At 39.4% G+C, this 57,671-nt stretch carries 56 protein-coding genes (2 of these 56 cut by a window edge); 32 read left to right on the forward strand and 24 right to left on the reverse strand.

The window, feature by feature from the left end; translation table 11 throughout:
* The 6 genes from LS74_RS02700 to LS74_RS02725 all read left to right on the forward strand — a co-directional run.
* A protein-coding gene (locus LS74_RS02700) for a hypothetical protein (protein ID WP_034585341.1) crosses the window boundary here: on the forward strand, nt 1-1,297 show its 3' portion. Its footprint begins 5 nt before the window's first position; 1,297 of the gene's 1,302 nt are visible here — the last part of the coding sequence; its start codon lies beyond the left edge, outside the window; its stop codon occupies nt 1,295-1,297.
* Entirely contained in the window at nt 1,257-1,892 is a 636-nt protein-coding gene (locus tag LS74_RS02705) for a hypothetical protein (protein ID WP_236096780.1), read from the forward strand. Before LS74_RS02700 ends, LS74_RS02705 begins: the two co-directional genes overlap by 41 nt.
* Nucleotides 1,893-1,894: 2 nt before the next feature.
* Complete coding sequence (locus LS74_RS02710) at nt 1,895-2,209, forward strand: hypothetical protein (protein WP_034585336.1); 315 nt, start codon at nt 1,895-1,897, stop codon at nt 2,207-2,209.
* Between the two features lie 367 nt (nt 2,210-2,576).
* Complete coding sequence (mshL, locus tag LS74_RS02715; RefSeq protein WP_034585334.1) at nt 2,577-4,385, forward strand: pilus (MSHA type) biogenesis protein MshL; 1,809 nt, start codon at nt 2,577-2,579, stop codon at nt 4,383-4,385.
* On the forward strand, nt 4,382-5,899 hold the full coding sequence (locus LS74_RS02720; protein ID WP_034585331.1) for a GspE/PulE family protein: 1,518 nt from the start codon (nt 4,382-4,384) through the stop codon (nt 5,897-5,899). The genes mshL and LS74_RS02720 overlap by 4 nt, the downstream gene beginning before the upstream one ends.
* Nucleotides 5,896-7,002 (forward strand): type II secretion system F family protein, encoded by a 1,107-nt coding sequence (locus LS74_RS02725; protein WP_034585329.1) that lies wholly within the window; start codon nt 5,896-5,898, stop codon nt 7,000-7,002. Before LS74_RS02720 ends, LS74_RS02725 begins: the two co-directional genes overlap by 4 nt.
* 14 nt (nt 7,003-7,016) lie before the next feature.
* Here LS74_RS02725 and LS74_RS02730 read toward each other — a convergent pair whose 3' ends face one another.
* Nucleotides 7,017-8,129 carry a DUF354 domain-containing protein gene (locus tag LS74_RS02730; protein WP_034585326.1) on the reverse strand — a complete coding sequence of 371 codons (1,113 nt, stop codon included), beginning with the start codon at nt 8,127-8,129 and terminating at the stop codon, nt 7,017-7,019.
* Nucleotides 8,130-8,223: 94 nt separating this feature from the next.
* Here LS74_RS02730 and thyX point away from each other — a divergent pair, with 94 nt between their 5' ends.
* The 3 genes from thyX to LS74_RS02745 all read left to right on the forward strand — a co-directional run bounded on the left by thyX (nt 8,224) and on the right by LS74_RS02745 (nt 11,411).
* Complete coding sequence (gene thyX, locus LS74_RS02735; protein WP_115025504.1) at nt 8,224-8,883, forward strand: FAD-dependent thymidylate synthase; 660 nt, start codon at nt 8,224-8,226, stop codon at nt 8,881-8,883.
* Between the two features lie 320 nt (nt 8,884-9,203).
* Nucleotides 9,204-9,425, forward strand: a complete 222-nt coding sequence (locus tag LS74_RS02740; protein ID WP_167480462.1) for a hypothetical protein — start codon at nt 9,204-9,206, stop codon at nt 9,423-9,425.
* A 141-nt stretch (nt 9,426-9,566) separates the two neighbouring features.
* Nucleotides 9,567-11,411 (forward strand): hypothetical protein, encoded by a 1,845-nt coding sequence (locus tag LS74_RS02745; RefSeq protein ID WP_138128778.1) that lies wholly within the window; start codon nt 9,567-9,569, stop codon nt 11,409-11,411.
* A 17-nt stretch (nt 11,412-11,428) separates the two neighbouring features.
* Here the strand turns inward: LS74_RS02745 and LS74_RS02750 are convergent, their stop codons facing one another.
* The 4 genes from LS74_RS02750 to LS74_RS02765 are packed head-to-tail and all read right to left on the reverse strand — an operon-like array spanning nt 11,429 to nt 14,730.
* Complete coding sequence (locus tag LS74_RS02750) at nt 11,429-12,052, reverse strand: hypothetical protein (protein WP_034587278.1); 624 nt, start codon at nt 12,050-12,052, stop codon at nt 11,429-11,431.
* A gap of 9 nt (nt 12,053-12,061) precedes the next feature.
* Nucleotides 12,062-12,823, reverse strand: coding sequence for an MlaD family protein (locus tag LS74_RS02755; protein WP_034587280.1), 762 nt, complete (start codon nt 12,821-12,823; stop codon nt 12,062-12,064).
* Between the two features lie 9 nt (nt 12,824-12,832).
* A complete protein-coding gene (locus LS74_RS02760) occupies nt 12,833-13,630 on the reverse strand; it encodes an ABC transporter ATP-binding protein (protein ID WP_034587283.1) in 798 nt (265 codons plus the stop codon).
* A complete protein-coding gene (locus tag LS74_RS02765; protein WP_034587284.1) occupies nt 13,627-14,730 on the reverse strand; it encodes an MlaE family ABC transporter permease in 1,104 nt (367 codons plus the stop codon). The genes LS74_RS02760 and LS74_RS02765 overlap by 4 nt, the downstream gene beginning before the upstream one ends.
* Nucleotides 14,731-15,023: 293 nt before the next feature.
* Here LS74_RS02765 and dnaN point away from each other — a divergent pair, with 293 nt between their 5' ends.
* The 7 genes from dnaN (at nt 15,024) to LS74_RS02800 (ending at nt 21,941) form a co-directional block, all read left to right on the forward strand.
* Complete coding sequence (gene dnaN / locus LS74_RS02770; protein ID WP_034587285.1) at nt 15,024-16,085, forward strand: DNA polymerase III subunit beta; 1,062 nt, start codon at nt 15,024-15,026, stop codon at nt 16,083-16,085.
* A 39-nt stretch (nt 16,086-16,124) separates the two neighbouring features.
* Complete coding sequence (gene gyrB, locus LS74_RS02775) at nt 16,125-18,443, forward strand: DNA topoisomerase (ATP-hydrolyzing) subunit B (protein ID WP_034587287.1); 2,319 nt, start codon at nt 16,125-16,127, stop codon at nt 18,441-18,443.
* On the forward strand, nt 18,436-19,080 hold the full coding sequence (locus tag LS74_RS02780; protein ID WP_034587289.1) for a hypothetical protein: 645 nt from the start codon (nt 18,436-18,438) through the stop codon (nt 19,078-19,080). The genes gyrB and LS74_RS02780 overlap by 8 nt, the downstream gene beginning before the upstream one ends.
* Before the next feature lie 211 nt (nt 19,081-19,291).
* Entirely contained in the window at nt 19,292-19,543 is a 252-nt protein-coding gene (locus LS74_RS02785; RefSeq protein ID WP_034587290.1) for a hypothetical protein, read from the forward strand.
* Nucleotides 19,544-19,648: 105 nt separating this feature from the next.
* Complete coding sequence (locus tag LS74_RS02790; RefSeq protein ID WP_034587291.1) at nt 19,649-20,380, forward strand: hypothetical protein; 732 nt, start codon at nt 19,649-19,651, stop codon at nt 20,378-20,380.
* 38 nt (nt 20,381-20,418) lie between these two features.
* Nucleotides 20,419-21,258 (forward strand): hypothetical protein, encoded by an 840-nt coding sequence (locus LS74_RS02795; protein WP_138128780.1) that lies wholly within the window; start codon nt 20,419-20,421, stop codon nt 21,256-21,258.
* A complete protein-coding gene (locus tag LS74_RS02800; RefSeq protein WP_034587292.1) occupies nt 21,258-21,941 on the forward strand; it encodes a C39 family peptidase in 684 nt (227 codons plus the stop codon). The genes LS74_RS02795 and LS74_RS02800 overlap by 1 nt, the downstream gene beginning before the upstream one ends.
* 65 nt (nt 21,942-22,006) lie before the next feature.
* Here LS74_RS02800 and leuB read toward each other — a convergent pair whose 3' ends face one another.
* From leuB to LS74_RS02860, 12 genes are all read right to left on the reverse strand, one after another.
* On the reverse strand, nt 22,007-23,080 hold the full coding sequence (gene leuB / locus LS74_RS02805; RefSeq protein WP_004088815.1) for a 3-isopropylmalate dehydrogenase: 1,074 nt from the start codon (nt 23,078-23,080) through the stop codon (nt 22,007-22,009).
* Entirely contained in the window at nt 22,983-23,243 is a 261-nt protein-coding gene (locus LS74_RS02810) for a hypothetical protein (protein ID WP_138128782.1), read from the reverse strand. Before LS74_RS02810 ends, leuB begins: the two co-directional genes overlap by 98 nt.
* A 51-nt stretch (nt 23,244-23,294) precedes the next feature.
* A complete protein-coding gene (gene leuD / locus LS74_RS02815; RefSeq protein WP_138128784.1) occupies nt 23,295-23,786 on the reverse strand; it encodes a 3-isopropylmalate dehydratase small subunit in 492 nt (163 codons plus the stop codon).
* Between the two features lie 31 nt (nt 23,787-23,817).
* Nucleotides 23,818-25,080 (reverse strand): 3-isopropylmalate dehydratase large subunit, encoded by a 1,263-nt coding sequence (gene leuC, locus LS74_RS02820; protein WP_034589164.1) that lies wholly within the window; start codon nt 25,078-25,080, stop codon nt 23,818-23,820.
* Nucleotides 25,071-25,601 (reverse strand): NAD(P)H-dependent oxidoreductase, encoded by a 531-nt coding sequence (locus tag LS74_RS02825; RefSeq protein ID WP_034589167.1) that lies wholly within the window; start codon nt 25,599-25,601, stop codon nt 25,071-25,073. The genes leuC and LS74_RS02825 overlap by 10 nt, the downstream gene beginning before the upstream one ends.
* A gap of 123 nt (nt 25,602-25,724) precedes the next feature.
* The gene (locus LS74_RS02830) at nt 25,725-26,261 is read right to left on the reverse strand and encodes a hypothetical protein (protein WP_034589170.1); all 537 of its coding nucleotides are present in this window, start codon (nt 26,259-26,261) and stop codon (nt 25,725-25,727) included.
* A 130-nt stretch (nt 26,262-26,391) separates the two neighbouring features.
* Complete coding sequence (locus tag LS74_RS02835) at nt 26,392-28,062, reverse strand: 2-isopropylmalate synthase (RefSeq protein WP_138128788.1); 1,671 nt, start codon at nt 28,060-28,062, stop codon at nt 26,392-26,394.
* A gap of 197 nt (nt 28,063-28,259) precedes the next feature.
* A complete protein-coding gene (locus tag LS74_RS02840) occupies nt 28,260-28,472 on the reverse strand; it encodes a hypothetical protein (RefSeq protein ID WP_034589415.1) in 213 nt (70 codons plus the stop codon).
* Nucleotides 28,473-28,696: 224 nt separating this feature from the next.
* Nucleotides 28,697-29,032, reverse strand: coding sequence for a hypothetical protein (locus LS74_RS02845; RefSeq protein ID WP_034589413.1), 336 nt, complete (start codon nt 29,030-29,032; stop codon nt 28,697-28,699).
* Entirely contained in the window at nt 29,025-29,459 is a 435-nt protein-coding gene (locus tag LS74_RS02850; protein WP_034589411.1) for a hypothetical protein, read from the reverse strand. Before LS74_RS02850 ends, LS74_RS02845 begins: the two co-directional genes overlap by 8 nt.
* A gap of 10 nt (nt 29,460-29,469) precedes the next feature.
* Nucleotides 29,470-29,844 (reverse strand): hypothetical protein, encoded by a 375-nt coding sequence (locus LS74_RS02855; RefSeq protein ID WP_034589409.1) that lies wholly within the window; start codon nt 29,842-29,844, stop codon nt 29,470-29,472.
* Between the two features lie 214 nt (nt 29,845-30,058).
* Nucleotides 30,059-30,799, reverse strand: a complete 741-nt coding sequence (locus LS74_RS02860; protein WP_034587950.1) for a DsbA family protein — start codon at nt 30,797-30,799, stop codon at nt 30,059-30,061.
* A 64-nt stretch (nt 30,800-30,863) separates the two neighbouring features.
* Here LS74_RS02860 and folK point away from each other — a divergent pair, with 64 nt between their 5' ends.
* Complete coding sequence (gene folK, locus LS74_RS02865; protein ID WP_138128810.1) at nt 30,864-31,388, forward strand: 2-amino-4-hydroxy-6-hydroxymethyldihydropteridine diphosphokinase; 525 nt, start codon at nt 30,864-30,866, stop codon at nt 31,386-31,388.
* Nucleotides 31,389-31,458: 70 nt separating this feature from the next.
* Nucleotides 31,459-31,602 carry a hypothetical protein gene (locus LS74_RS10875; protein WP_167480463.1) on the forward strand — a complete coding sequence of 48 codons (144 nt, stop codon included), beginning with the start codon at nt 31,459-31,461 and terminating at the stop codon, nt 31,600-31,602.
* 97 nt (nt 31,603-31,699) lie between these two features.
* On the opposite strand, the gene LS74_RS02870 is transcribed toward LS74_RS10875, so the two are convergent.
* The 4 genes from LS74_RS02870 to rsmA are packed head-to-tail and all read right to left on the reverse strand — an operon-like array spanning nt 31,700 to nt 35,906.
* Nucleotides 31,700-31,939 carry a DUF2443 family protein gene (locus LS74_RS02870; protein WP_002956042.1) on the reverse strand — a complete coding sequence of 80 codons (240 nt, stop codon included), beginning with the start codon at nt 31,937-31,939 and terminating at the stop codon, nt 31,700-31,702.
* Nucleotides 31,940-31,965: 26 nt separating this feature from the next.
* Nucleotides 31,966-32,937 (reverse strand): KpsF/GutQ family sugar-phosphate isomerase, encoded by a 972-nt coding sequence (locus LS74_RS02875; RefSeq protein ID WP_034587945.1) that lies wholly within the window; start codon nt 32,935-32,937, stop codon nt 31,966-31,968.
* Between the two features lie 37 nt (nt 32,938-32,974).
* A complete protein-coding gene (locus LS74_RS02880; RefSeq protein WP_084584292.1) occupies nt 32,975-35,098 on the reverse strand; it encodes a ribonuclease J in 2,124 nt (707 codons plus the stop codon).
* Nucleotides 35,052-35,906 carry a 16S rRNA (adenine(1518)-N(6)/adenine(1519)-N(6))-dimethyltransferase RsmA gene (gene rsmA, locus LS74_RS02885; RefSeq protein WP_034587941.1) on the reverse strand — a complete coding sequence of 285 codons (855 nt, stop codon included), beginning with the start codon at nt 35,904-35,906 and terminating at the stop codon, nt 35,052-35,054. Before rsmA ends, LS74_RS02880 begins: the two co-directional genes overlap by 47 nt.
* Before the next feature lie 179 nt (nt 35,907-36,085).
* Here rsmA and hisF point away from each other — a divergent pair, with 179 nt between their 5' ends.
* The 11 genes from hisF (at nt 36,086) to LS74_RS02940 (ending at nt 48,397) form a co-directional block, all read left to right on the forward strand.
* Nucleotides 36,086-36,844 (forward strand): imidazole glycerol phosphate synthase subunit HisF, encoded by a 759-nt coding sequence (gene hisF, locus LS74_RS02890; protein WP_034587938.1) that lies wholly within the window; start codon nt 36,086-36,088, stop codon nt 36,842-36,844.
* Between the two features lie 11 nt (nt 36,845-36,855).
* Nucleotides 36,856-37,443, forward strand: coding sequence for a 5'-methylthioadenosine/S-adenosylhomocysteine nucleosidase family protein (locus LS74_RS02895; protein ID WP_034587937.1), 588 nt, complete (start codon nt 36,856-36,858; stop codon nt 37,441-37,443).
* A complete protein-coding gene (rlmN, locus tag LS74_RS02900; RefSeq protein WP_236096781.1) occupies nt 37,443-38,720 on the forward strand; it encodes a 23S rRNA (adenine(2503)-C(2))-methyltransferase RlmN in 1,278 nt (425 codons plus the stop codon). Before LS74_RS02895 ends, rlmN begins: the two co-directional genes overlap by 1 nt.
* Before the next feature lie 253 nt (nt 38,721-38,973).
* Nucleotides 38,974-40,104 (forward strand): epoxyqueuosine reductase QueH, encoded by a 1,131-nt coding sequence (locus LS74_RS02905; protein WP_034586841.1) that lies wholly within the window; start codon nt 38,974-38,976, stop codon nt 40,102-40,104.
* Nucleotides 40,105-40,151: 47 nt separating this feature from the next.
* Nucleotides 40,152-40,643 carry a 3-hydroxyacyl-ACP dehydratase FabZ gene (gene fabZ / locus LS74_RS02910; RefSeq protein ID WP_034586838.1) on the forward strand — a complete coding sequence of 164 codons (492 nt, stop codon included), beginning with the start codon at nt 40,152-40,154 and terminating at the stop codon, nt 40,641-40,643.
* Nucleotides 40,644-40,654: 11 nt separating this feature from the next.
* Nucleotides 40,655-41,446: an acyl-ACP--UDP-N-acetylglucosamine O-acyltransferase gene (gene lpxA, locus LS74_RS02915; protein ID WP_034586836.1), complete on the forward strand. Its 792-nt coding sequence runs from the start codon at nt 40,655-40,657 to the stop codon at nt 41,444-41,446.
* A gap of 1 nt (nt 41,447) precedes the next feature.
* A complete protein-coding gene (gene clpX / locus LS74_RS02920; protein WP_034586848.1) occupies nt 41,448-42,722 on the forward strand; it encodes an ATP-dependent protease ATP-binding subunit ClpX in 1,275 nt (424 codons plus the stop codon).
* An 80-nt stretch (nt 42,723-42,802) separates the two neighbouring features.
* Complete coding sequence (locus tag LS74_RS02925) at nt 42,803-43,837, forward strand: rod shape-determining protein (RefSeq protein WP_002956029.1); 1,035 nt, start codon at nt 42,803-42,805, stop codon at nt 43,835-43,837.
* 8 nt (nt 43,838-43,845) lie between these two features.
* Nucleotides 43,846-44,739 (forward strand): rod shape-determining protein MreC, encoded by an 894-nt coding sequence (mreC, locus tag LS74_RS02930; RefSeq protein ID WP_034586834.1) that lies wholly within the window; start codon nt 43,846-43,848, stop codon nt 44,737-44,739.
* Nucleotides 44,740-44,824: 85 nt separating this feature from the next.
* A complete protein-coding gene (locus tag LS74_RS02935) occupies nt 44,825-47,125 on the forward strand; it encodes a hypothetical protein (protein ID WP_034586831.1) in 2,301 nt (766 codons plus the stop codon).
* A gap of 24 nt (nt 47,126-47,149) precedes the next feature.
* On the forward strand, nt 47,150-48,397 hold the full coding sequence (locus tag LS74_RS02940) for a glycosyltransferase family protein (RefSeq protein ID WP_034586828.1): 1,248 nt from the start codon (nt 47,150-47,152) through the stop codon (nt 48,395-48,397).
* On the opposite strand, the gene LS74_RS02945 is transcribed toward LS74_RS02940, so the two are convergent.
* Nucleotides 48,378-49,334, reverse strand: coding sequence for a fumarylacetoacetate hydrolase family protein (locus tag LS74_RS02945; protein WP_034586824.1), 957 nt, complete (start codon nt 49,332-49,334; stop codon nt 48,378-48,380). The genes LS74_RS02940 and LS74_RS02945 overlap by 20 nt on opposite strands.
* Before the next feature lie 143 nt (nt 49,335-49,477).
* On the opposite strand from LS74_RS02945, the gene ileS reads away from it, so the two are divergent.
* Nucleotides 49,478-52,285, forward strand: coding sequence for an isoleucine--tRNA ligase (ileS, locus tag LS74_RS02950; RefSeq protein WP_034586821.1), 2,808 nt, complete (start codon nt 49,478-49,480; stop codon nt 52,283-52,285).
* A gap of 26 nt (nt 52,286-52,311) precedes the next feature.
* The gene (locus tag LS74_RS10880; protein WP_167480464.1) at nt 52,312-52,458 is read left to right on the forward strand and encodes a hypothetical protein; all 147 of its coding nucleotides are present in this window, start codon (nt 52,312-52,314) and stop codon (nt 52,456-52,458) included.
* A gap of 214 nt (nt 52,459-52,672) precedes the next feature.
* Here the strand turns inward: LS74_RS10880 and LS74_RS02955 are convergent, their stop codons facing one another.
* A complete protein-coding gene (locus tag LS74_RS02955; protein ID WP_084584352.1) occupies nt 52,673-53,722 on the reverse strand; it encodes an argininosuccinate synthase domain-containing protein in 1,050 nt (349 codons plus the stop codon).
* Complete coding sequence (gene dnaG / locus LS74_RS02960) at nt 53,700-55,355, reverse strand: DNA primase (protein ID WP_034589228.1); 1,656 nt, start codon at nt 55,353-55,355, stop codon at nt 53,700-53,702. Before dnaG ends, LS74_RS02955 begins: the two co-directional genes overlap by 23 nt.
* Before the next feature lie 243 nt (nt 55,356-55,598).
* On the opposite strand from dnaG, the gene LS74_RS02965 reads away from it, so the two are divergent.
* Nucleotides 55,599-57,671, forward strand: the 5' portion of a protein-coding gene (locus tag LS74_RS02965; RefSeq protein ID WP_138128790.1) for an NADP-dependent isocitrate dehydrogenase. The gene runs 132 nt beyond the window's last position; only the first 2,073 of its 2,205 coding nucleotides appear in the window; its start codon is at nt 55,599-55,601; its stop codon lies off the right edge, out of view.

Consider the following 57,671-nt stretch of genomic DNA (forward strand, 5'->3'; position numbering starts at 1 on the left):
AACGCTTTATTTCTTTGATACAAAAACCACTTATGCCTATAAAAACAACACCATTTATCCGCTAAATAATACAAAACATCACCCCAAAAATCGCTCTTTTGACATTCTTTCACTTCCACCAAACGCCCTGCTTCACAGCCCCATTGAGATAGACAAAGCAGATTCTAGCCACATCTCCACTTTGCCCCATAATCTCTATGACAAAGCAAGGGAGAAGGACATTCTTACTTTGCCAAATGAATCTTATACGCATTATTTTTGCGAACGCGAACATCTATTTGATGAACAAAAATGCGTGTGTGAGAGCTTTTTTCACATTAAGGATAAGAATCTTAAAGCCCACATTCTTACAAGCGATATATTTTTGCCCCTTGCCCTGCCCTGCTACAAGGATTTTATCGTGCTTATTCCGCCTTATCTATGCTATTTTGAAAACACCATCTTCAAAGAAGCCCTTAAGATAACCGCCCCAACTCAACCAAATGTGAATCCAAATATAAATCTATGTGAAAATCTTAGCTCCCTTATTGCCTACCTACAAGAAGCCTATCATAAGCACTTTGACACGCTGTATTATTTTAGCGATGATGTAGCTTTGCTAGATACACTCCTTGCTTGTAACACTGCTCAAAATCTCCCCACTCCGCTCCCCCTTAACCAAATCACAGATGAAAGCAAAGAGCTTGATTTTAGGGATTTTAGGGCTTATCTCGCCTTTAGCTATGCCCTAAAATACAAAGCAGATTCAAAAAGCCATCTATCAAACCCTTTGCCAAACTTCACCCCCAAGCCCTCCATTTACGCAAGATTTTTACCACTTTTGCTTTTAGGCATTATCCTTTTTGTGTTTGTTATCCCCCTTGCTCTCACATTGTATAATCACCATTTACAAAGCCAAATCACAGCCCTTAATACGCAAAATGAAATGCTTTTTGCCCCCTTAGATTCACTCCCACAAGGCACAGATATTCACTTGCTTAGCCTTACACACACCCAGCTTTCACACACCTTAAATGAGCTAGAATCTTGGCAGCAGAGCTATCCCAAACGCTATGCTTTTATGGAGAGTATTTTTTCACAATGTGCCACAAATGACATCACTTTAGAATCCATAAGCTTTGCTTTCTCTCACAGCCATTTTATCGCTACCCTAAAGCTCAAAGCAGATTCAAAACTCAGTGTGTCAGCCTTTTTAGCTAAACTCAACAAAGCCACACAAACCGCCTTTTTACAGCCTTTAGATTCTATGGATTCTAATGCCAAATCACACATCATCGTGGTGCAAAATGTTCTCTAAAATCACAGCTCTTATTACGCAGTTTCTCTCCACAAAGACAAAGCGTGAAAAGATTCTGCTTTTTATCGCCATTATGGCACTTTGTGCGTTTATTATGATGGAGTTTATCTATCTACCACTTTTACAAACCCAAAGCACCCTATCTAGAATCCACAACCACACCCTTAACGAGCTTACCCTCTCTTTAGATTCTATGCAATCAGCAAAAGTACAGCACCAACAGCAAACAAATGAAGTTCAAAACCTGCAAGAAGAAATTGCTTCATTGCAACAAAGCCTTAGCCACACAACTACACTTGAGCCGCTTTTAAATCCCTTTACCCTTATCCCTAGTCTTATCAATTTTGCTAAAAATGAAAATCTTACCTTAAATGCCTTTCACCCACACCCCACACTTAACGCCCTTGATATAGAGGGTAGCGGGGAGTTTTGGCAGATTCTAAACTTGCTTAGCTTTTTAGAAAATTACCACTTTGTAAGCCTAGAATCTTTAGAGCTATCTCTACAAGAACACAATCAAATCCACTTTCATTTGCTGATTATGGATATTCGCCAAGCCTTACCACATAAGCCACAACAGCAAATAAAGGAATAAATATGAAAAAATGTAGATTCTTGTTTATGCTTTTGTTTATCTACACTCTAAGCTATGCCGAGCAAAGCCCCAAACAAAGCGTGATACAATCCATTCCAACCCTAACAAATCCCTTCAAACACAGCTCAACACAGAATCTAGAGCTTCAAGCCATTATCAATAATAAAGCCTTGCTGAATGGGCAGTGGCACAAGCTTGGCGATGTGATAGATGGCTACACCATTACCGCCCTGCACTCTCAAGGCATTGTCCTACAAAAGTCAAACACTCGCTTTGCCTTATCGTTAAATGGCACACTAGAACAGCTAGAGCCATAAAATCACAAGCATAAAAAGTTACAAGATTCCACATAAAAGGCTTAAAAGTAGCAAGTGATTATTTACAATCTTTCTTAAAATTGTAAAATCAAGGAAATGCCTTAAGAATTAAGAATCTAGATTCTTTTTCTTTAAGGGGGAGGGGCTTGAATTGCGAAGTCGGTTCGCAGATATACCGCTCACTCCCCCTTAAAAATCCCCCACCCCTACGACGCTTTAAGAGGTGGCACTGCGTGCGATTGATTTTAGTCAGCTTAAGGGCGTGCCTTAAGCGTAGAAGCACTCGCAAGTCTTTAGAATCCAGAATCTTAAAAACACTACGCTAAGGAACAACATTGAGAAAATCCAGATTCAAAAAGTGGGGAATATGAAACAATCAAAACCTTACCAAATCCCTGTATTTGTGCGGATATGCGGGATTCTGCTTTTATTTTTACAAACTAGCCTAGCTTGTAGCACCCCCATTAATATCCACTCCGGAAGCAATGTCGCTTTAAGTAAAATCCTAGAAGAAATCGCCTCAATCTGTCATCTTAATGTCATCTATCTCCAAGAGCAAACAAAAACTATGCTTGATAGCAAGAAAACTTCCATTCATATCAACAATAAACCGCTAATCCAAGTCCTTGATAGCCTTTTAAAAAGCAATGACTTTCACTACACTTTGCAAAAAGACACCTTGCAAGTTGGCTTTTTACTCACAAAGACTTTTGAGATTAGCTACATTGCCACAACACGCGTTGGCTCAAGCAATACCGATATTGTTTTCTCGCAAGATAATCAAACCCACTCCCCTTATAATACCCACACAAACGCACCGCTTGGCTTTTCAAACTTTGAGATAGAATCTCAAGCCCACAAAATGGCGATGAATAAAGCCACATCAAACACACAAACTATGGGAAAAAGCGGGACGAAAATTTATAGCATTGATGAGATTGACTTTTGGGGTGAATTGCAAAATGAAATCGCCGGGGTAGCCTACGCTCCGGGCGATAGCTATCAGCCCACAACAAGTGAGCTAAAAAATAAAAAAGATATTATCATCAATAAAGCCGCAGGGCTGCTTACCATTACCGCCACGCCAAAGCAGATTAAACGCGTGGAATCTTACCTTGCCACACTCAATAACAAGATTCAAAAGCAGGTGCTGATTGATGTGTATATCTTTAATATTCAGCATAGCAATAACCAAACCTATGGCATAGACTGGAATGAGTTTTATAAACTTGGCAATCTTTTGACACTTCCGCCAAATGCGGAAGGCTCTAATAACGCCCTTACAGGTGTAAATAATGGCGATTTTGCTATTAGCATTTTTTCACAAGGGGTAAGCATTAATCGCATTGTTGAGTTTTTACAAACCTATGGCAAGGTGCAGTCTGTGTCTAACCCAAAAGTCCTAACGCTTAATAACCAACCTGCCATTATCTCTGTTGGCAGTGTGCTTCGCTACTTTCAAAATACCACTTATCAAACCACCACGCAAGGCACTTCTATTCAAAATCTTTCTCAAGCCTTCCCTTCTGTCTTTGCGGGAATCTTGCTTGATGTAACGCCAAGTGTGAAAAATGACAAAATCATTTTAAAAATTAACCCATCAATCACCAAAACCAAAGATATATCTATTGAAAACCAAACCACCGCCCTAGAATCCCCGCCAAATCTCTCCACCAAACAGCTCTCATCTCTCGTGCAGGTTAAAGATGGCGAAAAAATAGTCCTTGGTGGCTTGATAGATAAAACTGAAGGGCAGATTTTACGCAAACTCCCCATTTTAGGCGATATACCGCTTTTGAAATATCTCTTTAGCTATAAGAAAAATATTAAAGAAACCCAAGAAATGGTGATTATCATATCTCCGCATATTGTGCGGCTAGGCACGGCTCGGCAAGAACAAGATAAAATTGAAGAAATTATAAACTTTACAAAAGAATCTGATTTTAAACCACAAGATTCAAAAAATACTACAAAAGATTCTGCCCCGCAAGATCCCACAAAGCAAGATTCTTCAACAGATACCGACACAGATTCCACTCCGCAAAACAAGCAAGATTCCACACAAAGCCTAGAGGCTCCATTAGAATCTAAACCCAACAAGCAAGACTCCGCACTTTCACAGCCCTTAGCCTACAAGACAGATAGCCCCATACCCCCACACAAAGCCCATATATGAATCCCGCCACATTTGAATCCATTAATCTCCACACTATTACACTAAATCAATCCTGCCTACTCGCACTAGATTCTAAATTTATAGCAAAGCATCAATGTCTTATTTTTGATATGCAAGATTCTAGCGTGTCTATTGCTCTATCGTGTGAAAATGCACCGCTTGGGCTGATTACAAATCACATTAGCTCCCTTTTTCCGCATAAAAATTTAAAGTTTTTCCTTGCTTCAAGTGAGAGTTTTATAGCACAGCTAGAATCCATCACAGACTTTCAAGGCTTTCACAAGCTTGAACAAAATCTGCTTACCTTGCTAAAAAGCCATAGTCAGCATAATGATGATGAAAGGGCGGCTATTGCCCTATTAGATTATATTTTAGAGCTTTGCATTAAGCATAGGGCGAGTGATATACATTTTGAATCTCAAGATTCTATCCATTGCGTTAGAATCCGCACAGATGGAATGCTGCGAGAGATTTTAACACTTCAAAAAATAGTCTTTGAATCACTCATTGCGTGTCTCAAGCTAGAGTGCAAACTTGATATAAACCAAAAACGACAAGCCCAAGATGGACGCTTTAGCCGAGTTTTTGACAGCAAAGCTTTTGATTTTAGGTTATCCGTCCTGCCCTCTTTTAGCGGAGAATCCCTTGTGCTTAGAATCTTGCATAAAAATGCCACACTTACCACACTTGAAAAGCTAGGATTCCAAAAAAAGCAAATGGAAATTATCACGCATTGTGCTAACTACCCAAGCGGACTAATCTTACTCTCAGGTCCCACAGGCAGTGGGAAATCAACCACGCTGTATGCGATTTTAGAATCCATAAAATCCCCGCAGAAAAAAATCATCACCCTTGAAGATCCCATAGAATACCGCATACACAACACAACGCAGGTGCTAGTAAATGATAAGCATAATTTTGGCTTTTCAAACGCGCTCAAAGCCTTATTGCGACACGATCCAGATATTTTGATGATTGGCGAGATACGCGATGAAAATAGCCTTGATATTGCTTTGCGTGCGTCTTTAACGGGGCATTTGGTGCTATCCACCATTCACGCTAATGATTCCCTAAGCGTGATTGAGCGATTGCTTGATATGGGTGCAAAGGACTATCTTGTAAGCTCTACTTTGCGGCTGCTTATCTCTCAAAGGCTTGTGAGAAAGCTCTGCTCTCATTGTAAGATTCCACTCTCATACCAGCAAATGTGTGAAAGGTTTAAATCTTACAAGCTTGAAACGCAGATTCTAAAGCCTTATGAAAAGGCGAGTTTTTACACCGCTTGTGGCTGTCAGCATTGCTATATGCAGGGCTATGATGGGCGATTATTGATTGCGGAATGTTTAGAAAACTCTAGCCTTTTGCAACGCCACATTACCGCCCCACAGGATAAAGAGATGATTATAAAAGAGCTTGAGAAAAGCGGGTTTGAAAGTATATTTGAAGTTGGCATAAAGCTTTTAGCTCAAGGTTTAAGCTCTTTTGAAGAGATATATAGGGTATGTCGGCTATGAGTGAGACGCAAGGCACATTTAAAAACACATTCAAACACACGGCGTTTTTTTCGCTTCAGGGGCATATTTCCACAAAAGATATAAGTATGCTGTTTTTACAAATATCCACAATGCTACAATCTCATCTGCCACTTTTACATATCATACAAATATGTGCGGATAATGCTAAAAATACAAGGCTTAAAGAAATTTTACAAGACATTGCCTACCACTTACAGCTAGGGCAGAATCTCTCTTTTGGATTCAAAAAGCATAAAAATGTGTTTGGCGATATGAGCTATCAAATGATAACTTTAGGGGAGAAAAGCGGAGAATTGAAAGAAATTTTTAGTATGCTAAGCATTCAGCTCACAAAGGAATACAGGAATAAAAATAAACTCAAACGCGCCCTTTTCTACCCCATTCTCGTGCTTCTTAGCATTATGGGGGCATTTATGGTGCTTGTAGCGTTTGTGCTGCCGCAGTTTTTAGAGATGTTTCTCTCTATGCACATTGAGCTTCCCATTTATACGCGGATTCTGCTTTTTATGCAAACATTTTTCACAGATTTTGGGCTGATTTTTATGGGGATTTTGCTTGGAGCGGGGATTTTGGCTCAATATATGTATAAAAATTCCTTGCATTTTAAGGCTAAGATTCACGCCTACATCTTACATATTCCGCTTGTTGGAGCGATGATAAAAGCACATTTTTATTATCAATACAGCTTTTCACTCTATATCCAGCTTAAATCCGCCACGCCTATGGACTTAGCCCTAACTTTAAGCAAAGACATAAGCAACCTAGCCCTTAAAGCAAAGTTTGAATCCGCCCTAGAATCTGTAAAAAATGGCAAAGCACTTTCAGTGAGTTTAAAAGAGCAAAACGCCCTTGATGATATTGCCCTAGCTCTTATTAACGCCGGGGAGCAAAGCGGGAATCTAGCAGAAATGCTTGAAGTATGCGCTAAACATTTTGAAGAAATCGCCACGGATAAAACCGATATGCTTATATCCCTTATAGAGCCTAGCCTTAGCCTTACTATGGGGATTTTACTGCTATTTTTGGCATTAGGGATTTTTGTGCCGATGTGGGATATGAGCGCGTATGCCTTTGGGGCTTAGGCTCTACTCACAAGTTATAACAATGCTTTGATATGCGAGATAAACATATCTGTATCCACACCATTTTTAGCAAAAAGGGAATCTTGCCTTTCATATAAATGGGGCTTAGATAAAATCTCTATAATGCACTCCACCGCTTCAGTGGAACTTTTAGCGTGTTTCATCAAAGCATTATCAAGCAAAAATCTATCGTGGAAAAGCAAAAGTGAGCGAGTAGAAATCACAGGAATCCCAAGATAACACGCCTCTAGATTCATAGTCCCACCACCGCCTAAAAGCACATCAACAAAGGGATAAAAATCCTTTGGCTCTAGCTTATGGTGCAAAATCTTAAAGCGACTTTTTGAATCTTGTGGGAGCTGTGAGAGATAAGATTCTAGCTCATCTTTGCCATAGCGAGGCATACACAGCACATTAGCCTTAAGTCTCCTAGCTAAAAGCTCAAAGCTCTCATAAATAATGGGCAGTTTATGCTTGACATAATGTGCCTTATACTCCTCCTCACGCACCAAAATAATAGGCAAAGCAGAATCTAGCCCCAACCTCTCGCAAAATGCTCTCCTTTGCGGCGATTCTAAATCATAATGTAAAGGAATAGAATCTAGCCATAACGCCACATCAATAAAGCCATATTCCACCACTTGAGCCGGGCTTAGCCCCAAGCTTGTATAGCAAATCTCAGGCACGACAAAAGGGCGGAATACAAGATGAGACAGCGGAAGTGTCAGGCGGGATAAAATCGTTACAGATTCTAAAGAGAATGTTTCATTAGCCACCGGCGTATCGGCAAAATGCACCACAGGAATCCCTAGCCCATAGGCACACTGCACGCCATCAACACTCGCTCCGGTGATAAAAATCTTTGGAATCTCGTTTAATCTAGCAAATAACTCCAAAAAGCCCTTTTGCCGATTAAGCCTAGATTCAAACTTGCCTAGCTTACTTGCCCCGCCATAGCCACCAATAGCGTAATGCTCTATCTTAAAAAGCTCTAAAAGCCTAATGCACTCATCATAGTCCTTACTCTCACGCGTGGTAACAATCACAGAATCTAAAGCCTTGAGCTTGGGTAAAATGGGCTTAAAAAACAGCACATATTTTGGATCAATAATATCAAGCCAAATCATCTTTTGCCTTTGTGTTTTGTTTGATGTTGTATTTGTGTAGTTAAAAATGCGTTAAGATTCTAGCACAAGTTGAAATATTTTAAGGAGATTCATAATGGTAGAAAAAATCTCGTGTAAGATTGACATCACACTTTTGCACCACACGCCCCTGCATATTTGTAGTAATGCTATTCGCACTTGTTGGCAGAGCTTTGATAAGGGCGATTGTGGCGGAGAGAAAGATATAGAACTTATAGATAGAGTAGGCAATAAATTTAAACACGCAAGCACTTTGGAGCATTTAACTTATAATTTTTATATCAAGGGCATTTCAAGGGCGTGTCTGCAAGAATTAGCACGGCATCGTATGGCAAGTTTTAGTGTGAAAAGCTCTCGCTACACGCTAAAAGAGCTAAAAGATGAGCCTAGCTTTTTGCCTATAAATGAGATAAATACACAAAGGGCGGAAAAATTTATCGTCTTTACAAGTAGTGAAAGGGTGAATCACGCCTCCATTCACGCCCTAGAAAATTTACGCCAGATTCTAAGTGAAAATATCAGCAATGACCTTGCTAAATTTGCTATGCCCGAATCTTACCGCACGGAGCTTAGCTTTTCTATCAATGCTAGAAGTTTGCAAAATTTCCTATCCCTTAGAAGCTCAAAGTCTGCGCTTTGGGAGATTCGCGCTTTAGCTTTAGCGATATTTGAATCTTTGCCAGAAGAGCATAAGTTTATTTTCAAAGACTGCATAGCCCAACCCCCCACGCATTAGAATCTAGTCTTTATTTTGCCTAATACAGCAAGGGGAATAAGGGTAATCTTAGATTCTAAAATCTGTTTCTTTTTTAATCTTGTTTCTTATTTTCTCTCTTTTTAAAGTTTTAGAATCTTGTCATATTTGCAAGTGTGGGCAAGAGCTTCGCTCGTGTGAGTCTTTGAAAAAGGCGAAAAATCTCCTGTAAAATCTTTATTCTAAAATATCCATTCTTTTTTTATTTTTTTTTATATAAGGGGGAGGGGCTTAAATTGCGAAGTCGCTCCCTCCCCCTTATAAATCCCCCACCCCTACAACGCTTTAAGTGGAGGCACTTCGTGCGATTTAATTTTATGGTGACAAAGTCGTGCTTTGCCACTTTAGCAATTGTAGAATCTGCTTTAGATTCTGCGTTGGCAGAATCTCAAAAATCAATGTTACACACAAAGCGTGAATCCTTACTCTCGCCTGCTTCGTGGTGCATAAAATCGGATTCAAGGCGGGCAGAAGTGTCCCGCCACCTTAAAAGAAAAAATAAAAAACTTAGAATTTTAGAATAGATACTTCGCTCACGCTCAATATGACAAAAAACTTACTACAATTTTGCTTTCCTAGATTCTCACAACGACAAAAAAATTTAAACACTTAATGTATAATCCACACTCTACATCTTAAACATTTCACATTTTTAAGGAACTCTTATGTCGGCATTAAAACAATCTATCCTTTCGCCTTTTAGGGCTTTGGCAATGCTTTTTAGAGAGCTAAGATTTGAGCTAGATGATCTTATAAGATTTAAAAGCCTTAGCTTAATGGAGAGTGAAAGATATTGGCGGGTGATTTTTGCACAAGTCATTTTGGTGGCGTTTTTAGGCAGGAGCTTAGGGGCGATATTGCCATTGCTTGACTTTATAGATTCTAACATTGTCAATGGTATTGTTATCATAATGGCGATTATAGTCCTTATAGGTGGCTTTATGCTTTTTGCACTCAATGTAAGAATCACAGCTAAAAGGCTAAAGACTTTGCATAAGGAATTAATAGAAGAATCTGCTCATTCCACAGATTCTAACTTCTCTTACTTTTCAAGCTTATTTATCCGCTTTATTACGCCAAAATATTTTTACATCTCTCTTGTGATTCTTACAATCCTTATGGTGTGTATGTGGATAATGCTTGAAAATACAGAGTATGAAATAGAATTTCTTATGGCTTTGCTTGCTGTGGTGGGGACTTTTATAGGCTTGTTTTATAGCATTATCCTTTTGCCAAATCTCACAAAAGTTTTAGACATAAAACAATTTAACCAAGATTCTAAAAAAATGCTTATAAGCATTGGGCTTATAAGTGCGGGATTTTTGCTTATAGGCTTTAGTCCTGTGGTAAATTTTATCTATGCTTATGAATATTCTGTTTGTTTTCTTTATATGTTTTATGGTGGAATGGGGCTTGTGCTTTTGGGGCTATGGCAATATAGTGGGACATATATGAAAATCTGGCTCTTTATAGCCGCATATGGTGTTTTGACATATATGATTACAGCTTTAAGTATATATCCATATCGCTTTGCAGATATTGAAAAAGAGGCAACGATTATACCCGCTATGCTCTGTTTTTTGCCACTTTTAATATGGCATATAAGGCAAAAGGCGTTTGTGGGGGTTCTTGGCATAATATGGATATATGATTGTATAGTGAATGACTATTTTTTTGATAATGGATATATGTTTTTATATAGTGGTATTTTTAATGCTATTGCATTTTATATTTTTGCGATGATTGGCTTTTATTGCGTGAGATTTTTTAGCGAGAGTGAAAGCTTCTTTGGGAAGTTTATAAGGCTATTTTCTAAACTATGGATATGCGGCAGTATCAGTGGGCTAATCTTTCTAGGCTTATTCTTTAATGGCATTGCATTTTTTGCGTTAGGCAAGGGTGCTGTGGCGTTACTTGGCTTCTCTCTTAGCTTAAGTTTGCAAAGGCTCAAAATAGAGCGTTTTGCTTTACTCTTGCTTGTATTATTTAGCATATATGTGGGGATTTTAGTTTTTAAAGCTTTTGATTATTTGCACTTTTTTGGCGAGTTTGCATACAATCCTTCCTACACGACACTTAGCTTTGATTCTCTGCTTGGCTATTTTGTTATGTCCTTTGTTTTGCTGTTTTTGTTTCTTCTCACAAAACACACAGGAGCAGATTCTAAGTATCAAGGCTTTACTCATCTTAGGCTTTATCTTGTGCTTTGTTTTAGTGCTATGATTTTATTTTGTATGCAATATCTCCATACAGCCCTAAATAGTTATGCTTATAGCCTTTGGGGGGTAATGGAAATCTGTGTATTTTTTATCATTCTTTTTAGCTTTGTGCTGTTGGGGCTGTTTTGGCGATATAATGTCTTATTTGCCTTAAGCTTTGTGGGCTTAATGGCGGATTTTATATTTTTCCCTAGATTGAGTGTGTTTCTTATCCTACTCTCTTTTGGTGTGTTGTGGGAGGTGGCTAAGATTCTATTTTTGAATAGGCAAAAGATAGAATCTATAAGCTAAATTCTATTTTAGAGCCTTTAGAGTTGTTTTAAGAGCTTGTCTATCACAAGCTCATTTATTTTTACAAAATTTTTAGCAAAATTTTCATCTTCTAGGCTTTGCAATGCCACTTCTTGCGTGATAATGCCACTTTTGCTGCTTTGTGTCGTTGAAGTATTCAGCACTTCATAAAACACACTCATTTGAGCCTTGTATTTACCGCCATCTTCTACCACTTGTAAGCCAAGCAAAGAGAGCTTTAGAATCTTATTTAATTTTTGCGTGCCAAAGGGCGAGATTGCCACTTGAAAGCAGTTTTGCTCTAAAGCTTGTAAGAGATTAGATTCTAACATTTTGTTTGGGGAATCTACCCATTTTTTATGCTCTAATTCACTTATTTGCAGTGTTTGTGCGTTGTGTAAAATAATAGCCGTATCATTAAAAGGTGCATTAGCATTCACTTGCAATAGCCCGATTTTGCCTTTATTAGCCTTGCACTTTGCGTCATTTGCTTGACTCACCTGATTTGCTTGAGTTTGAAGCTTTTGCAAACTAAAGTATATTACCTTTGGAATCTGTGAGGCGATTTTCACATCTACACAGCTACTAAGCGTAAGTATAGCTACTATTCCAAGCCCTAAGATTCTATATTTTTTACTCATTTAATCCCCTTATTTAGATTTGTCATTTTGTTTGCCAAAAAGACTATCATAAGGATTTTTATCCACCTTATCCACAAAACGCGTGGCTGTGTTAAAAAACCTGCTCATATCTTGCAAACTCCCCTGCAACTGCAACAGCGTAGGAGTGAGAATCTCACGCACATTATATTCACCATTTTTCATATTTTTATCCATTTGTGCGCTAAGACTTGCTAGGGAGTTTGTGCTACTTCGTAGCTCCTTTATCATCTCTGTAAGATTATTAAGATTTTCTTCATTAAAAGTGCGGTTAAGGTTGGTAAGTAGGGCGGTTATATCTTCACTAATCTCCCCAGCCTTACCTAGAATCTTATCCAACCCTCCCTTATCAAGCATAATGACTTTATTACCATCTTCATCAGCTTGTAATATCTCGCCTTCACCCTGAATGAGTGAAAGATAATTTGCCCCGGCTAGTCCTTGTGAAGCCACGATAACTTTAGCATTTTGCTTTATCTCAAGCTTTGAATCTATAAGTATAGTAATAGCAATAACCCCACTTTTTATATCTTTAAACCCTACAGACTGCACCCTGCCGACACTTATACCCTTATAGCGAATGGGCGTATTTGCCCCCACTCCACTTACCTCATCGGCACTATATGCGTAATATCGCGTATATTTTGCTGAATCTAACTCAAAGCGATTAAGCCACAGCACAAAGAGAATCATTAAGATTAAAATTATAAAAAATATCGCTCCAATCCACACATACCGCACATTTCTTTCCATATCTCACTCCTAGTTTAACTTAGTCTTATGCAAATCCCGCTCATCAAAATCGTGCCAAAATCGCTCTCCCCTTTTGCCAGAGAATATCTTAGCTTGAGTAAAGCCCTTCTTCTTTTGGGTGTAAAGCTCATCTAAACTCCCTTCAAACACTATTGCCTTATCTTCTAGCAAAATTAGCCTATCCACACTATCTTTTATAGAATCTAAATCGTGCGTTACCATCACAATGGTAATTTTTAGCATTTCTTTCAGCTTTAAAATCAGTCTATCAAACCGCTCCGCACTTTGTAAATCAAGCCCACTTGTAGGCTCATCTAAAAATAAAATATCAGGGCTTAATGCCAATGCCCGAGCGAGAGCTACACGCTTTTTCATTCCCCCGGATAGCTCATAGGGGTATTTATCTGCTACTTTAGAATCTAATCCTACTAAATCAAGCCACATTCTTGATAAACGCTCTATTGTAGTATTGTCATAATGACTTTTTTGCGTGAGTAAAAAGCCGACATTATCTAAAACATTCATAGAAGAAAACAACGCCCCAAACTGAAACATCACGCCACAGCGATTTAAGATTCTATCCCGTTTAGATTCTGCTATGTCCCAAATATTTTCATTAAAAAATTCAATTTTACCACTTCTAGGCTTTTCTAAAAAAAGCATATTTTTTAATAAGGTGCTTTTGCCACTGCCACTACCGCCTAAGATTCCAAAGATTTCACCTTTTTTCACAGCAAAGCTAATCCCATTGTGAATAATATTCTCCCCATACTGCGTATAAAGCGTTTCAACACGAATAATACTCATATATTTAACCTCGTAGTGATAATTGAAAAAATCGCATTGATTAAAATCACCCAAAAAATCGCATTCACTACACTTTTAGTCGTCTCAATCCCCACAGATTCAGTATCGCCCTTGACATACAGCCCACGAAAGCACCCTACAAGTGCCACCGCCGCACCAAAAAATGGAGCTTTTATCACACCAACCCAAAAATTTTCAATACTCACATACTCATAAAATCGCTCCAAATACTGCATAAAATCTAAGCCTGTTTGCATATTAATCGCAAGAAAACACGCAAATAAACTTACCGCATCAGCTAAAAATACAAGCAAAGGCATAATAATGACTAGAGCTAAGATTCTAGGTAATATGATGTAATCAAACAGGCTAAGATTCATCGTTTTTAATGCGTCATTTTCTTCAGTGAGATTCATCACACCAATTTGAGCGGCAAAAGATGATGAGCTTCTCCCAGCTATTACAATAGCTAAGATAAAAGGTCCCATTTCACGCAAAGAGAGCTTTGCCACAATCTCCACACTCATTAAAGGCACACCCATTTTTTCTAGCTGCAACACCCCTTGTAATGCAATGGCATAGCTCACAATAAAAGCTGTAAGCAACGCCACAGGCAAAGCTTTAAAGCCAGATTCATTAATATGATACATTATAGAGCCAAGCTTAAAATGCCTAAGATTCCCACAGGAGCGAAAAAAATAAAATAAGCACATTCCGCAAAAATTTAAAAAATCAAGGCTACTTTGGTAGAATCTCTCACAAAATTTTCCAAAATCAAGCAAAGCACCATAAAACATAGAATGTGATTGAATCTTAGAATCTTCAAGTTTTGGCAGAGATTCAACCACACTTTGAAAAATCTCTTTCACTTGACTTTCTGCGTTTAGAATCTCATAATCTTTCCCCTCTAAAAGCCCATAAAGAAACGCACAAAATACAAAATCTACCTTTGTAACTTCCAAAAAATCAAAGGTAATTCTTTCATTTGTGCTAATAAGCTTAGCAAGAGAATCTTTAGACTTCTTATCAAGTGAGTAATCGCACGCCCCTTGAAGCTTTATAAGCATTCTCCCACTTACAAAGCTCACTTTAAAATCCATACTTTTTTCCCTTTAATCTCTCTTAAGTTGAACCCAAGATTATAACAAAAGCTTGTAATGTTAGGTTACACAAATAAGAATCTGCTCCTTTACCCACACCAAAAAACGCCAAAAGTATGAAAAATTAGGCAAAAATAAGGATTTTTAGCTATAATCAACGGGAAATTTTGTGATATAACTACACGCGTTATTCACACATTAAAATAAAGCTCTAGGCGGTTTAGAAGTGCTTTTTCACATTTTCACTTCTACTACTACCCCTACTTTTAAATCTATATTTTAAAGGACATTTTATGAAAATCTCACTTCCCAAAAGTTTGCTTGAAACAGCACTCACAAATTGCCAAAATTTCCTTGATAAAAGAGATAGATCACAAATCACATCTCACATTTGCTTTGAAGCAAAAGATGATAAGCTTATCCTTAAAGCCACTGATTATGAGATTTGGCTAGAATCTCATATTAATATCCAGCCTCAAGCTCAAGGGAATGCCACAGCAAATGGGAAGCAGATTCTAGATATTATTAAACGATTAAAAGATGGTGATATAAACCTTGAAGCAAAAGATGATACACTTCACATTTCACAAGGACGCTCACGCACAAAACTTCCTATGTTTAATGCTGATGAGTTTCCTAGATTCCCAGAGTATGATAATAACGCACAAATTAACATAGAAGCTCAAAAATTCCTAACTTCACTTAAAAGGATTAATCCCGCAGTAGATACAAATAATCCAAAATACGAGCTTAATGGCTCTTTGCTTGACATTAAAGAATATGGATTTAATTTTGTCGCTACTGACACACGCCGCCTAGCTGTGATTGAATATAAAAGTCAATCTATTAACGCCCTTTCCCTTATCATTCCTAAAAAGGCAATCAGTGAAATTTCTAGGCTCTTTATAGATCATCTTGAGATTTATCATAACCCTACACATCTTATTTTGAAAAACAATGAATACACTTTCTACACAAAGCTTATTAATGGAAAATTCCCTGATTATGAGAAAATCATTCCTAAAGAATTTAAGCATAAGATTCTTTTACCAAAAGATAAATTTGTTGATGCCCTGCAATTTGTCAAATCCCTTGCAAATAATATTAAGATTACCCTTTCGCCAAATGAAGTGCTTTTTGAATCTTTGAATGAAGAAAGTGGAGAGGCTTCCACACAGATTGAAACACAAACAGGTATAGAATCTTTAACTTTGGGGATCAACTCTAAATATATCCTTGATTTTCTCTCACAAATTGATGGAAATGAATTTACTTTCTGTATCAATGAGCCAAACACGCCATTTATCGTAATGAGTGAAAACTTCTCAACTGTGATTATGCCTGTGATTCTCTAAGAATCACAGCTCAACTTTTATCTGTCCTTGGAGTTTATTATGGAAAAAAAAGAATATCAAGCAAGTAATATTAAAGTTTTAAAAGGCTTAGAAGCGGTGCGAAAACGCCCCGGAATGTATATTGGCGATACAAACTCTGGTGGATTGCATCATATGATTTATGAAGTTGTGGATAACTCCGTAGATGAAGCTATGGCAGGGCATTGCGATAGAATCAATATTACACTCACAATGGAAGGCAGTGCGATTATTGAAGACAATGGACGCGGGATTCCCGTAGATATTCACCCAACTGAAAATCTCCCTGCTGCCACACTTGTGCTAACCACTCTTCACGCTGGAGGGAAGTTTGACCAAGATACTTATAAAGTCTCTGGAGGGTTACACGGGGTAGGTGTATCTGTGGTAAATGCCCTATCCAAAAAGCTTATTATGACGATTAAGAAAAATGGGCATATCTACCGCCAAGAGTTTGCACAAGGGATTCCACAAAGTGAGCTAGAGATTATCGGTGAGACAAAAGAGCACGGCACGACTATAGAATTTTACCCAGATGGTGAGGTAATGGAAGTGCTAGAGTTTGATTCGCAAATCCTTACTCGCAGATTCAAAGAAATGGCATATCTTAATCACAATATCACTATTCATTTTAAAGATGAACGCACAGGACAAGAAGAATCTTATCATTTTGATGGGGGTTTAAAGCAATTTATCCAAGATGTGAATACAAAGCCTTTAGTCTCTTCAATTATCAGCTTTGAAGCATTAGAGCAAGAAACTGAAGTAGAAATTGCCCTAGCTTATAATGAGGGCTATGATGAGAAAGTTTTAAGCTTTGTAAATAATATTAGAACGCCTGATGGTGGGACACACGAGGCGGGATTTAGAGCGGGGCTAAGCCGTGCGATTATGAATTATATTGAAGCTAACGCCAACGCACGAGAAAAAGATTCTAAAGTTACAGGTGATGATGTGCGTGAGGGGCTTGTAGCCATTATCTCTACAAAAGTCATTGATCCGCAGTTTGAGGGACAGACAAAAGGAAAGCTAGGTAGTGCGTTTGTAAAGCCCATAGTCCAAAAGCTCACTTATGAAAAACTTGCTAAATTCTTTGAAGAAAATCCAACAGAAGCTAGAATCATTATGCAAAAAGCCATTATGGCAGCTCGTGGGCGTGAAGCAGCAAAAAAAGCACGAGACCTTACACGCAAGAAAGAAAGCTTTTCAGTGGGGACATTACCGGGTAAGTTAGCAGATTGTCAAAGTAAGGATCCTAGAGAATCTGAAATTTATCTTGTAGAGGGTGATAGTGCTGGTGGTAGTGCAAAGCAAGGACGTGATAGAGCTTTTCAGGCTATTTTACCATTGCGTGGGAAGATTCTCAATGTGGAAAAATCTCGCCTTGATAAGATTTTAAAAAGTGATGAGATTAAAAATATGATTACCGCTTTTGGCTGTGGAATTGGCGATGAGTTTAATTTAGAGAAGCTCCGCTATCATAAAATTATCATTATGACAGATGCTGATGTCGATGGTAGCCATATCCAAACGCTTTTAATGACATTTTTCTATCGCTATTTAAAGCCTTTAGTAGAAAATGGACATATCTACATTGCCCAGCCCCCACTTTATCGCTACAAAAAGGGCAAGACAGAGATTTATCTCAAAGATGAAAGGGCGTTGAGTGAATATCTTGTAGAAAATGGTATTGGGAATTTTAGCTTTGAGGGTATTGGGAATAAAGAGCTTTTAGAAGTGCTGAAATTTATCGCTCATTATCGCTCTATCTTAAAAGAGCTTGAGAAACGCTATCCTATGATTGATGTGGTGCGTTATCTTGTGGAAAATGAGCGTTTAGATAATCTCGCTTTAAATGAGCTTAGCCAAAATATAGAATCTTATCTCCAAGCCAAAGAATGCAATATTTTAAATAAAATTACAAGTGAAGAGCAAATCACGCTGTATGTGCAGACAAAAGTAGGGCTTGTGGAGCTAGGCATTAATGATAGCTTGTTTATGGATAATTTCTTCCAAGAAGCACGATTTATTTATCAAAAAATCGCCGATAGGGATTTAGACTTTTTAAAGGGCGAAGATCTTATTGCGTTTTTAGAAAAGATTGAAGAGAGTGCGAAAAAAGATGCCTATATCCAACGCTACAAAGGCTTAGGAGAGATGAATCCAGATCAGCTGTGGGAAACCACAATGACACCCGCAAACCGCACACTTTTGCGTGTGAAGATTGATAATGATGCGGATACTGATGAGATTTTCACACTTTTTATGGGCGATGAGGTAGAGCCAAGACGAGCCTATATCCAAGAACACGCTAAAGATGTGAAGCACTTAGATGTGTGATTCACATCTTAAAATTGCCAAAAAGGCTTTAATCGCCTCTGCAATCATTAAGCTACTGCAAATTTGTATCTATCCTTTTTTAAGCTATTCAAGCGAAATTGTAGTGGCTTTTGTTATCTTTTTATGGATACTCCCTGCTATTCTTATGATGTATGGTTTTTTAAAATTATCCCTTGATAGGACAAAGACACTTTTTATCCTTGCGGTGTTATTTACCATTGTAGAAGAACATATCATAGGGAGTAATATTCTTGTCTTATTTTCTATGTTTGGCTGGATTGAATACGAAAATATATTCAGTAATTTGATCATTGCTATACTGAGCTTGATTTTCTTTAGTCCATATCTTTGGTATTTATCATTCCTTGCGGAGAGAAAAGCTCTAGCTATGCTCACTATTGCTTTGCCTTGGACTTTATTTTACCTTTGGCTATGCTTTTTTGATGTGGCAATGACAATGATACCTCAGAATCTATATGATTATGATTTAAATTTTATATCCATTGCGAAGATTCTCTATACATTGAATGTCTTATTCCTTAGCTTAACACTTATCCTTTTTATCTATGGGATATATCGCTTTAGATTTAAACAAGATATGAATAAAAGCTCACAAAGCTTTATAATAGGGCATTAAGAGCATTTAAATCCTTGTTTTAGAATCTTTGAAAGAATATAAAAAGCGATTCTAAGATTCTATTTTCACGCTTTTTAGAATCTCTCTTGTTACCTTTCTACCCATAACAAAAAAAAAACACTCATACAAAATATAATTTACTTTTAACACCTACAATGAATTTGTTATATTGATTTTAATATAACAAAAATCTTTCATTAAAGGAGTTCTTATGAACAAGTTTTTGGTTTCATTGGCTTTGGTTTCTAGTTTGAGTATAAGCTCTCTTATTGCAACAGAATCTAGCACATTAAATAAAACAGATTCTGAACTTCTTTTTGGCACAACACAAAATGTTAATGTAGCAGTGCTTAGTGAAAATGAGATGAAAGAGACTAAGGGAGAGTTTTGGGGTGCTGTAAGTGCAATTATTGCTGGTGCTGATTTGATATACAACATCGGCGAAGATAATAATTGGTGGTAATCCTACTTCTACTTTTTCTTTTCTCAAAGCCCTAAATACATCTTAAATATTTGGGGCTTGTATGTTTCTATGAAATGCGTTATCTAATAGTAAGGAGTAATACAAATGCGAGTAGCTAAAATTTTGTTTCTCACAAGCATATTTGTTTGCATTCATAGTATAGCCCTTGCAGATTCTCAAAACTCTAAGTTTTTTGGACAAGCGGGTATTGGCGGGGTGTATTATGACTTTGGGGGTGAAAATATCAGCAGTGCTGGAGCGTATGTAGGCGGTGAATTTGGCTGGGAGTTTTTCAATCGTGTGCATACGATTTTTGGCGTTCGCCTTGGCGGAGGACAGAGTAAAGCTTCACAAGTGCTTGGCGTTGCAGAATCTGCTGGCTTTGTGATTTCTGATCAGTATGTTAAGGTTGGTGTAAATATCGCAGGAGTGAATGCACCACTTTATATCAATCTTCTCACAGAGCGTAACAATCACGATAGCAAAAATGGCTTAAGTCGTCATCTTAGTTTGCTTGGAGCGGAGATTGAGGGGGCATTGCCACTAGGGAATGTCGCAAAGCTAGAGTATTCTGCGGGATATGCTTTTAGCACAGGGGATTCATCATATTCTATTGCGGAGAAAACCTCATATATTGAGAAAGATTTTTCCAAGAGTTATGTGTTAAGTGCGAGTGTGGGCTTTGTGCGGAATCTAAGCGATAGCACGGCTTTTTACACTAAGCTCATCGGCAAGTATCAAAATCTCAATGCTGCATATTATAGCGATAGCACACAGGGCTATCCAAGCTCTAGTAATCTCGTAGGAATGCTGGAATTTGGCTTTAGAGGATTGTAAAATGTCTATGCTTGGCTTTAGGCGTATTATAAGGAGTATTGTCTTTTTGGGCTTTGCTCCTTTGTGCCAAGCCTGTAAGTGTTGATGAAATTTTTACCAAAACTTCGCAATTTAAGATTCTAGGGAATCTTAGCTACATTAATATCCATCATTCACAGCTTGATGTCGTGCAAATGCCACAGCAAAATGGTAGTGTCATCAGTGTGCCTATTCATAGCAAACTACATCAAGATTATTTAAATTTTTCGCTTCAAGCTCGTTATGGCATTATGAAAAGAGTGGAAGTTTTTAGCACTTTAAATGCGTTTTGGCAGCAAAGCCTTTTTGAAATAAATCATAGCTTTAGCACACAGCAAAGGGCGGATTTTAACTCATTTGCATTAGGCTTTATCATTCAAGCAAAGCAAGAGGGGAGATTCCCCGCTTTACTTCTTGGAGGAAGTGCTGATGTAGCTAATAAGACATACTTGTCCCAAACACAAAGTGCGTGGCAGTATAGCAAGGGATATTCGGCTTTTGCCCTTAGCTTTTATACGATTGATCCGCTTGTGTTTTTGCTCCAAGCTAATGCAAGATTCAATCTCTCACAAGATTTTGAAAATATTCATTTGAATCAGGCTGATGTATATTCTCTTAGTCCAATAGTGTATTTTGCCATAAACCCATTTGTGTCGCTTAATGCTGGAGTGCGGTATCAATACAGCACAAGGGCTTATATGAATGATAGAATCCAAGCACAAAGCTCATCTGTGGGCTATATTTTTGGTGTGGCATATGAGATAAAATCCCGTCTCATTCTTTTTGCAAGTGCGGAAAGCTTCAATAGTGCGTTTTATTCAAGCGATACGCTTTCGCTTATGCTTTCATATAGAATCTAATGTATTATTTTAGAATCTTGTTGTTTTTGTGGCTTTTTGTAAGTGGGGCAAAGGCTCATTCACTCTATAATGAACCTTTCTATATCACAAAGCCTTTGCGTTCTTGGATTGAACTAAGAGATGAGAATCTCACGCGTCAAAAGTATGATTATAGTTGCGGGGCAGCTTCGCTTTCAAGTGTTATGAGTTATTTTTATGATGTGGAGGTAAGTGAGCGTGAGATTTTGGACTTTTTACTTTCGCATAAGGGCATTAGCACGGATAAAAAGCGTGAGATTGAAGTAGATAATGATCTAAGGGAAAAAGCTCATCTTTCTTTTAGTGATTTAGCACTTTTTGCACAAAGCAAGGGGTTTCGCACACAGGGCTTGGCTTTAGACTTTGAAACATTGACAAAATTGCAAATTCCAGTGATTATTTATGTCAATGTGCGAGATATGGAGCATTTTAGCGTATATAAAGGGACAGATTCTCATTATGTGTATTTGGCTGATCCAAGTTTAGGCAATATCAAAGTCAGCAAGGGGAAGTTTTTAGAGATGTTTTATCAACGCGATGATTTGACCTATCCGGGCAAGATTCTAGCGATTTTAAGCGATACGCATAAGGGTAATGATACATTTTTCACACATAAGACAAATACAATGATATATAAGGCTATACAGGATAAGGCTTTGGACTAAACTTGCAGAATCTTAAATCCCAAAAAGGAAGATTCTTGCCTTTAAGATTCTCTATCAAGTTTCATTTAGCCTACAAACCCGCTGATAATATCTCCCATTTTTTCACAGCCTATCAGCTTTGAATCTTTATCCATCATATCGCCTGTGCGATAGCCTTCTTTCAAGGCAAGATTCACCGCATTTCGCACCGCTTGTGCTTCTTGCTTTAGCCCAAATGAAAGCTCTAACATCATCGCCACGGATAAAATCGTGCCAATAGGATTTGCTTTGTCTTGTCCGGCAATATCCGGTGCGCTGCCGTGGATTGGCTCATATAGCCCTAAAGTGCCTTGAGAGAGTGAGGCAGAGGGGATTACGCCAATAGTGCCTGTGATGACACTTGCTTCATCGCTCAAAATATCCCCAAACATATTTTCCGTTAAAATCACATCAAAAGCACTAGGGACGCGGCAAATCTGCATTGCCGCATTATCCACATACATATGGCTTAGACTTACATCGGGATAATCTTTTGCCACATTTTCCACCACTTCACGCCATAAACGCGATGAGGCTAACACATTTGCCTTATCCACGGACACAAGGTTTTTCTTTCTTTTTTGTGCGATTTCAAAGCCTACTTTTGCGATAGATTCAATTTGAGATTGTGTATAGCTCATCTCATCGGTAGCGACTTTTTCGCCATTTCTCTCCTCACACAAATGCCTACCAAAATACGCTCCACCCACAAGCTCACGCACGATAACAAAATCAATACCTTTTTGTAAAATCTCGCTTTTTAGCGGACTAGCATTTTTTAGCTCCGGCAAAAGTGTGGCTGGGCGGATATTAGCAAATACACCTAGCTCCTTTCTAAGTCGTAAAAGGGCGGATTCTGGGCGGTTATGGCTTGGCTCTTTATCCCATTTTGGACCGCCAACCGCCCCTAGCAAAACGCTATCACTACTCTTACAAACTTCCAAGCTTTCCTTAGGCAAACACTCCCCACAAGCATCAATCGCACAGCCACCCGCTAAGACTTCCTTATACACAAACTCGTGCTTATATGCTTTTTTTATAGAATCTAACACCTTTAGGGCTTGTGTGATGACTTCTCTGCCGATACCATCGCCCTGTATTACTGCTATTTGTTTTTTCATTCTCTCTCCTTTGTTGCTGCGTTGTCTCTTGTGTGCTTTTGCGGGAGTCTGCAGTGTTGGCTCGGTCATTTGCGTTCAGCAAACTCCCTTCGCCTCCACTTTGACAACCCACAAAATCATCACAAGATACTTCCGCAGTAGTGTTTTTGTATGATTTAGCCATAGTGTGAAACATCTCTTTTAGAATCTAAGGTTTTAGAAATAAACCCAAACCTTACTTCTTATTCTTTGCTATCCAGTTCAAATACCCATTTGCATTGATAATCTCTTGTATAAAGGGCGGAAAGGGCGTTGTGCTAAAGCTTTTAGCACTTTTAGATTCTATAATCTCACCTTTATCAAAGTCAATGCTTACACTATCGCCATCTTGCAGGAAGTCTGCTATCTCTTCAGATTCAATAATCGCTAAGCCGATATTAATCGCATTGCGATAAAAGATTCTAGCAAAGCTTTTTGCGATAATGCAGCTTATGCCACTTGCCTTAATCGCAATTGGTGCGTGTTCTCGGCTACTCCCGCAGCCAAAGTTCCATCCGCCAACCATAATATCGCCGCTTCTCACCTTTTTCACAAAATCCTTATCAATATCCTCCATACAATGACTTGCAAGCTCCCTATGGTCTGCGGTGTTGAGATACCTTGCTGGAATAATCACATCAGTATCTACATTATCGCCGTATTTATGGATAAATCCTTGTGCTTTCATTTTCTTAATCTCCTTTTGCGAGTAATCCACATTACATAACATCTTGCGGGGAGCTTAGAATCCCCCTTACTGCACTAGCAGCCGCTACTTCAGGGGAGCTAAGATACACTTCGCTTGTAGTATGCCCCATTCTGCCTACAAAGTTGCGATTTGTGGTAGAGACGCATTTTTCATTTGCCGCTAAGATTCCCATATGTCCGCCAAGGCAAGGACCACAAGTAGGCGTAGATACTACCGCTCCAGCTTTGATAAAAGTCTCTAAATACCCACGATTAATACACTCTAAATAGATATGTTGCGTAGCGGGAATGATGATACAACGCGTATTTTTTGCTATTGTTTTATCCTTTAGAATATTTGCTGCCACTTCCATATCGCTTAGCCTACCATTGGTGCAAGAGCCGATGACAACTTGATCTATCTTTATCTCGCCCCACTGCTCTCTTTCTCTCGTATTTTCAGGCAAATGCGGAAATGCCACGGTGTGATCTATGGAATCTAGCTCAATATCAAAGACTTCTTCATACTCTGCATCTTCATCAGCCTTGTAGATTCTAAACTCCTTGCTCGTGCGTCCCTTAGCGTATTCAATCGTAATGTCATCAACTTCAAAAATACCATTTTTCGCTCCCGCTTCAATCGCCATATTCGCAATGCAAAGCCTATCATCAATGGTTAAGTTTTTTAGCCCTTCCCCGCTAAACTCCATACTTTTATACAACGCCCCATCAACGCCGATTTTACCGATGATATGTAAAATCACATCTTTGCCACTCACATAAGGGCGGAGTTTGCCTTTGAGATTAAACTTCATCGCCTTTGGGACTTTAAACCACGCCTCGCCTGTCGCCATACCCACAGCCATATCCGTGCTTCCAACCCCCGTGCTAAACGCGCCCAACGCCCCATAAGTGCAGGTGTGAGAATCTGCCCCGATAATCAAATCACCGATGGTTACAATGCCTTGTTCAGGCAAAAGGGCGTGTTCTACCCCCATATTCCCCACATCATAGTAATGCTTAATATCAAAGTCATTAGCAAAACAGCGGCATTGCTGAGATTGTGTAGCGGCTTTTATGTCCTTATTTGGTGCGAAGTGATCCATTACAAGTGAGATTTTGTTTTTATCAAAAACTTGTGTGAATTTAGCTTGTTTAAAGGCGTTGATTGCCACAGGCGTGGTAATGTCATTGCCTAGCACCATATCTAGCTTTGCTCGTATCAAATCATTTGCTTTGACAGATTTTAATCCCGCTCTATCAGCTAAGATTTTTTGACTCATTGTCATTCCCATATTTTGCTCCTTACTGATTGTTGTTTATCATTTTGTAATGTCTCTAAATACTCTTGCATAGGCAGTGTATCTACCTTTGCACTAAAGATAGCAAAAGATTCCAAAATCTCGCAGCCACAATACTTAAACGCACTTGTGAGTGGGCTTAAAATCGTATTAAGGCTATATCCGTGATGCCCATCATAGCTATCTTTTGCCCCGCCTAAAGTCGTAATGATTTGAAACTTTTTGCCTTGCAGTAGCTTAGAATCTTTGCCATATAAAATATGTGTCAAAACCCTATCCTGCCACTCTTTCATAAGCGCAGGTGTGCTAAACCAAAACAGCGGAAATTGAAAGATGATTTTTTGTGAATCTTTGAGTAATGCCACTTCATTTTCGGCATTTATCACGCCGTCTTTATAGCTCTCATTGAGATTGTGAATCTTCACATTTGAGAGTGTTTTAGCAGATTCTAATAACGCCCTATTGACTTTAGAATCTTTCCAAAATGTGTGTGAAAAAATAAGTAGTGTTTGCATACAAGCTCCTTTTGTTGATGTAAATGCTCTAAATGATGATACCTTATTTGCAAGGGTAAAGTATCGTGTTTAGCATTAGGCAATGTCTTCTCATTAATATACTCTTTTAGTTAAAATATATCTTTAAAATTTTGTTGAGGTTGTTGTGTTTTTTTTACGAAGGTTAAAAAGATACACATCGCCTTCAAATTCTTTAAATATGAGACTTACTAGGTGCCTTAGAATATCGTCTTGATGTTTTTTATAAATATCATATTCAACGGATACAAAACCAAACCAGATTCTATTTTTTTTGTTGTTTTCTAGACAACTTAAACTCATTCCTATCTGCTGGTAAAGCACATCTTCCGTATAGTAATGCGTATGCGGTGTTGTTTTAGTTGTTGTAACTATATGTCCGGGATTATATCCATTACCATTATAAACACCGGGTATATAGGTGCTGTTGCTAGTTGTATTAAAGGTTGTGTGGCTTCTCGCGTGTTTTTGTAAGTATGTATGTGGAACAAAGGTTATAAAACAGCGTGTATCAACCCGTTCTATGTTGAATCCAGTAATGAAATAACCCTCTTCCACCATAATTTGTCCCAGCAAAAGGATAGATTTTTTCTCTGCTATGTTGAGGTCTTGTTTGTAAAATATTGTGAGCGGTTCTTGCATATTAAAGTTTGCTTGGGGATCAATCTGCAGAATAATATACACTGCTACACGCAGAAAAAGCAAAGCAAATAAGAAAAAGCAAGGTAGAAGAGTAGAGCTTTTTCTGCATATAAGATCCTAATATTAACATTTATTCTAATGCACGATTTAACGCACTGACTAACGCATACACTGAAGCTTTGATAATATCATTATCAATCCCCGCTCCAAAGTATTTTTTACCATTAGATTCAATCTGCACATAGGCTATCGCCTTAGCATTTGAGCCATTTTTCAAAGCGTGTTCGCTGTAATCTAGTATATCAAAGCTTAGGTTTAAATGCTCTCTTAACGCATTTGCCACGCTATCAAGTCGCCCATTTCCTTTAGAATCTATGCTCTTTTTTTGCGGTTTGACTAGCTCTATACGCACTTCGCATTCATTTTCTTTTGTCTCAAAAGCAAACTCACCTATCTCTAAAAACTCCGCAACATTCACAAAATCCTTTTCAAAAATCGCACATATCTCACTTGGGCTAAGCTCCTTATGTGCTTTATCCGAAATATCCTTAATATAGTAGGAAAACTCCTCTCTAAAAAGTGGCGGCAAGTTCGCCCCATAATGCTCGTGCAAAATGTAGGCAATACCGCCCTTACCGCTTTGTGAGTTTATGCGTATCACATCGCTTTCATACACTCGCCCCACATCTTGCGGGTCAAGCGGGAGATAAGGCACACTCCAAGTGCTAAGATTTTTCTCTTTGTGATACGCCATACCTTTTGCAATAGCGTCTTGATGAGAGCCAGAAAAGGCGGCAAAGACAAGCTTTCCGGCATAGGGTTGGCGTTCATAGACTTGCATTTTGGTTACAGATTCATACACATCGCAAATTTGGGGGAGATTGCTAAAATCAAGTTTGGGATCTACGCCGTGTGTGGTGAGATTTAACGCTAGGGTGATAATATCCACATTCCCTGTGCGTTCGCCATTGCCAAAAAGTGTGCCTTCAATCCTATCTGCCCCCGCTAAGATTCCAAGCTCCGCACTCGCTACCGCACAGCCCCTGTCATTATGCGGGTGCAAGGATATAAGCACATTTTCCCTATGCAAAAGATTCTTACTCATAAACTCCACTTGTTGTGCGTAAATATGAGGCAAACTCATCTCAACTGTGGCAGGGAGATTCAAAATAAACTTTTGCTCTTTTGTGGGCTTAAAAATATCAATCACAGCATTGCTGACTTCAAGGGCGTAGTCAATCTCTGTGCCACTAAAACTTTCTGGCGAGTATTCAAAGAAAAAGTTGCCCTCTGTCTCTTGTGCCATTTGCTTCACGCATAACGCCCCATCAATAGCGATTTTTTTTACTTCATCTTTTGACTTTCTAAAGACTTGCTCCCTTTGGGCGTAAGAAGTTGAGTTATAAAAATGCACCACCGCATTAGGACAGCCTTGTAATGCTTCAAAAGTGCGTTTGATGATATGCTCTCTTGCTTGGGTAAGCACCTGCAAACGCACATCTTTTGGGATTAGATTCTGCTCTATTAAAGTGCGTAAAAAGCGGTATTCGGTTTCACTCGCTGCGGGGAATCCAACCTCAATATCTTTAAAGCCAATTTGCAGCAGGAGTTTAAAAAATGTGATTTTTTCTTCCAAGCTCATAGGGGTGATTAGGGCTTGATTCCCATCGCGTAAATCCACGCTACACCATAAAGGTGCGGACTCTATATACTCTTTTTTGCTCCATTCTAAATACGATTTAGAATCTTTGTTAGAATCTGGGGGCATAAAATAGCCGCGTTTGTATTTCTTGTGATTCATAAAAACTCCTTGTAAATTTGCTGCAAAGGCTTAAAAAGCCCTTTGATTGTAGCAATAAAAAATACAAAAATAATAAAAATTTTCTACAAAATAAGCAAAAGTTGCAAAGAATAGAAAATTTGGAATCTTTCTAGCGAGTTTTTATAGAATCTTGTTTAGTTTTAGCTCTGTTCTTGGTTCATTTTAGCCTTTTTAGCTTAAGCTTCTTGGCTAGATTCTGCCTTTTTGATAATCCACCCCTTTTGGCTTGGGAGTATGGCATATCGCTCCGCAGTGTGTAGGTCAAAGACATAGCATTCGCTGCTTTCAAGTCTGCTTCGCTCCACCGGAATGACTTTGAGCCTATCTTTTACTTCCTGCATATCTTCACACATTGCGCTAAATCCGCACATCATCAACTTATACCGCATAAGATTCCTTTACTAAAATTTTAGTGTAATATTGCCATTTTATTTTTACGCGATTTTAAAGCCACAAGCGAAAAAGATAGTTAGAAAAAGATAGAGATAAAAAAATAAGTAAAGTTTTGAATAGGTTTTGAAAAAAAGGGAGGACTATAAAGATTCTAGCCCAGATGATTCTAGGCTTTTGCTTTTTAGATTCAATGTGGGTTGATTTAGAATCTTAGTTTCTACTATTTCGTATATACCAGTTCATCTCCTACCAAATATGCTTCTATATCACCTTGTGTAAGATAAGATCTGGTTTGTGTAAGATGTGGTTTCTCTCCTCCCCACCAATTCCAACCCATATTGCTCGAAAATATAAGTGTTCCAAATGGAAAAACAAATGGATCAAGGTATGCCCACCAATTAATATGTGTTTTTATCTCTTTTCTTGCGATTTCTTTGCCATTTTTCTTAAAGACAAGCACATATTTTGAAGCTTTATTTTCTGGTGTTCTTGCAGTAAGTCTTGCAGTGGTAGGTGTTGTATTTCTTTCCAAGCCTTGTGCAAATTTCTCATCCATATTTCTCATCCATATATTGAGAGCTTGTTTTTTCTCTTAGTTCTTGTTTCGCTTGATCTCCATCGGCAGCACATTGACTATAACTTCCATTAAGGGCTGCTCCATAGCAGCTAGTATTTGCTATGTTTCTTAGATTGTTTCTTCTTTCTTTATCCATTTCTTGTGCTTTAAAATATCCTAAATCTTCCTTGCTCTTGAGAAGTTCGCCTCTGTTGTATAGTTCTACTTCTAGTCCTGCTGGTTCTGTAACAATTTGTATTTCGCCACGATAGTATTTTGAGGCATTCCAATTTAATATCCCCTCTCCGGCTTTTGGTGCTCTTCCGGTATTACCATATTTGTCTTCATTAAATCCAGTCATAAAATTGCTACATCCACTTGGTCCAAACATCACTCCGCAGAATAAAATAAATGCCAAGATTCTCATCTATTCCCCCTTAGTTTCCACATACAGCGGCGACTTGCTGATTGAGCGATTGATTTGTCTTGCCCATTTGAGAAAGGACATTCCAAATATATGGCTCTACGCCCTTGCAGTAGGAGAATCCTTTGAATCTAAGATTAGCATTATCCCCTAGCTCTTCTTCCATATCTTGCAATGTGCCTGCAAGTGAATCATAATCCGCCACGCCAAAAGCCATTGTCTTAATCACATCAAACAATCCCCTAGCTCCATATACATCGCCGCTTTTTTCAAGCTCTTGGCGTTGGAATTCTTTCTCTGCGATGAGACAAATATCAGTATTCTTAAAATGCTGATAGCAATGCCCTTTTACTCCATTTGCCCACGCTCCGCATACGCCAAGCGACAAAGCAAAAACAATTGGTAGAAAGGTAGCTTAATCCTACAAAAAAAAAAAAAAAACAACTTTTAAATCTTGGGATAAAAAGTGTAAAGCAAGGGTAAGTTTGTGGCAAAAAGCATTTGCTATAAAGGTTTTGTGGTGAAAAAAGCTTAGATTCTAGTTTAGAATCTAAGAAATGTGAAAAGCATAGAATCTGCTAGAGTTTTTGGGGTTTTAAGCCTTATTTTTCACTCTCAAAAATAAAAGGCACACTTTTAATCCCCGCTTCCATAGCCTTTTGATTAAGACGCATAGTGTCTTTGATGTCAATATTAATAAAGCTTGAAGGCACTTTGGAATTTGGCGTATAGACTTCTTGCAAAAGGGCGAGTTTTTGCTTATTATCTTTCATATCGGCTGCCCTTTCTCGTAGCATACTTGCCTTCAAAGGTGAATCTTTACCCACAAAGCCCACAATCAGCATATAGACATTAGAATCTGCTAGGTGTTTATCAATGTTTTTTAGCTCTTTTTGACAGCTTGGGCAGTTGGGGTCGGAGATAATGTAGGTGATTTTTTTACTATTTTTGTTTTTAGATTCTAAAATGATGTAGTCATCTTTGGGAATCTGCTTAAAAAATTTGCTTAGCTTTTCATCATCTGGGGTGTCGTTTTGCGTTTGTTTAATGAGCGAGCCTACCGCTCCCATATCCTCATTATTGCTAGAGAAAAAGACATTTGACACGCCAATAATCGCCCGTCCATCGCTACTTGCAAAAATCGGCACTTGCATTTTGCCTACTTCAATCAGCACGAGCTTAATGTTTGGCGTGGATTTAAGATCTTGGATTTTTAGGATTTTTGCGTTTTGTTTAGTGCTAGACTTGATTGTCTCTTGCAGGGTTTGCTCAAAACTCGCTGCCAAAGCAAGACTAGAAACAAAGCTAGAGACAAGGCTAAGAGAGAGAAGAATCTTTTTCATCTATATCCTTTGTGAAGTAAATTTGGGCTAAGATTCTATAATGTTTTCACAAATACAAAGGCAAATGATGAAGGGCGTAAAGATTCTAAGCTCAAAGCACTATCCTTATACATATAAGTTTTTTAAACACAAAAATTTTAAATCTAGCTCCTACAAGGCGTGTCGTAATATATTTGTTTTAGGGCTTGGCTCAAATATGGCTTTGAAAAATAGGGGTAGTGTGGAGATTTTAGAATCTGCTTTTACTTGGCTAGATTCACACCCACGCATTCGTATTTTACAAAGCTCTCCTATTTGGCGTAATCCACCTTTTGGCTTTGCGTTGCAAAATGACTTTTATAATGCGGTGTTGGTGTGTGAGAGTGATTTAAGTTTGGTAGAAATATTTGGGCTTATGTTTTATATGGAAAGACGCTTTGGGCGTGGGCGTAAAAGGGCGTTTAAAAATGCTCCACGCACACTAGATGTGGATTTAATTTTATTTAATACTTTGAATCTGCAATGGAAGCATTTGTATGTGCCACATAGATTCTACACGCAAAGGAGTTCAGTAATGCTACCGATGAGCTTTATAGAATCTTTGTGTTAGATTCTATGTTTTTATGGGTGGGTGCAAAAATAAGATTTAGTTTTTTATTTTTTTTACAAGGGGGAGGGGCTTGAATTTACAAGTGTGGATTAGTGCTTACGCACGAATGCGAAGTCGGCTCGTGGTCGTGCCACTCGCTCCCCCTTATATATCCCCCACCCCGACAACGCTTTACAAGGTTTGCGTTTCACGCGATTTAATTTTACACGCTTAAGGGCGTGCCTTAAGCGTAGCTAACTATAGGGGAATTGTGTAGTTTAGAGATTCTAGACTGCATAAAGACACCAAAGAGACAATGCGGAAGCTAGAATCTAAAACACAAGCAGTTCGCGTTTTAAGCGGTTAAGAGAATCAATTTGTGCCTTAAGCTTATCAATCTCAACATCAATTTGTGCGAGTAAATCAAAGCTAAGATGTTCGGGCATATCCTGTGAGCCGCGTTTAATCATTATATAATCCACAAGCGAGATTTTAGCAATATTAAGCAAGATATTAATGTCGTCGCGTATGTCTTCTATGCTTTTAAAAATTTCATCTATTTTTTCCCACATTTTCATTCCTTTGTGTTGGTTTAGGCTTATTTTAGTCCTGCACTGATGAGTGTATGCAAGTGTATCGCACCTTGTATGTGTTTGTGCTTATCTGTGATGACAAGGAGCTGAATCTTATTATCTTCCATCATTTTGAGTGCATCATAGGCTAGAATATCGGGCGTATCGCATACTTTTGGATTTTGCGTAGCGTAAGCACCGACTTGAGATTCTAAGCTAAAGTCTTGCTTCATCATTGCACGTCTTAAATCCCCATCGCTTAAAATCCCCCAAATCACATTATCTTTAGCAATAATGGCATTGCCAAGTCGCTTTTGGCTCATAATGATAATAGCTTGAGATAGGGGCATTTCTGGCGGGATAATAGGCAAATCCTGCGTTTGCATTAAGTCTTTAAGCTTGACAAAAAGCTGTTTGCCTAACGCTCCGCCGGGGTGAAAAGAGGCAAAATTTTCCGCCTTAAATGCTCGTCTTTTCATAAGGCACACGGCTAACACATCGCCAAGGGCAAGGGTAAGCGTTGTGGAGCTTGTGGGGGCGATATTAAGCGGACAGGCTTCACGCGTAATGCTGATGTCTAAAAAATAATCGCCCAAAGCGGATAAGGGTGAGAGTTTGTCTCTGCTCATTGTGATGATAGTATTACCAAAGCGTTTGATATGCGGAATAATGCTAAGGAGTTCTTCGCTTTTCCCACTATAACTAATGGCAAGGAGAATGTCATCTTTTTGTAACATTCCCAAATCCCCGTGCAGTGCTTCTGTGGGGTGTAAGAACACGCTTGGTGTGCCTGTGCTTGAAAGCGTGGCAGAGATTTTTGCACCAATAAGCCCACTTTTGCCTACACCGCATACCACAAGCTTCCCACGAGAATGAAAAATCTTTTCCACAATCGCTTCAAGCTCCGCTCCATTTATGCGTTTTATAGCTTCAAGCAGGGCTTGAGATTCTATCTCTAGCACTTTTTTTGCAATCTCTGTGTAGTTTAGCTTTTGCATTTGGTCCCTTTTTGTTCCATATTAGAATCTTGGCGATTTATACAACATAAATCATCGGCACAATGGTTGGATATTTTTTGACTTTTTTGAAAATATGTCGCTTGAATGTGTTATGCACTTCATTTTCAAGATTCTTCGCATTAAAGCCATCTGTCTTGAAGTTTTTCACCACAAATTCAAGCGTGTCATTCATCTCTTTTTCAAAGCCTTTATCTTCCTTGTCCGCTACAAGTCCGTAGCTTGTGATTTTTGTCTCCAAAATCTTGCGATCCTTACTGATTTTAGCTGAAATAATCACAATGCCATCACTTGCTAAAGCCTGTCTGTCAAGCACGACATCATTTTCAATTTGGCGGTTGATTTGATTATCAATGTAAGTTTTGCCATTTTTGACACTGCGGACTTTTTTCATATAGTTGGGATTGACTTCTATTTGATCGCCATCTTCCATAAGCAGGATATTTTTTTCCATTACTCCACAAGCAATGGCAGTTTGCTTATGTCTAGCGATATGATTGTATTCTCCGTGCACAGGCAGGAAGAATTTTGGCTTCACAAGTCGTAGCATTAGCTTTTGCTCTTCTTGTGCGGCGTGTCCGCTTACGTGAATCTCGCTAAAGTCTTGGTAAGCCACTTTCGCTCCGGCTTTCATAAGGAAATTAAGCACGGTAGAAACTGAGCCTTCATTACCCGGAATGGCTTTAGCAGAGATAATCACCATATCACTTGGCTTAATTTTAATATGTCTATGCTCATCTGTCGCCATACGATATAACGCACTCATTGTCTCGCCTTGAGAGCCTGTCGTTACAATCAATACTTCTTCATCGGGGTATTTTTCCACTTCGTGTGCTTCAATAAAAATATTTTGTGGCAAGTCAATGTAGCCTAGCTCTCTAGCAAGTTCAAGATTCTTCTCCATTGATCGCCCAATGACGGCGACTTTGCGGTTGTATTTTAGCCCGTGAGTTATGGCTTGATACACGCGATGAATATTTGAAGAGAATGTGCTCATAATCACACGCCCTTGGGCTTGTTTGAATAATGTCTCAAATGTCGGTCCTACACTCGCTTCGCTGGGCGTTACTCCGCTGCGATGGGAGTTTGTAGAATCACTAAGTAAGAGCATAACGCCTTCTTCGCCATAATGAGCTAGGCGGTGCAAATCGGTGGGGAGATTATCCACAGGGGTGTGGTCTATCTTAAAATCGCCGGTGTGGATAATCACTCCTGCTTCTGTGCGTATGGCAAGGGCGGAAGCATCAATGATTGAATGCGTGATATTAATCCACTCTACTTCAAATGCACCGATCTTTATGGGTTTGCGTTTTTCAACGATTTTGAAAAATGAGCGGAATTTTTTTAGCCCGTGCTCATCAAACTTGCTGCCTATCATACCAAGCGGAAGTGGTGTGCCATAGATAGGAAATTGTAAGAGTTTGAAAAGATAAGGCACAGCCCCTATGTGGTCTTCGTGTGCGTGAGTGATAATCACCGCGGCAATTTTATCTTTAATCGCAAAAAGATAGCTAAAATCTGGCACGAGAATATCCACGCCGTGCATATCTTCATTAGGGAAGCTCATACCCACATCAATGACGATAGCCGAATCTTGTGTTTCAATCACGGTGATATTGCCACCAATTTCGCCAAGCCCACCAAGTGGTGTGATACGCACACTTGCTTTTGTGTTGAGATTAAGCTTGTTGTGGGCATTAAGGCTTTGGCGTTGGATTTTCTCATTTGCTTCCACACCTCGTTTTAAATCTTTGTGTAAGCCTAGATTGCCTTTTTCATTCACATCTCTTACTTCGCGGATTCCATTTATGCTCTCATCATTTTGGGCTTTGTTGTGTTGGGCGTGGGGATTTTTGCCTTGCCATCGTCTTTTTTCAAAGTTCTTTTGCCCTTGATTTGCATTGCTTTGCGTGTCAGTTTGTGCATTGCCCTGCGTGTTTGCGTAATTTTTAGAATCTCGTTGCTTGAAGCGATTGTGAAAATTCTTTGCTTGATTTTGGCTAGATTCTGTAGAATCTGAAGTCATATCATTGGCTTGTTCCTCTGGGCTTTTTTTCTTAAATCTATCTGTGAATTTACTGAACCTGCTGACTTGGCTACTCTGCTCTGGTGTTTTTTTCTCCATTGTTTCTTTCTCCTGCATTATCATTTCCTTTTTTGAGAGTGTTTAAAATATGGTGAAAACTTTCTGTCTTTACTTCGTGCGCTCTTGCATTTGGCTTCACATTTGCAGATTCTAAAGCTAACTCAATGCTTCTTTTATCAAAGGATAAAGAAAGATTTTTAGCAAGTGTTTTGCGTGGTGAGCAAAAGGCAAGTTTTAAAAAAGCTTCCAAATCACAGAGAGAGAAATCCGCATTTCCCTGTAATGGATTTTTATGTATCACAAAGACTGATGAGGTTACTTTGGGTATAGGGGAGAATGCTTCCTTTGGCACATCAAAAAGCAATTCTGCTGTGCCTAAACTCTCAACTAAAACGCTTAAAGCACAAAACTCTTTTTCGCCACTTTTGGCACAGAACTTTTGTGCGACTTCCTTTTGTGTCATTACGATAAAGCCACGACAGAATCTATCACGCAAAAGACGCACGATAATATGTGTGGCGATGTAATAAGGAAGATTTGAGACAACCTTATACTCTTGTGTGTGTAACCACGCTTGTTGTGATGGGCGATTTAAAACATCTTCATAAATGATGTGTAACCGCCCACTCTCTATTTGTTTAGAAAATTTTTCATCAAGTAAAGAACATAAGTCTAAATCGACTTCATAGGCTATCAAGGATTCTATTTTCAATAGCTCTTGTGTCAAATCACCCAAGCCAACCCCAATTTCAACGCACTGAATAGGCAAAGTGGGAATGGATTGGACAATTTTATGAATATAGTGAGAATCTTGCAAGAAATTCTGTCCTAAACGCTTTTTGGCGTGATGTGCAAGATTCTGCATTTGCTCAAAGCCCTAACCTTTATTTTAGAAAAATCAATTATAGTAAAAATATGCAAATATTTTATTTTATTAAGGAGTATTTGGCTATGATACACGCTAAATGCTGCATTTTAAGATTTTATGTGAGATGTGAATCTGCTGTTTGATTATTTCTTTAATTGATAATGGAGTTATATTTAATGAGTCTTGCAAAAAGAATTATCCCCTGCCTTGATGTTAAAGATGGACGCGTGGTGAAGGGTGTGAATTTCGTGGATTTAAAAGATGCGGGCGATCCTGTGGAGATTGCAAAAGCATATAATGATGAGGGTGCTGATGAGCTGGTGCTGCTTGATATTTCTGCGAGTTATGAAAAACGCAAAACAATGCTTGATGTGGTGGAGAAAATCGCTCAAGTTACATTTATCCCTTTTAGCGTTGGTGGCGGAGTGGGATCGCTTGAGGATATATCGGCTTTGTTATATGCGGGGTGTGATAAGGTCAGTCTTAATAGTGCGGCGATTAAGAATCCTGCTCTTATTAATGAGGGGGCTAAAAAGTTTGGCTCTCAATGTATCGTGGTGGCTATTGATGCGAAAAAATCGCCAAGTGGCTCGTGGAATGTCTATCTTAATGGTGGGCGGATAGATAGCGGAAAAAATCTGTTTGAATGGATAAAAGAGGTATGCGATAGGGGAGCAGGGGAGATTCTGCTCACAAGTATGGACGCTGATGGCACAAAAAATGGCTATGATAGAGCAATGATAGAATCTGTGGTGCATAGCATTCCCGTGCCATTAATTGCAAGCGGTGGAGCAGGGAAGATGCAAGACTTTGCCGATGTGTTTGAATCTGAGGCAAGTGCGGCATTAGCTGCAAGTGTGTTTCATTACAAAGAAATTACCATAGCAGATTTAAAACAATATCTTTTTGAATGCAAGATTCCTGTGAGAGTATAGGGGGTGGGCGTATGATAGTCTGTGCTGGAAATGGAGAAGATTTTAGCTTTGCGAAGTCATTAGGCGTTGGGCTGGTGGATAGTGCCATAGGGCTAATGCAAATCTGTCAAAGGGAGAGTGTGGATTCTCTCGTGTTTATAGGCAGTGCTGGGGCGTATAGCAAGGAAGTGAAGCTTTTTGATTTGTATATTGCTGATAGTGCGACACAAATTGAGTTAAGCTTTTTACAGGATAAAGCTTACACGCCGCTAGATAATCATATCCAAAGTGGAATCTTGCAGGAAAATGTTTCATATGAAACATTTGCAAACAAAGCCATTGTCAATAGCTCAAATTACATTACCACAGATGAGAATCTTGCTCTACGGTTTGCTAAAGCTGGAATCTTGCTTGAAAATATGGAGTTTTTTAGCATTATGAAAGTCGCTCAATATTTTAATATTCCTTGTTTGGGTGTGTTTTGCGTGAGTAACTATACGCACCAAAATGCACATAGTGAGTTTATGGCAAATCATCACAAAGTCAAGGAGATTCTTTTCCATCATAGTGAGCTAATCCAACAAATCTCTACAAATCTTGCTCAACATAAGGGGCTGTAATGGGGATTATGGGGATTGTAGAATCTAGTAAAAGCACAAACAACGCCTCTGCGGAAGTATCTTTAGGTAAATTTGCGGGTTGTGCAGATATGAAAACAAGGAGTTATCTAAGCGATAATGACGCAGTTTTCATATCAAACTCCCCCAAATTTATCAAAGAGACAACGCAGAATCCTAAGCCAAGCCTTTATAGTTATACGCTTAATGAGCTAAAATCTTTGCTTTCCCCCTCGTTTCGTGCCAAGCAAGTGTATCACTGGCTCTATCATCACTATGAAAATAATATCGCTGCAATGGATAATATTTCTAAGGCTATGCAGGAGCATTTGCAATCGCATTTTATCATCTCGCAAATCACATCTGTGCGGATTGAAAAAAGTAGCGATGGGAGTAAGAAATATTTGTTTCAAACAAAAGACGGACACACCTTTGAATCTGTGCTTATCCAAATGAAGCAAAAAAAGCTTGATGAAAAGGGCAAGATTCTAGAGAATGAAAAATGGACAATGTGCCTTTCTAGTCAAATTGGCTGTAAGGTGGGCTGTGCGTTTTGCTTTACCGCAAAGGGCGGGTTTGTGCGGAATTTGAATGCGGGGGAGATAGTAGAACAGGTGGTGATGATGAAAAGAGATTCAAATATCGCTCCAAATAAGCGAGTAAATATCGTGTATATGGGAATGGGAGAGCCGCTGCATAATCTTGCTAATGTATCTCAAGCCATTAAGATTCTAGCCGAGCTAGATGGGCTAAGTATCTCTGCTAGGCGGCAAACGATTTCTACAAGTGGCATTGCCCCAAAGATTAAAAAGCTGGGAGAGCTGAATCTTGGCGTGCAACTTGCCATTTCGCTTCACGCCGTGAGTGATGAACTCCGCTCAAAGCTTATGCCTATTAATAAGGCATATAATATCGCTGAAGTTTTGAATGAAGTAAGAGCCTTTCCTGTGGATAGCAGAAAGCGAGTGATGTTTGAATACCTGATGATAAAGGGTGTGAATGATGATATAAAGGCTGCAAAAAAACTCCTTGCTTTGTTGAATGGGATTAAGGCAAAGGTGAATCTCATTTTGTTTAATCCGCACGAGGGAAGTGAGTTTCAACGACCGCTTATGGAAGATGTAAAGGCATTTGCTGATTTTTTAGTCAAAAAAGGATTGCTCTGCACGATACGAGAATCTAAGGGGATTGATATTAGTGCGGCGTGCGGACAATTACGAGAGAAAATCAAGCGTGAAAATGGCGAGATAACGCAAAAGTCTAAAAAAGCGAAAGTTTGAAGCGATTTGTTGTAGGCAGGATTTGAAAAGTTGTGCGTGGATACTTAGATTCTAAATGTTTCATATGAAACATTTAGAATCTAAGTGGTGGAATGGCGTTTTGTCGCTTGAGATTCTATAATACGCCCTTAGATTTATGATGAAACTTTTGATAAAGGATAGAAATGGAGCTTGATATTATTTTGATGTTGTTTTTGGCTGTTGTGGCGGTGGTTGGTGTGGGGGCATTTTGGTATTTGGCAAAGGAGAGAAAATGAGTGCGACACAAAAAATGCTCGTGCATATTTGCTGTTCCGTTGATAGTCATTATTTTTTGAGTGAGCTAAGAAAGATTTATCCGCAACACGAGATGATTGGGTATTTTTATAATCCAAATATTCACCCAAAAAGTGAGTATGATTTGCGTTTGCTTGATGTGGAGCGGAGCTGTAAAATGCTCAATATTCCGCTTTTAGAGGGGGAATATGAGATAAAGAAGTGGTTTGTTGATATTAAGGGGCTTGAAAATGAGCCAGAAAAAGGGGAGCGATGTGTGAAATGCTTTGATATGCGATTAGAAAAAACTGCTCAAGTCGCTCATAAAATGAATATAGAATCTTTCACTTCTACTTTGCTTTCAAGCCCATTAAAAGAGCAGCAGATTCTCTATGCGGAGGGTGATGAGATTGCTTCGCGGTATGGGCTGGATTTTATCAAGGTTGATGTGCGGAGCAATGGTGGCACACAAGCCCAAAGTGAGTTGGCAAATAAAGATAGGTTGTATAAGCAAACATATTGTGGCTGTCAATATGCGCTTATAAAACAGCGAGATTTACAAAAGCAAATCGCCCTTGAGCTAATGAGTAACATTGGCAGACAAATTGCACCCGGGAGCAATGAGCAAAGAAAGCGTGTATTTGAAATACGCGATGAGTGTGAGGCACAGGGCAGGGAATATGCGTTATATAAGCAGTCTAAGATTATTTGGCGTAATTTGCGGAGTGTGTGTATTGATGGAGATAAAGTCATAAGCTCGTATGTGATTACGCACTCTCGGAGCAAAAATATGGTAAAAACCGCGGCAATTACTTATATCAAACAAAATGTCAAAGATATACGCTCTCAGATGCAAAGCATACAAATGGGCTATGCTAAACGCGATGATAGCGTGTTTATCAGTATCCAAACGCTCAATCTTTTGCTAAAAACAAGCTATGCCAACACGCAAGAAATGGTGTATAATCCGCCACCTTATGAAGATGAACTTGCTTTGCGTGGTTTGCTGTGTGGGGCGGATAGTCTTAATCCCATTATAGTGATTGATTCTCATATAGAGCGGAGTTTGAAGCTTTTTATTGATGCGTATTTTCAAGAAAGTAGTATTTTTGCTATCGCCACATATTAAAAAAATTTGGTAGAATAGCAAATAATTTTTCACAAAAAGGAGTGTCAATGCAAACACAAAACCGAATAATGGATGTTGAAAAGATCCGTCAGATTCTACCCCATCGCTATCCAATGTTGCTTGTAGATAGGGTGGTGGAGCTTGTCCGTAATAGTAACGACACAAAGCCAGATGGCTACATTAAAGCTTATAAGAATGTAACGATTAATGAAGAGGTATTTTTGGGGCATTTTCCAAGTAAGCCCATTTATCCGGGTGTTATGCAGATTGAAGGAATGGCTCAAGCGGGTGGGCTACTCGCATTTGTAAGTATGTTTGGCGATAATGTTGCTGAAGCTGAAAACAAGATTGTGTATTTTATGACAATTGATAATGTAAAATTCCGCATTCCTGTGGTTCCAGGCGATAGGCTTGTATATGAACTCAAAGTGCTTAAGCATAAAGGGAGTGTGTGGCAGCTTGGAGCGAAAGCCTTTGTTGATGATAAGCTTGTATCTGAAGCTGAACTCAAGGCGATGATTGCAGATGCCCAAAGCTAAGAGGTGGAGAGATGAGTAATATTGGTAAAACAAGCATTGTAAAAGAGGGTGCAAAAATAGGCAAAAATGTCGTTATTGGCGAGTTTTGCATTATTGATGAAAATGTCGTTATTGGCGATGATTGCGTGATAGGTAATTATGTGCATATTGCGGGTTGGACGACTTTAGGCAGGGGCAATAAGGTCTTTAACAATGCCGCTGTTGGTGTCCCACCACAAGATTTAAAATATGCAGGGGAAAAAACGGAACTCATTATTGGCGATGAGAATCTTATCCGTGAATTTACTACGCTCAATCCCGGCACGATCGGCGGACATAGCAAAACAATCATCGGCAACAAGAATCTCTTTATGGCGTATGTGCATATTGCACACGATTGTGTCGTGGGAAATGAATGCATTTTGGCAAATAATGCTACGCTCGGCGGACACGTGGAGCTTGGAGACTATGTGAATATTGGCGGACTAACACCTGTGCATCAGTTTGTTAAAATCGGCTCTGGCTGTATGGTTGCAGGAGGCTCTGTTTTGACGCAGGATTTGCCACCTTATTGCCTTGCAGAAGGAAATAGGGCTTATATTAGAGGATTAAACAAACATCGTATGCGCAAGCTTTTTACTCGTGAAGAGATTGATGAGATTAGTCATTTGTATAAGATTCTGTTTTCACATACTGCCCCAATACGCGAACTAGCCCAGCAGGAGCTAGATAAGAATCCAAATCCAATAAGCCGCTCTATTTGTGAGTTTATTTTGTCAAATACACGCGGTATCCCTCTTAATAAAGGAATGCAAAGTGAGTGATATGAATGTAAAAGAATGTAGTTTTTGTAAAGCAAAAGAGAGTGTGAGTAATCCGGTTATAGCCTCTGGCGTTACACCTGAAGTGTATATTTGCAAAAACTGCTTGATAACAGGCAACACGATTATTAATGAATATATGGCAGAAAATACCCAAAATGATGGGCAAAATGGCGAGGGCAAGGGCTTTGATGTGGTGGCTCCAAGTCCCAAAGAGTTAAAGGCAAGGCTTGATGAATATGTGATAGGACAGGATTCTGCTAAGAAGGTCTTTTCTGTGGCGGTATATAATCATTATAAGCGTATCTTGCAAGGAGAAAAGCAAGTAAGTAATGCTCTGCGTGAAGTAGAGTTGTCAAAATCAAATATTCTACTCATCGGTCCCACAGGGAGTGGAAAAACGCTAATGGCACAGACTTTGGCAAAGTTTTTGGATATTCCTATTGCTATTTCAGATGCTACAAGTTTGACAGAAGCTGGGTATGTGGGCGAAGATGTAGAAAATATCCTTACACGCTTACTTCAAGCTGCTGATGGCGATGTGAAAAGAGCGGAAAAAGGTATTGTGTTTATTGATGAGATTGATAAGATTTCAAGGCTTTCAGAAAATCGCTCTATTACGCGTGATGTGAGTGGTGAAGGTGTGCAACAAGCATTGCTCAAGATTATAGAAGGTAGCGTGGTGAATATCCCGCCAAAAGGTGGCAGAAAACACCCAAATCAAGATTTTATACAAATTGACACAAAAGATATTTTGTTTGTGTGCGGTGGGGCGTTTGATGGCTTGAGTGATATTATTAAAAGGCGTTTGGGCGGCAATGTGCTTGGATTCCACGGGGAGAAAAAGGGCAAGAGTGAAGAGAATGCGTTACTAGAACTCGTTGAGCCTGATGATTTGATAAGTTATGGGCTTATTCCTGAACTCATCGGGCGATTGCATATGATAAGCACATTATCCCCCATCACCAAAGAAGCAATGGTTGAGATTCTCACAAAGCCAAAAAATGCACTCATAAAGCAGTATCAAAAGATTTTTGAGCTTGATGGTGCGAATTTGAAATTTGACAAAGGGGCGATTGAGGCGATTGCGGAGCTTGCTATCAGTAGGAAAACGGGAGCTAGGGGCTTAAGAGCGATTATGGAAGAAGCAATGATTGATTTAATGTATGAATTGCCAGAGCTTGAGGGCTATGAGATTAGCATTTCAAAAGGGTGTATTACAGATAAACAAGCCCCGCTTATGGTGAAAAAAAGAAAGAATCTGCAAAAAAGAGCTTAAATTAAGAAAAATAAAAGCTTAAGCAAAGGTGTTAAAGAGTATAATCGCCACAAAATTTTGCAAAATTTTAAGGAGTTTTTATGTTGATGGACAGACTCATTGGGACTTTTTCCAAAGACATTGCAATTGATTTAGGGACGGCAAACACTTTGGTTTTGGTTAAGGGAGAGGGTATCATCATCAATGAACCCTCTGTGGTTGCGGTGCAGGCGGATAGATTTAGCACAGGCAAGATTCTTGCTGTGGGAAAAGAAGCTAAAGATATGCTAGGGAAAACGCCCGATGGAATCCAAGCCATTCGCCCAATGAAAGATGGCGTTATAGCGGATTTTGATATGACAGAAAAGATGATTCGCTATTTTATTGAGAAAGCTCACAAAAGAAAAAGCCTTATCCGTCCTCGTATAATGGTGTGTGTCCCTTATGGCTTAACCGGTGTGGAGAAAAAGGCGGTAAAAGAATCGGCAATGAGTGCTGGGGCTAGAGAGGTATTTTTGATAGAAGAGCCTATGGCGGCGGCTATTGGAGCGGGATTACAGATTCAAGAATCTAAGGGAAATTTGGTTATTGACATCGGCGGTGGGACAACAGAAATTGGTGTTATCTCTTTGGGCGGATTGGTGATAAGCAAGTCAATTAAGGTTGCCGGAGATAAGCTTGATGTGGCGGTGATGGATTATGTGAGAAAGAAATTTAATCTCTTAATTGGGGAGCGAACGGGTGAGGAGATAAAAATTGAAATTGGCTCTGCTTCCCCTATGGAAAAGCCCCTTGTAATGCAGGTAAGAGGACGCGATCAGGTGAGTGGCTTACTCAACACTATTGAGCTAACAAGCGAAGATGTGAGAGAGGCGATGAAAGATCAGTTGCGAGAGATAAGCAATGCCCTTAAATCCGTGCTTGAATCTATGCCACCAGACTTAGCAGGAGATATTGTGGAAAATGGCATTGTGCTAACCGGTGGTGGTGCGTTGATACGCGGACTTGATAAGTATTTATCTGATATTGTGCGATTGCCTGTGTATGTGGGCGAAGAGCCTTTGCTTTGTGTTGCAAAAGGCACGGGCAAGGCAATGGAGGATTTAGACCTGCTTACGCAACTTGCTTTTGACTAAGGCGGATTATGCGGTATAAAATCCTTGTCTTCGGGATTATCTTTATTGCTTCTATCTTGGTGCTTATGGAAGTGGATAAGGGGATTCGGGCAAAGATTTTGGGTGTGAGCGATTATATTAAAACTTTCTTTTTAAACACAGGGGAGGGCATAGCTGATACCTACAATAGGCATTTTGATCAAGCCGCACAGATAGAATCTTTAAATCAAAAGCTTCAAGATTACGATAAACTCTCCCTTGAAAATCAAAATCTCAAAAACGAACTTGTTAAATATCAAAAAATTGTGGGACAAGATGGCTTTGCCCACGGATTGAGTGATTTTCATTTAGCGAGAATCATCTCATTTGCCACGCTTGGGGAAAAAGATAGAGTATGGCTGAATACAAATCTCTCAAACTATCGCAAGGGCGAGGCGTTGGAAGATAGAATCTTTGGCATAGTAAAAGATAATGCAGCCCTTGGTGTAGCGGTGGTGCAGAATGGACGCGTTGAGGGCTTTTTGAATGGCAATGCAAATTGCAACTATGATGTGTATATCGGGCAGAGTCGGGCTATGGGGATAGTCTCTGGCTCTTCAGGTGGAAATTTGCTTGTGGATTATATCCCCGATTGGATTGAGATTCACAAAGGAGATAAGGTCTTTACAAGCGGACTTGATGGAATCTTTTTGGAAAATATCCCCGTGGGTGTGGTGGAGAATGTGCGTGAAAATTATGGATATTTGAGCGTTGAAGTCAAGCCCTATGCAAGTTTGGGTGAGCTTTCTTATGTGTGGATTATTGATAGGGAAACACCACAGCTTCATCTCTTGCAAGATGAGATACACAGCAATCAGCCCCAAGATTCACAAAAAGAGCCACAAGAAAATATAGAATCTAATGATGTAGAACTTAATATGTAGCAATGAAGCCACGATACATAAAGCAAAACTTTACAATATCAAATGGCGATAAAGAGCAAGGATTTTAAGACATAGGGGCTAAAGAATGAAAAAGCACATCTCTCATAATTCCGCAGAATCTACAAAAGCCCATTTTGCAACACAAGATTCTAGCTTCCCGCATTTTACGCTAAACAATAGAGAGCCACACCAAACAAAGCAAAATGAGACAGAGCGGCTTGATAAGCTTATGGAGTTTTTACATATCATTATCGCTTCAATACAGCAAGATTCTACAAAAGCCCATTTAGATTCCCTTATGCAAGAGTTTAGCTCCCTTACGCATACAGATATAAAGCTCCTTGCAAATCATTCAAATGGCAGGATTGTATTAGCCGAGCTTATCACGCTTTTGCGAGATAGAATCTACACCTTGCTGACACAGGGGGCGTTGTGTGGGGTGGAGTATCTCTCTCTTTTGCTTTTTACGCATATTTCTACATATACAAAGCTTGAGAATATGGCACAGGATACGCGTTTTGATGTGTTTATCACAATGGCACAAAACAATCTCTTTGCTGATGGTAATAGTGATGTTGAAAATCTTTTGTTTATTGAGCTGTATATCGTGGCGAAAATCCTGCGAGATATGGGCAATTTTGATAGGCTTATGCTTGAATATATTTCACTTATCTGCCTTGTGGATATAAACCTTCCGCTTTCACTAGAACACGCAAATTTTATAATCAAGCATTTTGAGAATCTAGGTGTAGATATGTCAATTATGCTTAATGCCCTAAAAAATCAACTTAACAAAAAAGTATATTTTGCCTACCCAAGCCAACGCAGACGCAGTATTTTGAATTGGCAATTGCATTGTTTTTGGAATGTTTCACATTTTTTTAATCATCACGCGTGGCTAGAACTCTATGAAGTGTGGAGGGAGCTGTTTTATACTATGCTTGAAAATGGCGGAGTGGAGGGCATTGATGAGGCGATGTATATGCAGTTTTTTATGTATCATCTATGTGGGAATAACTTTCACACGCAGGAGCAATGGGCTAGATTTTGTAAGGATATTGATAGGGTGGCAGTTAGGCATTATGAGCATTTTGCCAAAAATCAAGGCATTTATGGCGTATCAAATCATCAGCCAACGGATAAAATCCGCATAGGAATCTTGCGTGATAGGTTAGTTGCAAATTCCCCTTATAAAGTGGAATTTAGCCTTTTAAGCAACCTTTTAAGCAATCAAGCCTTTAAGGAGCGTTATGAGATAAGAATCTATGCGATGAAGCTATTTGAAAAAAGTGTAGATGATGAAAAAATCGTGCAATCTTATGAGAATCTTGGCATTCCCGTGATTGATGTAGTATCAGGCTTTCATACACAAGGCTTTTATAACTCTCACTTGCAAAAAGCCCTTGCTATCAAAGAGGCGTTAAATACCGATAATATCAGCATTCTTCTTAGCCCAAATAATGGCTATGGTATAAGCGATTTTATCCTTGCTTCACGCAGTGCAAAGACACAGATTTATTATTCCCACGGCAATTTTGTCTATGATGTGCCTTGCGTGGATTCTAAAATGACACATATTTGTCAAAATAAACGGCGTATTTCTCACGAGGGCTATGAGTTTTATGGTGTGCCGGTGAAAATGCTAGAGCGATTCTATAATCCCCCGCTAGATTCACAAGCTAAAGAAAAAATCGCTCAAATCCGCAGTGAGTTTCCACAAGATAGCGTGATTTTAGGGAGTATCGGGCGATTAACAAAGCTAAACTCTAAGGAGTATTGGCAATGCGTGATTGCGATAATGCAACGCTATCCGCAAAGCATTTATCTAGCCTGTGGTGGGGGGAATGAAAGCCTTATAAGTGAGTGTATCACAAGCTGTTTTATACAAGAGGCAGAGGCTCAAGCATTTTTACAAAGGGTGCATTTCACAGGCTATATAGATAGTGGAATCTATGGGCATATCATTGATATATGGCTTGATAGTTTCCCGTTAGAGCAGGGCGAGAGCCGCATAGAGTATGTGGCAAAAGGTGGGCTAAGTATCACTTTAAGTAAGATTCCACAAGAGCAACGCATTGAAGGCATTCAAACCTCACTTCAAGCTTGGCAGAGTATCCCGCATAAAGATGGCTCACATAAAACACAGGCGGACTTTGATAACGCATTTGCACTTATTAAAGAATCCCAACTTCCTCTCCTTGCCTTTTCGCTTAAAGAGTATGTAGAAAAAGCAGCGGCACTTTTAGGGCATTTTGTATCGGGGGATAGGGCGTATATTGAGAATCTTAGAGATCTTGGGGCAAAGGCTAGGGTAGTGGGCGATGAGATGAAAGAGTATGAAGGAATCTTGGCGTTTATAGATGCCATTACACAAACTCAAAGCTAAAGCGATAAGCAAAATCAAAAATATATGAAAAAGCACATTCTCATTCTAGCGGCGGCAAATATCTCCACCTGTCCGCGTCCTATGAGAATCTTAGAAGCACTCAAAGATGAGATAAAGCAGGGCAAGTATGAAGTAAGCGTTATGGGGATTGATAATGAAGATGGCAGTGCTATGCCTAAGATTCCACATATTGCGACCTTTAGCTATCCTTATGCGAAAAGGCGTAATTTTTTTGGTGAGCTACGATTATGGCTTGATGTGATGTGTAGGCGGTGGGATAGGCTAAGCTTTATTAAAAATCGCCTTGTGGTAAAGGAGCATATCAAAACGCATAGATATGATGTGATTATCTGCCACGATTTACTGCTCTTGCCAGTGTTATTTGCAGGACTAGATTCTAAAAGCAACAGGCAGGAAGCACAATCTACACGCGTTATCTTTGATGCAAGGGAGTTTTACCCATTCCAAAATACAAGCTCACTGCGTTGGCGGCTACTTTTTAAGGCATTTAACACTTATTTGTGTAAAACTTATGCTCAAAGGGCGGATAGAATCTTTAGTGTATCACCGCGATTTTGTGAGCTATATAAAACGCATTTTGGCTTGAAAGCCGAGCTTTTACTCTCACTGCCCCCATATTATGAGCTTAGTCCCAAGCCCATAAATCCCCAAAGCATTAAGATTCTCTACCACGGAGCGTTAAACAAAAATCGCGATATTCATAAGATTATTTATTTATGTCAAAAGCTTGATGAGCGGTTTTGTATGGACTTTATTTTCACAGGCGGGACACAAGAATATCGTAAAAAGATAGAATCTGCTATTTTAAGGCTACAAAAGCAAGGCTGTAATGTCAGGGTATTACCCGCGGTGAGTTTGGAGCAAATAGTGCCATTTGGGAATGATTATGATATAGGTTTTATATACATTCCACAGCATAATCACAATCTCCTTGCCACAATCCCAAATAAATTTTTTGAATATATTCAGTCGCGTTTGGCTCTGCTTTTACCGCCTATTGAGAGCCTACAAAGCATTACGGAAAAATATGATAATGCTATCATCTCGCACGATTTTAGCCTAGATTCTCTAGCTCACGCCCTAAATGCCCTAAGCACAGAAGAGATAAGCAAAAAGAAGCAAAATTCCCACATCGCTGCCTTAGAGCTTAATATCAATCAAAATGTCCAAAAAATCCGCGATACGCTCACAGAGCTTTTAGAGCAAACGCCACTTCAAAAAGAGCCTTACACTATACAACAACATTTCTAAGACTCCCGACAGATTCTATCTCGCATACCACTTCATCGCCCTTTTGTAAGAATCTTGGCGGGTTAAAGCCCATACCCACACCGCTTGGCGTCCCCATAGAGATAATGCTTCCCGCTTGTAATAGACAATAATGCGATAGCTCATACAACGCACTTGCTACATCGCATATCATCAATGAAGTGTGAGAATCCTGCCTTAGCTCATTATTGACATAGCTTTTTATGGCGAGATTTTGTGGATTCACATCTTTAGCATAAAGCACACAAGGTCCCATAGGCAGAGAGCCTTGCAGGGATTTACCCATATACCATTGCTTATGTTTTTGCTGAATGTCTCTAGCAGAAATGTCATTAATAATCGTGTAGCCAAAGATAGAATCTAGTGCTTCTTGCTTGGTTTTGGGCTGATAGAGATGGGATTTTAAAATCACGCCTAGTTCTACTTCATAATCAAGCTTTTGGGTTAAATGGCTATGGGCTGCAATGGGGGCATTATGGGGCGTGGCGTAATTCACGCGTTTGCTAAAATACACCGCATTTTCACGCTTTTCATCAAAAATCTCCTTTTTAAAGGCTGCTGATTCTCTAGCGTGATCAAGGTAGTTTATCCCTAGGCAAATCACATCTTGTCTAGGCATCGGGATAGGGGCTAGAAGTGTAACTTGCGACATAGAAAACGCATAGGGGCAGGTGTGAAACTGCTGCATAGAATCTAGCATTTCTTGTGTGTGAAACTGAATAAATGTCAGCATATCAGTGTAGATTCTAGGAATATCACTCACAAAAAGTTTAGAAAAGGGATAGATTTTATCACCATTTTTACTATCTTCTATGAGTAGTCCAAGCTCACAAGGCTGGGTAAAAAGGGCAAACGCATCTAGGGCAGAATCTTTAACATACAAATCGCACACATAAGGCACAAAGCTTACAAATTTCATTTTTAATCCTTTCTCTTAATATTTTTAGAATCTAGCGTTGGCAAAGTGGCATATTCTAACACAAAGGGGGCAAAAATTAGGATTTTTTGCTACAATCCTAGCTTTATTTTTACTTTTTGTATTTTTATGAATAGGGAGTAGCAATGGACTACAAAGAGACTTTAATTTTACCCCAAACGACTTTTCCAATGCGAGGGAATCTCCCTCAAAATGAGCCGCAAACTTACGCACAATGGAAAGAGAATAATTTCTATGAGCGATTAAAAAATGCCAATAAGAGTGCAAAAAGCTTTACTCTCCACGATGGACCACCTTATGCAAACGGGCATCTCCACATAGGACACGCATTAAACAAGATTCTCAAAGATATTATTGTGAAATATCATTATTTTAAGGGCGAAAATATCCGATACACGCCCGGCTGGGACTGCCACGGACTGCCTATTGAGCAGCAAGTGGAGCAAAAAATCGGTAAAGATAAAAAAGATAGTTTAGAAAAAACGAAATTGCGAGAGCTATGCAGGAATCACGCACAAAAATTTATTGAGATTCAAAGCGAAGAGTTTCAGGCTTTGGGTGTTTTGGGGGATTTTAGCAATCCTTACAAGACAATGGACTTTGCCTTTGAAGCACAGATTTATCGTTTGCTTATAGCCCTTGTGAAAGAGGGGCTTTTGGCAGAACGATCTAAGCCTATTTATTGGAGCTGGGCTTGTGAGAGTGCATTAGCTGATGCAGAGGTGGAATACCAAGAGAAGCAATCAGATTCTATTTTTGTAGCTTTTAGCTTAAGTGAAAGAGCTTTAGACACGCTTGGAATCCCACAAGGCAAACTTATCATTTGGACGACTACGCCTTGGACACTCCCGGCAAATGTGGCTATCTCACTTAATCCTAATGAATCTTATGTGCTGACTAGTGATGGCTATATCGTGGCAAAAGCCCTGCATAGCAAATGCAAGGAGAATCTAGGCATTGGCGAAATCGCACAAGAATTTGATGCCAAAGCTTTTGAAAACCTTGAAGCCATTAATCCGCTAAATGGTAGGACTTCACTTGTGATTTTAGGCGAACACGTGAGTATGAGTGAGGGCAGTGGAGCGGTGCATACAGCCCCCGGACACGGCGAAGATGACTACTATATTGGGCTAAAGTATAATCTGCCTGTGATTATGCCCGTTGATGATAAGGGAAATTTTAGCCCACTTGTAGAATCTATGGGGCTTGTGCCAAAGGAATATGCGGGAGAGTTTGTGGGGAAAAATATCTTTGAAACACACGAGAGTATTTTTAAGATTCTAGGTTTAAATCTTTTGAAAAAAAGTGTGATTACGCATAGTTATCCGCATTGTTGGCGATCGCACAAGCCTGTGATTTATCGTGCGACAACGCAGTGGTTTATTTTGCTTGATAAGCCTTTTTATCAAGGCAAAACGCTCAAAGAATTAGCCTTAAGTGAGCTTGACAAGGTGAGATTCTACCCGCAAAATGGCAAAAATAGAATCTACTCTATGATTGAAAATCGTCCCGATTGGTGTATCTCTCGGCAGAGGGATTGGGGTGTGCCTATTGCCTTTTTGGTAGATAAGGACACAAACGCGCCCTTGCTTGATATAGAAGTGCTTGAGTTTATGGCAGAGATTTTTGAAAAGCAAGGCTGTGATGCGTGGTGGAGCTATGAGATTAAAGACTTACTCCCACAAAGTCATAAGCATTTAGCACAAAATTTAAGCAAAAGCAAACATATCCTTGATGTGTGGTTTGATAGCGGTAGCACTTGGAGTGCGGTATTGAAAAATCCTTATCAAACTAAGAATGCTTATGACGCAGGTGATCACCCAGCGGATATGTATCTTGAGGGGAGCGATCAGCACAGAGGGTGGTTTCAAAGCTCTTTATTGCTCTCTTGTGCGGTGAGTAAAATCGCACCTTACAAGCAGATTCTAACCCACGGCTTTACCTTTGATAGAAATGGCGAAAAAATGAGTAAGAGTAAGGGGAATGTCATCGCCCCAAGTGAGATTATAAAAACGCAGGGCAGTGAGATTTTGCGTCTATGGGTAGCTTTAAGTCAGTATCAAAGCGATCAAAATATAAGCGATGAGATTTTAAAGCAAGTAGGAGAGCAGTATCGCAAGATTCGCAATACTATCCGCTTTTTACTTGCTAATGCGGACATTGAGCCAAGTGTAATGGTGGGCTTTAGTGAGTTAGGAGCGATTGATAGATGGATTTTACAAACTTGTGATAGCGTGTTTGAAGACGCATATAGCTACTTTGATACTTATGACTTTGCTAAGGCATTTCAAGTAGTGATGAATTTTTTAAGCAATGAGCTAAGTGGAATCTACTTGGATTTGTGTAAGGATATTTTGTATTGTGATAAGACGGATTCTGTGCGTAGGAGAGCGATTTTAAGCTCTATGGTACTACTGACACAAAGACTACTACATTTTATCGCCCCTGTGCTGACATACACAGCAAATGAAGCCTTTAGCCACGCGAGTGCGGCTATCAAACATAATCATTTGGGGGGCGAGTATAAGGATATTTTTGAGTTAAAAAGATTTGCGTGTAAAGATGTGTATGATTTGAATCTAGATGTGGATTTTGCCTTGCTTTTAAATGTGCGAGAGAGCTTTGGGGAAGTGCTTGATAATCTTAAAAAGCAAAAAAGCATTAAGTCCTCGCTTGAAGTGGAGCTTGTGTATTGTGGAGATTCTGCGTTGCCAAAAGATTTTACCTTGCTTGATAAGTGGCTCATTGTTTCACGCGTATATGCGGGGCGTGTAGATTCTGCAGATGTGAATGTGCTAGGAAAGTTTGAAGTGCAGGGACATAGCTTTGCTATACGCAAGGCACAAATGGCTAAGTGTGAGCGGTGTTGGCAGTTTGTGGTAGAAAGTGGGGAGCTATGCGAGCGTTGCTCTGCTGTGGTGGCGACACTTTAAAGTGTGATAGGCTTTGGGGGCTTGTAATGGGATTTGAATTTTTTGGTTTAAAGGTGTGGGATTTGAGTGAGCCATTTGGGTATTTTGAGGCTTTTAGTGGGATTGTTGTAGTGCTTTCTTGTGCGTTTGTGGGATTTTTAATCCTCCGCCACTTCCGCCCTAAAAAATTTTAAGAAGGATGTTCTAAAATTTACAAAGATAGATTTTAGTAATTCTAAGATTTTGAGTGAGAAAAACTCTGTTTTTTTCTAGCAGATGTGGGTTGCAAGGAAAATCATAAGGGGGGGAGGTTAAAGGACAATAAACATACGAATTTTTATAATATCCGTATGTTTCACCACAAACTGAATTGCCAAAAAAACAATGTAGAGCCTACAAGCAAGATACCTAGGAACTTAATAGCAAATATCCCTGTGCCTTTTCCCGTTCAAGCGGTGTAAGCGTATGCACCACAGAGCCGATTTTAACTTGATAGGATTTGTGAGATTCTGTTCTAGCATAGCTTAAGGCAATGCGTCCAGCTAGAATCTTATCTTCCACACTTGCATTGCTCTCCACAATCCCAAGCGGTCCTACGCAATCAAGCAAAGTAATCTGCTCCATTTGCGGATTTGGCGTGGCAAGTTTAGCATTTTCCTCTTCATTCCTTGCAATGACGCATCTTGCACCATTTTCCAGCACGAGATACCGCCCAACCTTTACCATCTCTATATCTTCAAACTGCATTTGACGATGCGAGATGAGATCCTTAATCTTTAACGCCACAGAATCTTGAGTGAGCAGACAGCCACCTCCGGGCTTTTCAAAATACTTAAACCCATACTCCTTAATCATCTCTAGCTGCCTTGTGCGTCCCCGCCCACTTACATCAAGTAGCTTCTCTCTATCTACCCAGCCCATTTTTTCAGGGAAGCTTGGCTCTAAAAGTTTAGCACTCATAGGACGCAAAAGCAATTCATCAAGGGTTTGTGGCTTACTCTTATCGCTCCCATCACGGCTTAAGATTCTATCAAACTTAGAATCTAACCCTATTTTTCGCACAAGAGACCTAACTTGGTCTAAAGCTTCCTTGCGTTGGGATTTTGGACGCTGTCCTAGCACCTCACCGCTAATGACAAAATCCGCATTAACCTTAAGCAGATAATCAAACGCATTAGCAAACATATTGGCGTGACAGTCAATGCAGGGGTTAAAATACTTGCCATAGCCGTATTTTGGCTTAAACAACACATCATTAAAAAACTGCTGTCTTATATCAAGGACTTGCAATTCTACATCAATCTGTGCCGTGGCGTTTTGAAAATATTCTAGCTTATCCTTATTCCCGCCAAAGCCGATGTTAAAATGCAGGGCAATCACATCAATGCCTTGATCTTTTAATAATTTCATAGAGATGAGGCTATCACAACCTCCGCTAAAAAGTGCTAAAGCTAACATAGGGTAATAATTCTCCTTTTTTAAGTTGTAAAATTTTGGTTTTTACTTCCTTGATGAGTGCGCCTTTTTCCTGCAAACTCATCGCTTCAAAACGCGGTATTTGAGACAAAAACTGCGTATAAGCCTGAATAATGAATAATCTCAAATGTTCTTTAAGGGAGGGTAAATCATTTAAAGGCTTGATTTTTTCATTAATGGCAATGGCAATAAGCAGTGGGTGTCCTATCTCTTGTTGCAAAAGCTTGGCAAACTCTTCTCTTTTGTAAGCAAACAACGATATATCAATATATTCTAATGTAAAATCAATCCATTCTGGCTTTTCAAGCAAAGTTTTCACAAGCACAGATTCAGCAATCTCTTGCGTTGGGGCGGTAAAAGCAGGGGGAGTATGCAACACACGGCGTTTTGAGCCGATAAGATGTGTAGGCAAAGATAGCAAATTTGCGAGTGTGGGCTTATACTCCTCTTGTAGCACAGGGCTAAGTGTGTGAAGAAACTGCGTAGATTCAGCTAATGCCTTTTCTTTCTCCAAAGGATTATTGAGATCATAACTTTTAGTAATATGGCTTAGGATAAAATCCACAAAAGGCATAGGGTTAGCAAACATATCGCTGAGTTCATTTACCTGCTTATTTGCCACCATATCAGCAGGGTCAGCTCCATTAGCAAAAATCACAACACCCCCATCTTTGCCACTTGCGGCTAGAATCTTAGCTGCTTTAAAAGCCGCATTTATCCCCGCCTTATCGCCATCATAGCTTAGAATCACCTTTGGCTCCCCCTTGCTTAAAAGTGGCAAATGATCCTTTGTCAAAGCCGTGCCAAGTGTCGCCACCGCGTAGTCAAACCCCGCTTGATGTAGCATAATCACATCAAGATACCCCTCACATACAATGATTTTCTTTTGCTTATAAATCTTTTCTTTTGCGATGTAGTAGCCATAGAGCAGTTTTGATTTATTAAAAATCTTGCTTTGTGGGGAGTTTATATATTTCGCATTTGCCCCACTCATCGTGCGTCCGCCAAAGCCCACAACCTTGCCACTAGGAGAGTGAATGGGAAAGATAATCCTATCGCTAAACCTCGCATACTCCCTCGTAGAATCTTTGCCAATTACGCCATATTCCAAGGCTTCAGCCTTATTCAGCATTTTAGCATTAAGAAATTTAAGCGTTTCAAAGCTCGCCCCACAATAGCCCAAAGCAAATTTTTCAATGCTTGAGTTTGCCACACAGCGAGAGCTAAGGTATTCTAAAGATGGCTTATGATTTAAGAGATTCTTTTGATAAAATCGCGTTATCTCATCAAGCAAAGTAAAATCGGGCTTTTTCTCATAGCTCTTTTCGTATTCAAGTGTGAAATTCATAATCGCTGCGATTTTCTCCACACTCTCTACAAAACTTAGCTTTTCATACTCCATAAGAAACTTTATGCTATCACCGCCTACGCCACAGCCATAGCAGTGATAGAATCCTTTTGCTGGACTCACCACAAAACTAGGTGTTTTCTCATCGTGGAATGGACAACACGCCACATAATTGCTTCCAACTTTTTTTAACTCCACAACCGAGCCGATAACATCAAGAATGTCTATTGTTTGTTTGAGCGTTTCAATGGAATGTTTGCTAATCATTTTTAGTGCTTTTCCTTAGAATCTATAAATGCTAAAATCAGCAAAATTGTATAGAAAAAAGGCTTAGATTCTAAACTTTTTGAGCCAAATTTACAAGGCAAACATAATATCAAGTTATAAAATAAATGCTACCTATCCGCCCTTATCACACCAAAAGTTTAAAAAAATCTTGCCTATTATTCCAAAAATAATGATTTTTGCTATACTAAAGACACTTTTAATTTCACGACAAAAGGACACACAATGAAAATCACTTACACACTCACAGATGAATCCCCAGCCCTAGCGACCTACTCATTTCTGCCTATCGCAAAGGCTTTTCTTAATCACGCAGACATTAAAGTAGAGAGCGCTGACATTTCCCTAAGTGCTAGAATCTTAGCACAATTCCCGGAGAGTTTAAATCCAAATCAACGCGTAGAAGACGCCCTAAGTCAGCTTGGTGAGCTTGTCAAAACGCCAAATGCAAATCTCATTAAAACCCCAAATATCTCTGCTTCAATCCCCCAGCTTAAAAACGCCATTAAAGAGCTACAAGCAAAGGGCTATAATGTGCCAAATTTCCCAGATGAGCCGAGCAACGAGCAAGAAAAGGCAGTGAAAGAAAAATACCAAAAAGTGCTAGGCTCGGCAGTCAATCCTGTTTTACGACAGGGCAATTCCGATCGCCGTAGCACCAATGCGGTCAAATCCTACGCACAGAAAAATCCTTACCGCGTTACGCCTTTTGATAAAAACTCAAAAAGCTGTGTGAGCTATATGAAAGAGGGCGATTTCTTTGATAATGAAAAGGCGGTGCTAATCGAATCTCCCACAACGGCAAAGATTATTTTCAAAGATTCTAGCGGACAAAAGGTATTGAAAGATGGGCTAAAGCTAGAGGCAAATGAGATACTAGATGCCACCTTTATGGACGCACAAAAATTGAGTGAGTTTTATACAGAGCAGATTGAATCCTGCAAAAAGCAAGGCATACTCTTTTCACTGCATTTAAAAGCTACGATGATGAAAGTAAGCGATCCAATCCTTTTTGGCTATGCGGTGAAAGCGTATTTTAAGGAGCTTTTTACTGAGTTTAAGGACGAGTTAGAATCTTTAGGTGTGAATGCCAATAATGGCGTGAATGAGCTGCTTACAAAGATAGAATCTAGCCCCAAAAAAGCGGCGATTCTTGCGAAATACAATGAGATTTTAGAAAAATCCGCCAAAATCTCTATGGTAAATTCCGACAAAGGCATTACCAACCTGCATATCCCAAGCGATGTGATTGTAGATGCCTCAATGCCTGCTATGCTAAAAAATGGCGCGAGATTATGGGACAAAGACGGCAAGGAATGCGATGCGAACGCTGTGATTCCCGATAAAACTTATGCGACTATTTATGAAGCCGTAATTGAAGATTTAAAGGCTAATGGAGTGCTAAATCCTGCGACTTTAGGCAGTGTTAGCAATGTAGGCTTAATGGCGAAAAAAGCCCAAGAATATGGCTCACACGACAAAACCTTTGTAGCCCCAAATGATGGGGAGTTTATTATCGTAGATTCTAATGATAAAGTGCTGCTTACTCATCGCGTGAAAAAGGGCGATATTTATCGCGCTAATCAAGCCAAATTTGATGCGGTGCAAAACTGGATTGATTTAGGGATTGAAAGGGCGGATTTAACGGGGGATAAGGCGATTTTCTGGCTTGATTCTAAAAGGGCTAGTAATAACATTATGATTGATTTAGTTAAGAAAAGACTACAAGAAAAGGGCAAAGACATAGCCATTTTAGCCCCAAAAGAAGCGTGTTTAGAATCCCTGCGACTTATCCGTGCTGGGAAAAATGCCATTTCTATCACAGGCAATGTTTTGCGTGATTATTTGACTGATCTTTTCCCAATTTTGGAGCTTGGCACAAGTGCGAAAATGCTCTCCGTCGTGCCTATGCTAAATGGCGGGGCGATGTTTGAAACCGGGGCTGGGGGCAGTGCGCCAAAGCAGGTAGAACAACTTGTGGAGGAAAATCACTTGCGTTGGGATAGCTTGGGTGAGTTTCTAGCCCTGCAAGCAAGTCTAGAGTTCTACGCACAAAAGCAAAATAGTCCTAAGGCAAAGGTGTTAGCAGACGCACTAGACTCGGCTACTTCACAATGGCTTGATAATAACAAAGCCCCTTCACGCAAAGTAGGCGAAGATGACAACCGCACAAGTCATTTTTACTTGGCGATGTATTTTGCTAGGGCGTTGAGTGAGCAAAAAGTGGATTCTAGCATTGCAGCATTCTTTACGCCAATTGCTAATGAGCTAGAATCTAAGCAAGATTCTATTAGGGCT

The organism is Helicobacter magdeburgensis (assembly GCF_000765825.2).
GTDB classification, from domain to species: domain Bacteria; phylum Campylobacterota; class Campylobacteria; order Campylobacterales; family Helicobacteraceae; genus Helicobacter_C; species Helicobacter_C magdeburgensis.

What these genes read in the sequence shown, in the direction of transcription:
- LS74_RS02705 (WP_236096780.1), top strand. Translation starts at nt 1,257, where the DNA reads ATGCCAAATCACACATCATCGTGGTGCAAAATGTTCTCTAAAATCACA.
- LS74_RS02710 (WP_034585336.1), top strand. Translation starts at nt 1,895, where the DNA reads ATGAAAAAATGTAGATTCTTGTTTATGCTTTTGTTTATCTACACTCTA.
- mshL (WP_034585334.1), top strand. Translation starts at nt 2,577, where the DNA reads ATGAAACAATCAAAACCTTACCAAATCCCTGTATTTGTGCGGATATGC.
- LS74_RS02720 (WP_034585331.1), top strand. Translation starts at nt 4,382, where the DNA reads ATGAATCCCGCCACATTTGAATCCATTAATCTCCACACTATTACACTA.
- LS74_RS02725 (WP_034585329.1), top strand. Translation starts at nt 5,896, where the DNA reads ATGAGTGAGACGCAAGGCACATTTAAAAACACATTCAAACACACGGCG.
- LS74_RS02730 (WP_034585326.1), bottom strand. Translation starts at nt 8,129, where the DNA reads ATGATTTGGCTTGATATTATTGATCCAAAATATGTGCTGTTTTTTAAG.
- thyX (WP_115025504.1), top strand. Translation starts at nt 8,224, where the DNA reads ATGGTAGAAAAAATCTCGTGTAAGATTGACATCACACTTTTGCACCAC.
- LS74_RS02745 (WP_138128778.1), top strand. Translation starts at nt 9,567, where the DNA reads ATGTCGGCATTAAAACAATCTATCCTTTCGCCTTTTAGGGCTTTGGCA.
- LS74_RS02750 (WP_034587278.1), bottom strand. Translation starts at nt 12,052, where the DNA reads ATGAGTAAAAAATATAGAATCTTAGGGCTTGGAATAGTAGCTATACTT.
- LS74_RS02755 (WP_034587280.1), bottom strand. Translation starts at nt 12,823, where the DNA reads ATGGAAAGAAATGTGCGGTATGTGTGGATTGGAGCGATATTTTTTATA.
- LS74_RS02760 (WP_034587283.1), bottom strand. Translation starts at nt 13,630, where the DNA reads ATGAGTATTATTCGTGTTGAAACGCTTTATACGCAGTATGGGGAGAAT.
- LS74_RS02765 (WP_034587284.1), bottom strand. Translation starts at nt 14,730, where the DNA reads ATGGATTTTAAAGTGAGCTTTGTAAGTGGGAGAATGCTTATAAAGCTT.
- dnaN (WP_034587285.1), top strand. Translation starts at nt 15,024, where the DNA reads ATGAAAATCTCACTTCCCAAAAGTTTGCTTGAAACAGCACTCACAAAT.
- gyrB (WP_034587287.1), top strand. Translation starts at nt 16,125, where the DNA reads ATGGAAAAAAAAGAATATCAAGCAAGTAATATTAAAGTTTTAAAAGGC.
- LS74_RS02780 (WP_034587289.1), top strand. Translation starts at nt 18,436, where the DNA reads ATGTGTGATTCACATCTTAAAATTGCCAAAAAGGCTTTAATCGCCTCT.
- LS74_RS02785 (WP_034587290.1), top strand. Translation starts at nt 19,292, where the DNA reads ATGAACAAGTTTTTGGTTTCATTGGCTTTGGTTTCTAGTTTGAGTATA.
- LS74_RS02790 (WP_034587291.1), top strand. Translation starts at nt 19,649, where the DNA reads ATGCGAGTAGCTAAAATTTTGTTTCTCACAAGCATATTTGTTTGCATT.
- LS74_RS02800 (WP_034587292.1), top strand. Translation starts at nt 21,258, where the DNA reads ATGTATTATTTTAGAATCTTGTTGTTTTTGTGGCTTTTTGTAAGTGGG.
- leuB (WP_004088815.1), bottom strand. Translation starts at nt 23,080, where the DNA reads ATGAAAAAACAAATAGCAGTAATACAGGGCGATGGTATCGGCAGAGAA.
- LS74_RS02810 (WP_138128782.1), bottom strand. Translation starts at nt 23,243, where the DNA reads ATGGCTAAATCATACAAAAACACTACTGCGGAAGTATCTTGTGATGAT.
- leuD (WP_138128784.1), bottom strand. Translation starts at nt 23,786, where the DNA reads ATGAAAGCACAAGGATTTATCCATAAATACGGCGATAATGTAGATACT.
- leuC (WP_034589164.1), bottom strand. Translation starts at nt 25,080, where the DNA reads ATGGGAATGACAATGAGTCAAAAAATCTTAGCTGATAGAGCGGGATTA.
- LS74_RS02825 (WP_034589167.1), bottom strand. Translation starts at nt 25,601, where the DNA reads ATGCAAACACTACTTATTTTTTCACACACATTTTGGAAAGATTCTAAA.
- LS74_RS02830 (WP_034589170.1), bottom strand. Translation starts at nt 26,261, where the DNA reads ATGCAAGAACCGCTCACAATATTTTACAAACAAGACCTCAACATAGCA.
- LS74_RS02835 (WP_138128788.1), bottom strand. Translation starts at nt 28,062, where the DNA reads ATGAATCACAAGAAATACAAACGCGGCTATTTTATGCCCCCAGATTCT.
- LS74_RS02840 (WP_034589415.1), bottom strand. Translation starts at nt 28,472, where the DNA reads ATGCGGTATAAGTTGATGATGTGCGGATTTAGCGCAATGTGTGAAGAT.
- LS74_RS02845 (WP_034589413.1), bottom strand. Translation starts at nt 29,032, where the DNA reads ATGGATGAGAAATTTGCACAAGGCTTGGAAAGAAATACAACACCTACC.
- LS74_RS02850 (WP_034589411.1), bottom strand. Translation starts at nt 29,459, where the DNA reads ATGAGAATCTTGGCATTTATTTTATTCTGCGGAGTGATGTTTGGACCA.
- LS74_RS02860 (WP_034587950.1), bottom strand. Translation starts at nt 30,799, where the DNA reads ATGAAAAAGATTCTTCTCTCTCTTAGCCTTGTCTCTAGCTTTGTTTCT.
- folK (WP_138128810.1), top strand. Translation starts at nt 30,864, where the DNA reads ATGATGAAGGGCGTAAAGATTCTAAGCTCAAAGCACTATCCTTATACA.
- LS74_RS02870 (WP_002956042.1), bottom strand. Translation starts at nt 31,939, where the DNA reads ATGTGGGAAAAAATAGATGAAATTTTTAAAAGCATAGAAGACATACGC.
- LS74_RS02875 (WP_034587945.1), bottom strand. Translation starts at nt 32,937, where the DNA reads ATGCAAAAGCTAAACTACACAGAGATTGCAAAAAAAGTGCTAGAGATA.
- LS74_RS02880 (WP_084584292.1), bottom strand. Translation starts at nt 35,098, where the DNA reads ATGCAGGAGAAAGAAACAATGGAGAAAAAAACACCAGAGCAGAGTAGC.
- rsmA (WP_034587941.1), bottom strand. Translation starts at nt 35,906, where the DNA reads ATGCAGAATCTTGCACATCACGCCAAAAAGCGTTTAGGACAGAATTTC.
- hisF (WP_034587938.1), top strand. Translation starts at nt 36,086, where the DNA reads ATGAGTCTTGCAAAAAGAATTATCCCCTGCCTTGATGTTAAAGATGGA.
- LS74_RS02895 (WP_034587937.1), top strand. Translation starts at nt 36,856, where the DNA reads ATGATAGTCTGTGCTGGAAATGGAGAAGATTTTAGCTTTGCGAAGTCA.
- rlmN (WP_236096781.1), top strand. Translation starts at nt 37,443, where the DNA reads ATGGGGATTATGGGGATTGTAGAATCTAGTAAAAGCACAAACAACGCC.
- LS74_RS02905 (WP_034586841.1), top strand. Translation starts at nt 38,974, where the DNA reads ATGAGTGCGACACAAAAAATGCTCGTGCATATTTGCTGTTCCGTTGAT.
- fabZ (WP_034586838.1), top strand. Translation starts at nt 40,152, where the DNA reads ATGCAAACACAAAACCGAATAATGGATGTTGAAAAGATCCGTCAGATT.
- lpxA (WP_034586836.1), top strand. Translation starts at nt 40,655, where the DNA reads ATGAGTAATATTGGTAAAACAAGCATTGTAAAAGAGGGTGCAAAAATA.
- clpX (WP_034586848.1), top strand. Translation starts at nt 41,448, where the DNA reads ATGAATGTAAAAGAATGTAGTTTTTGTAAAGCAAAAGAGAGTGTGAGT.
- LS74_RS02925 (WP_002956029.1), top strand. Translation starts at nt 42,803, where the DNA reads ATGTTGATGGACAGACTCATTGGGACTTTTTCCAAAGACATTGCAATT.
- mreC (WP_034586834.1), top strand. Translation starts at nt 43,846, where the DNA reads ATGCGGTATAAAATCCTTGTCTTCGGGATTATCTTTATTGCTTCTATC.
- LS74_RS02935 (WP_034586831.1), top strand. Translation starts at nt 44,825, where the DNA reads ATGAAAAAGCACATCTCTCATAATTCCGCAGAATCTACAAAAGCCCAT.
- LS74_RS02940 (WP_034586828.1), top strand. Translation starts at nt 47,150, where the DNA reads ATGAAAAAGCACATTCTCATTCTAGCGGCGGCAAATATCTCCACCTGT.
- LS74_RS02945 (WP_034586824.1), bottom strand. Translation starts at nt 49,334, where the DNA reads ATGAAATTTGTAAGCTTTGTGCCTTATGTGTGCGATTTGTATGTTAAA.
- ileS (WP_034586821.1), top strand. Translation starts at nt 49,478, where the DNA reads ATGGACTACAAAGAGACTTTAATTTTACCCCAAACGACTTTTCCAATG.
- LS74_RS10880 (WP_167480464.1), top strand. Translation starts at nt 52,312, where the DNA reads ATGGGATTTGAATTTTTTGGTTTAAAGGTGTGGGATTTGAGTGAGCCA.
- LS74_RS02955 (WP_084584352.1), bottom strand. Translation starts at nt 53,722, where the DNA reads ATGTTAGCTTTAGCACTTTTTAGCGGAGGTTGTGATAGCCTCATCTCT.
- dnaG (WP_034589228.1), bottom strand. Translation starts at nt 55,355, where the DNA reads ATGATTAGCAAACATTCCATTGAAACGCTCAAACAAACAATAGACATT.